Raw genomic sequence first — 55924 nt, 5'->3', positions numbered from 1 at the left:
CTGGATTACTTTTTGTCCTTTTACTACTTCAATAATGCGAGATGCAAATTGGTTTTCTTTGAACACAAGAACTACAAAAATATAGCCGATACATACCAGTATTTCTGCAACTACAATAATTAAAATGGGAACATTTGACCAGCCTAATCGTTTGTCAATTCCAGGCAGAATGAATGCCAATAGAAATGGAATTAATGCGAGTTTGACTATTATTTTTTGCTCATCTTCCTTTTCCTTCAACTGCATTCTACGCGCTAAGAATTCTGGCGTTTTCTTTATAAAGTAAATCATAACAATCAACATGGGTATCAGCAAAATCGCAAGGTAAACCCATGCTTCCCAGTAAGCAAATGTCCCTGCAGGGAGAAATATAATTAGCAACAATACAGGAATTCCTATGATTAGTCTGCTACCCACTAACTTTATCAATTCTGATTGAGATATTTGGGTGTTTACCATAGTATTTTCCTTCATGGTATTCGAACATTAATTGCACGGTTTATATACGCAAGCCGCCCAACTAGGGTGTTATACAGACGTCTGTATAACACCCCAATATGGAGTACTTAACCGCCATTTGGCTGTATAACACCTTATAGTCGCATGAAACTTCTAAGCCTGGCAAACCTCGCGAATTACGTCAAACAATCACTTGGTTTGGTCAATTAGAATATCAGTTGGAAGACGTTCACCAGGAAAACAATCAATACGACAATATCGAGTAAACCGAGAAAGGTAGGTTCTGGATTTTGAATAGCGATAAGGTAATTCAGGAATGACGGTTTGGATAGCGAGGCTTTTCCTGTAACGACAATAAAGGCATCATAGACCATCATCAGACAATGGGCAAGGAGAGAGCCCCAGAGAACAATCAGGGCTTGATGACCATTTTCGATCATAAAGTAGCTAACAACAGCAACGATCCCATAAGCAATTATTTTTATAAAACCCACTACATAATCCCCGTTTTCAGGTGCTCGGTACTGATAACGAATTGGCATAAACATCCTCCGTGTTCAGTGTATCCACTTGAGTATGATTCGTTGAGATGGCAATGTATTTCTCGCGGTACGCAGGCACCGACTAGCTAGGGTTTATCCGGTGTGCTGCACACCAACGAATTAGGGTGCTGTATGTAATTTTGTTTAGCGGCATTTTTATATCTCGTATTTTTGGCGTGATAAAGACATTATTTCTCCATCCCATTTTAAATAACTATAGCAAATTTATCCTCTCGATTCAAGTGCCGATTGGCATTATTTTGGCGGGACTGCCTAGCTATGTGCAAGTGAGAAATTCACTTGCATATAGCCGCAGGTGTGCGAGGGGGACATCGAGCAGAGCGAGCCTTATTATTTGGATTATTGGTCGGGGTTTTCGAGGATCCGGGGCTGACCTGCAAGCAGGAAACAGCCATCCGCTCAAGGGACGTCAATGGAGAGTGCAGAGAACCGCGTGCGGTATAACACCCCTTATATACTGCATTGCAAAATCTGCGGACCGATCTTTGATTGGATTATAGCGGGGATTGTCTGCGGGTGGGGCAGTCCATGGGGTGCGGTCCGCGCTTGTGTGGGCGTGGATTTTTCTCCTGGGAGCAGGGAAAACTTGATGCCAAAAAATGCTTGACGCGAAGCGGGGCGCACGTTGCAAAGCGGCAGTCTGCGCTTTGTTGGGCGGCGGTGCTCATTAAGTTGGTGAAGAAATCTTTCAAATTACGGCTTCAGTAGCGGTTGCAGATAAGTTACACTCCATGAACACCACAACTGGCTTGAGATTCTCTGGAAAATCATCAGGGGCGTTCGTCAGTCTGAACCCAACTTCCTGATAGATTGCATGTGCTTTTTTCATCGAGATGTGGCTATCCAGCACGATCCTTTGATATTTGGATTGACGTGCTTCTTCAACAAGCATTTTGACTAATTGCTGACCGATGTTTTGTCCTCGAAAGGTGGGGCGCACGTAGAGCCGCTTGAGTTCACTGGTGGTAGTGTTATGTCCTTTGAGGCATACACACCCTGCTGGCTGTCCATCTTGCATGGCTAGTAGTAGACGCCCTGCAGGTGGCGCATAAACACCGGGTAATGTCGCCAACTCAGCGTCGAATCCCTCCCAGGCTGGCGATTCGTCACTGCCCGGAACGATGCTGAAAGCCCAGGTTGCGTACTCACGCATTAGATCTCGGATGGATACAATTTCGGCTTCTGAACTGACTTGAGAAATAGTTAGCATTTTAGGACACCTTTGGTTACTTCTAATATGAGTTTACGGACAGCCACCCAACGGTTTGCGGCTTGCCCAGTGGGTACCTGCGCTGGGCGGGGACGGCGAAGCCGTCCAGCCAAAAAAATGATAAGGCGTAGAAAACTGCTTGACGCGAAGCGTGCCGCACGCCCTACAGGCAGTCCCCAGCGTCAGATGCACGCTTTGTTAGCCCGCATAACCATTGCTATTCTTTAGATAGATCAAGTAGTGCTGTCCATTGGTAGAGACTTTATGGAGTTGCAGTGACTGTGGGTGCACAGAGCGGCGGCGGAGTTGGGGTTGGTGCAAGAAATGAAAAAGTATTATTTTCTTCTCGACTCTCGACAACTTGATTGTTTGCATCCGCTATTGACTCATATTGCCCGCTTGATATAGTACCTGCGAAATGCAGCTCAATAGATTGACCAACCAGTAAACCATATTTCACCTCTTGGAGAATCCCATTCAAACCGACAAAGAAAGGGCCAGTATTAGCGGAGCCGATATTTTTGATTTGCACACGAATCCCATAGGGTGAATAAGCGTTTACACAATTACCTTGTCTCCCTTCCATCTCGAGATACATAAAGTTGATGATTAAATCAGGTTGTGATGGGCGGCCTGATTCGCTTGTCGATTTAACTAAGAGTGAAGAGGGTTCGGATGCTGTTGGATTCAGGGGCAGCTTGTATTTTGAGGTGCAAGCTACCATCATGAGAATCAACAAACCGAGTACGCTCTGTATTTTAAGATTTCTCATGAGCTTGACAAAGCCTTTCATCAGATATGCACAGAACGCGATGTGGGCTAACGGCTTGCGTTACCTGCGCTGGGCGGGGACGGCGAAGCCGTCCAACTGGAAAAATACTAAGGCGTAGAAAACAGCTTGAGATTGTCGCAGAATCCCCAGCGCCAGGTAGGTGCGCGCTTTGTTGGGGATTTTTACGTGAACAAAAACAAAAGTAGTATAAGCCTTATTTGTTGGATAGTAGAATCCTCACTGTAGTTTAGCTTTTTTCGGAAGCCGTTGTTGACCTATCCTTATTGTGAAGCGATAAAAAAACCATACAAGATAACTGACGTTCAAAATAATCAGAACTTTCAATACTGTTTCATATGTAGGAATAATGCCATAAGCCCAAAAGATAAAGAGAGTGCATGAAATCAGCCATACTATGACTAGTGTAATGAGCCCCGCTATTCCCTGCTTATTTGTGTTGGTTCCCAGTTGCTGGAATAAAAGAAATATGGTCGATAAAGTGCTCACCACAAAAACAATTTCACTAATGATCGAAACGCCATTAATGATCAAAAGGAATGAATAGTCGCCTGAAAATGTGAGAAGGGTAGGGAAAATACAGTAAGGATAAAGGATATAACAGATATTGCCCCCACGATTTTAAGCCAAGCAAATTCCTTGTTGTCGGGCTTAATTACATTTACCAATACATTGAAAAATAAAAGAACAATAGACATTACGCTAATCCAAATAAATTCTGTGCTCACAGTATGCATTGCGTCTGCAATATTTTTAGATTCAAAGGAGGACATCGGCCCTGCATAGCCCACCTCGATACTTTCCCATGAACTATCATCGGTTTTAACTAGCACGCCCTCGGTTCCCATGGCAGCTACAAGAACTTGTTTACTATCATGTTCAAGATGGATTAAGTCATATGGTCCCAATTCGATATATGAGGATGAATGTTCCAAAAAAATTTTTCGACCCGAAGGAACGCTCCAAGTAGTATTCCAGGTCTTTCCGCCATCAAGTGATTGAAAAATTGCATCTTGACCGGTTTGATAGCAAATGTCTAGGTTGTTAGGCAGGCAAAAACTTACAGGTAATTCTGGCGACTTTCTAAAGTTGTTCGTCACTTGTGTGGGAATATTGGATTTAACTTCCGCCCATGTTTTTCCGCCATCAGAGCTGTAAAAAATACCAATATTAGATACATCTGCATAAATTGTGTTTTCATAAACATCAAGGTTTTGTACAGAAGTAATTAGAGGACCGCCAGTAGCCAGAGTCGCAATTGCTGCTATACCAAGGGCAAGATATGATAACTTTGATTTTTTCACATTTGGTTGCTTTTCACTTATTGTTCGCAATCTCCATGCTGGCAAAAGCATAATGAGAGCGATTAAATCGGTGGGGTCGCAAATGACTTGCGATGGATACGATAGCAGTTTGGATAGAAGATTTTCGGTCAGGTGACTAAAAAACGGTATCGTTTTAATCAGACTAAACCAGAATACTGTAAAGCCAAATGCTGTCATCGCAATATGACTTTGTTTTAAGTTGAGCGATTTACAAATGATGTTTAGAATTGCACTCAAAAGAATAGGAAAAAAGAACACTCCAGCAAAGTCGCTCAATTTCCCAGTGAGCCACGAAGAAGAGTAAATCTTCAAAAAATGGTCGTTGATGAGCAATACGGAAATACTGAATAAAACCAGTGGGTGGGTTAGTGTATTCAGATCGGCTGATTGATTTTCTCTAAGTCCGTTTGATTTCATTTTGCCTTTACAATATTTATCCGATACTCTGAAATGCCTAACGGTTTGCGTTACTGGCGCTGAGGCGGGGACGGCGAAGCCGTCCAACTGGGAAAATGCTAAGGCGTAGAAAACTGCTTGACGCGAAGCATGACGCACGCCCTACAGGCAGTCCCCAGCGTTAGGTGCACGCTTTGTCGGGCGCGTTTTGGGAGTGGGGAAAACTCTACTTTTGGGTTTCGCCTAACTCAGATTACTCTTCAAATTGACTCGCAGAAATCACTGTAGGCATTTGTGCTTTGATTAACCTCAACTCATCATGCTTTTGCATGGCACGATCAATAATTCCCTTTTTCAAAATGCGGATGAGTTGATCGCCATCTTTATACGAGATCGTATCCAACACCCAATCATATTTCTTCTGCAAATCTACCATCATCGCAAAGGGACTTTCCCCTTCCTGAATGATCGGCACAAACGGGATTTGATAATCAGGGACAGTTGCCTGCAATTCCAGCGGCGATGATTTCGGATTCGTCACATCAGCAATCACAAAATAACACATCCCCGCCAGCGTTTTGATTGTTTCTGTAAAATCCTTGTCATCAGGACGTTCAAAATCGAAAACAATTGGCAGGAGGTCATATTCACGGAGTTTATTTCTCAATGCATCTAAAACCACCTTGCGTTCAGGCAATGCAAATCGACCTAAGATCAAAACAGTTTTCGAGGTGAGAGTATTAAGCACATCCCGAACTTCTTTGTTATTCAATATGAGATAGATGAACTGCGCAACCTTAATATTATCTACCGTAATGGCAGATGTATCATCAAGCGTAATAATCAATTGATTTTGTTCCTTAAACTCACCCTCCAGATCCCAGACATTCACACCATAGATCTTACTGTTGGAGATGTTTGCACCATCAACTTTTGTCCTCAGAAAATTTGCATTGATTAACACAGTATTACTAAGATCAGCTCCGCTGAGATCGGCGTGGCTGAGATCGGCTCCATGGAAACTGACTCCCTTGAGATATGCTCCAGCGAGATTGGCTTGAGGGAGACGGGCATCACCGAAACTTGCCCCAATGAGATTTGCCCCCTTGAGATCGGCTCGCTGAAGATCGGCATCCCAGAAATCGACTCCCCCGAGATCGGCTCCTCTGAGATTGACATCCCAGAGATTGGCTCTCATGAGATTTGCCCCCGAGATCGGCTCGCTCAAGATTGGCACTCCTGAGCCTGGCTCCATAGAGATAGGCTTTCCTGAGATTGCCTCCACTGAGATTGGCTTCCCTGAGATCTGCTCGCTCAAGATTGGCTGCACTGAGATTGGCTCCACTGAGATTAGCTCCACCGAGATTGGCTGCCTTGAGCTTGGCGTTTTCGAGATCGGCATTACGGAGATCAATCTTCACATCTGGATTCTTCTCCCGCCATCTGTTCCAAGCCTCAACGCCTGATTTCAACACTTCGAGTTGTTCTGTGTTTGCCATTCGATTCTTGTCTAAGGAAAGTTGATGAAATGTTTCCTTGGTTTCTGTCTGGGTCTTCTTTCTGAACAAGTTCTCGAATAGTTTCATAATCTCTCCTGATAAATTGTTTGGTAATGTTTAACTCAAATTGAAAGATGTGACTCGATTATGCGAGGACGCGCCCAACCGTTTGCGCCCGTGGACCGCTGCCGTAGAGCCCGTGGACTCTGCTTGGGAGCAGAAAAACTCAAAGCCAAGTCCCTCTCCAAATACGGCCAGTATACATTAAGTCCCATCTCAAATGTCAATGCCATATTTGGGGATTGCGAAGCAGTCCGAAGGACGGGTGGGGCCAGTGCATGCTTTGTTGGGCGGTTTTGTTGTGCTAGGCTCACCGCCTGAAAACCTGTAATTTTTTGTTCCGTTTCTCTCAATTCGAAATTACTTAAAAAACTGCTCAGTTACGATGGATATTAAAGAAATTAAGAATGGAGAAACTATAGCGCCAAAGAATCCAGCAAGATTGCCAATGTTAAATGGCCAAACGGGAAATTTTGACGCAACATTGTAGAGTTTTTGAAGTTCTTCAAGTTTTGACAAACTATTTTTCAATTTGGCGTTATCCCCAGCCAGTAAAGTTTGTACATTTGCCAGTTCAATCTCAAATTGATCAGATATTTCTGTAATAAAGTGATTTTTCGCCTTTTTCATTGAAGTATGTGCCAGAGATAGTGGTGCAAAAAACGCCAAGGATGCAAATACAGAATAAGCAATATAAGTTGAAAAAACAAATGGCTGTCTGACTACATCAATATAGGCTTTTGACGTGATGACCGCTTCTGATATATCACCGAACACATTTGATATTGCGATAATAACAATCATATAAACTATTGCCATTCCGAATCTACTCAAAGGGGCTAATCCGCCTGCGTTGTCAGGATGTAATACCCTGACATCTATATCAAAATCCTTGAACAATTTATTTAGCCAGACTATAACAATAATCACTCGTGTGAGGAGCGTTACGAACAAAAAGAAAAAAAACATATACAAAAAAATTGTGAAACCAAAACTAAAGTTGCTTGCGGTTTCCCAAATCAAAAATTTTCGATGCGATTGAACAAGAGAGTCTAATAATGGAATGGCTATTACAGAGGGTATGATATACCATAAACGATTTGAATAACTTCTAAAAAACTTCTGAATATAAATATCCAATGTTTCTTTTCCGTCTTGATCCTTGTGTGAAGAAGGAAGGCCAATAACTTTGTTTTGCACCAGCCCTGAAATTGTTTTTGCGACACCATCTGGAAGCCAAAGAAAAGTGTAGAAGGTTGCATTAAAACCAAGTGTGGTAATTATCCACCAACCAAAATCATTTAATAAACCAATTCGACTGCTTGTACTGAAAACAATGTTGTCATGAATAGCGGTAATCAGTAAAACCCCATTGAAAAATAAATACCACAAAACTGTGGCCGTCATCGGGTTAAGTTTGAAACGTTTTCTGATTCCAAAAGTAATAAAATCAGCCTTGTAAAACAAGTAAATACTTTCTGGTACATTCATCATGGTTTCCTCAAGAAAGGCTCAAGTCATTAAAATTCAATAAATTGATTGTTGAGTGAAGAAACGCCCAGTGGTTTCCGTTCGCGTAGCATGGCGCTGGGGCGGGCGTGGACTTTGTTTGAGAGCAGGAAAAACTCGAAGCCAGAAAATGCTTATAAATCGCGCAGACAGAATCGGTAACCAAAATTTAGTAACCATCAAAAAACGCGTCAACGGATTTATGGGATAGAGGTGGCAGAGTCGGTTTGCTCTGACACGATTGGGAATAAAGCCAGCATCTCAACAGGAATGGGGATGGGTCTACCAGTGGTCAGTTCAACGAATATCCATTGTGTTTCGCCTTTGACAAGGATCTTGCCATCCGCCTTGCGAATAAACTCATATCTGCGTTGCGCTCGCACACGCTTCCATTCTGCTATCCATGTGCGAACTTCAATTTCATCACCCAGAAAAGCAGGGGCAAGATATTCAATCCGATGTTCACGTACGAACCAACCCGTGTTTTCAGGTTGTTTCAAATTCAGGAATTACTTCTGGGTGGCGTCTGCCAGCATCCTGCATCCATTGTACATAGATGACGTTATTGACATGTCCGTACTCATCAATGGCAGATTGGGGAACAGTGAAACTGTAGGTGAAGATGGAAAGAGGTGGCATGAATTAAGTCTACTCCTAAGTTAGTTGTTTAGCCAAGAACCGTCCAACCATTTGCGCCCGTGAACTCCGCTCGGGAGCAGAGAGAACTCGAAACCAGAAAAATGCTCGAAAATGCGGCTGAATCCCCAGCGTCCAGTGCACATTTTGGTGAGCGCAAGCCTCGTTGCTATTTAACACTAAAAAATATTCCAAATTATTATTGCGAATCCGAAAAGATATGCACTCACGAGGATAAGATAGAAGAATGCTTTGTAACTATTTTTTTCGTCAGTGGACCAAAGTTTGCGTCTCTCGGAAATATCCATACTGCCCGTTGTTTGACTATAAAGCATATTTATTTCGTGCTGTATTTTTTGTTCATTTCGATAATTATAATAACCAATTGCTGCCACGACCACGCTAGCATAAAAAAAGCCATTGCTGAATTGGATTCTTGAATTCCAATCAAGTCCCATACTGCCAATATATGCAACAATTAATCCAATTACACAGGCAACTCCAAATGATGTTACAAAAAGGCGAAAGAGTTTAGCCCAGCTGATTTTCGCTAACAGATCGGCTTCTTTCTGCAAAGTATCTGTTTTTTGCGTAGTTAGATTTAATGAGGAAGGCGGGAATTCTTCTCGGGGAATTCCGAGTAAACTTGTTTGGCATTTTTGGCAAACAAGAAAATTTCCAGAATTCTTTTCATGGCAAGAGGGGCAAATTACTGAATATGACATGCTTATATCAATCCTTCCTTGTTTGCTAATGAAACCTTATGACAAGCGCCCAACGGTCTGCGTTACCTGCGCTGGGGTGGGGACGGTGAAGCCGTCCAACCAGAAAAATGTTAAGGCGTAGAAAACTGCTTGAGATTTGCGCAGAATCCCCAGCGTTAGGTGCACGCTTTGTTGGGCGCGTTTTGCAAGTTAACGCAGATTGCTCTTGATGAAGTTTATGGTTTCTTCTTTTCCTATTTTTCTTCCAAAGGTAATCGTCACTTCAGGATTTTGACTCCAAATTTTGGTAATGAAGGATTTAATAGTATTCTCCACAAGTTCTTCATTATCAATTTCATATTCTATCGTTTTCATGATTGCTTTATGGTCTTCTTCGCTACCTTCATACACTTCGAGCATAAACACTGGCTCACAATCAATAGGTTTTCCTTCAATCAGTGTTTCGTTAGTCAAAACATAACAATCGATACAATCGTGTTTCCTATTGCTTCCAATGATGAAACCATAATCATAAGGGTATTGAGAATTTATCTTGAAAGATTCTTTCCTTTGAAAAGTGCTTTCATGATATCGCGTTCTTGTATCTGAATTCTTCAATGTTTCTATGAATACGTTCATGTTGTTTCCTCAAATCGTCTGACACCTGCGACCAGCGGTTTTAATCTGCGAGTACTATTTGATCTTTGCCCTGGTCTTTTGCGTGTTTGTTCGCCGATTCCGCTTTGTCAATAAGAGCATTGATATTATCTCCGTGAGTTGGGTAACTGGCAATGCCAATGGAAATTGTGGTTGGAAATAACCAACTCTTTGACGCTTCTTTAACAGCCAAACGAAATCGTTCACCGATTATTTTTGCGCCTTCTAGCGGCGTATCTGGCAGAATTACCATGAATTCATCGCCGACTCGCCAGCGTGCAATATAATCACTTGGACGCAAGTTGCCCTTGAGCACAATGCTCATATCACGGATCATTTCATCGCCAGCAGCATAATTGATGTTATTGTAAAGACGAATATTATCGCCATCTATCATCAATATGGAATAAGTTTTTTGATTCGCCTTTGAGTTTTCGAGCACCATTTTCCATGTTGAGCAACGCTGCTTTCATATTAGGCAAACCAGAAATCGCGTCGGTGTAAGCCTCTTCTTGAACATCATCCAGGATTTTTCCCATTTCCAATACCTGATGGATATTGGAAAGGAGTAGCCCACGACCCGAAAAAGGAACATCTATAAAGTCAATTACATTAAAGGTCATGAAATGGGAGTCCCGATCATCTTTGACCTTCGTCATGGCTTCGTCCATGTTTATGAGAATGGTATCAAGGCGGTTGGGGGTCTCATCAAAAAAAACGAGCGCAATATCAGCCGCTTCACGTGTAAAACCCAACTGCCTTGCCTCTCGTCCCATTCGCTTAAAGATGCGTTCGATTAATTCTAGGTGTTCCTCACGCGTCTCTATTTTGAGTAATACCGCAAACTCATCACCGCCAAGGCGGTACACATCACTGTTGCTTTCCTCATAGAGCAGGATGCCCATCCAGCGCAAGATGGAATCGCCATATGTCTTCCCTTTTATTTCGTTTAAAGCACTATGGTCGTTCATGTCAACATAGATAATTGCTGAAAAAATGGATGTGTTTAGCCTGCACTTTCCTATTTTATTATCTCTTGGGTGCTCATCCGTTGGCTCATCTGGCAAGGAATGATACGCAAGGGACTCAAGAAACCCCAAATAATTTTTACATCCCGTCAATTTATCAACGCGTAAGAGTTCAGAAAAGGATGTGGACATTTTTTGATCACCTTTCGATTATGCTTAGAGAAGCCGCCCAACGGTTTGCGTTACCTGCGCTGGGCGGGGACGGCGAAGCCGTCCAGCCAGAAAAATGATAAGGCGTAGGAAACTGCTTGACGCGAAGCGTGCCGCACGCCCTACGGGCAGTCCCCAGCGTCAGGTGCATGCTGTACACTTTGTTTTTGGGCTTCGTCATTTTACAAGAGAATATCTTTACGCAGAAGTATCACGCTATTTTTTTCTTTTTACACATGAAGTGCTGGCATTCAACTAGTAGAAGTTTCAAGTAGTGTGATAATTCGGGTAACCGATGATTCTATTGTGTCATTCGATGTATCAAATATAAGCCAGCCCTGCGCCTTCAGCGTGGACTCTTGCTTCTCCAGATCCGCATAAATCATTCTAATGCCGTCGTCCATATGCTCCCGAAACTCTGATGGAGGATTACGAGCATGGTTGCGGGCTAGGACAACGGATAACTCTGGCTTGAGAATAATTGGGGTGATATTTGGCTGATTGAGGAGTGTAGCGTACTCCTGCAATTGCGAAAACGAATCCCAAAAATCATCTATTGCGACTAAAAAGTCGGCTTCTCGATAGCGCAAAGCCATGTCTGTTGCGGTTTGCCGCGCAAGTTTAAGTTGATGAATCAATTCTGGCGTCCAATTCGGTCCTGGATGGAGGACGCCACCTTGTACCATTGTCCGAAGATCATCGACTGGAATATGTACACCTTTTGCGCTTCGCGTTGCAATAGCCTGCGAGATGGTGCTCTTTCCTGAGGCTGGAGATCCGACAACCAAGAGTATATTTTGCATTGTGTGAATTCTACCTTTTATTAGGTTTGGACTCATTATGGTTGTGAAGCCCAACGGTTTGCGTTACCCTCGCTGGGGCGGGCGGCGGAACGCCGTCCGAGCGGAAAAATGAAAAGGCGTAGAAAAACTGCTTGGGATTTGCGCAGAATCCCCAGCGTCCAGTGCACGCCGTGTTAGCCCGTTTTGATGATTTGAAGTCTTATTTGTTTTTCAATTGTACATAATCAAACGAACCAGTAAGGAAACCTTTGTTTGATGATGATCCAGCCAGTATAAGTGAATACTCTGCATTTTTTAACTTACTCATATCTTCTGGAAGGTATTTGCCAACATTTTGTCCGTTAACAAAGAAAGTTATCGCTTCGTTTTCAGCATCAACTTCAAATCTAACAAGGCACCACGTATCATATGAGGCTTTCACAGCGGTTGTCGAAAATCCATCCGCTGTATTACAAAGAATTGATGCCGTATTTTTACCCTGCCCACCCTGAATTCCACATTTGACAAACCACTTATTTCCGTCAATATCAGTATTAATCTCAAAGCCAATATCCCCACCCAAAGTTTGAATATTACTACTTAACATCAGTCTGCTCTCTACATAATTTATTTGACTGAGTAACCATTTGCGCCGATGGGCAACGAGTCCGCCAAAGCCTTCCACATCACGCGACAATATTAATATTCCATCGAGCTGCTCAATATGTGATCCTGAGCCAACTTCTGCCCGGTAGACTCATTCCATTTTGTATCAAACACTTTAAAGCCAAAATTATCGAAGATCTCTAATGAAGAAATGACTTAGTTGCTTTTATGTCAACTCCATTCCTCCTAGAAACTTAAAGAAGTCATCAGCAAGCCCAGTAAGTAAAAAAGACTAGGGCTAGAGCAATCTGTCCAATAAAATTCCACGGAATTCTGTTGTGCTCGTGATTATTGGGTGTTTGATCCTTCATAAAAGCCTTCTAGGGTTGGAGGGCGGGCTAACGGTTTGCGTTACCTGTGCTGGGGCGGGGACGGCGAAGCCGTCCAACCAGAAAAATGATAAGGCGTAGAAAACTGCTTGACGCGAAGCGTGCCGCAGAATCCCCAGCGTCAGGTCCACGCTTTGTTGGGTGCGCTTTTGTTATTAAGAACGCTAATTGAGGCTATTCACTTCTTTAGAAATAAGTTGAGTAATTTGCTTGCCCCAATCAGCAAATTCTTTGGTGTTGGGTCTTATTACTGGCAATGAGACTGTGAGTATTTTTGATAACGTAATCCACTCATCTTTTTTGAGCGAAACACTTAGAAAGTTTTTTTGAAAGTCAGACCAAGTAAACATATTCTCTATTTTGTAAAGAGTGTCGTTTGCAGATACCAGATCAATTTGTTTGTTTTCTTTGTTTACTCTTTGAAAACTTCTAATTGCATCTATGAATAGCTGCACAGCATCTTTGTGTACCCTAATCGCTATATTTTTTTCTTCATCTACATTTGCTGTCGTTACAGAATTGTATAATTCTATAAGTTCGCCAACACCATCTGTTTTGACCAAACGAGGGATTCTATCCCAAGGTATTGGTGTACCTGATTTGGTTGATATATAGGCAATCGAGTCGAGCAGGAGCTTTTGAAAAAGATAAATGGAATTCTCTAAGTCTTTATGTAGGGTTGGCGGATTTTGCCCAAGGTATGCATATCCTGCAACTAATGTATTTGTACCTATAAGATGACAGTAAAGCCACAAGTGGTCTTTTTTATAATATTTTAACCGTTGCTCCGCTTTGGCTGAACTCGCTTGTAGCGGATAAAGACCATTGGAAATTAACCGCTCCGCAAATTTAGGTCTACTTCCTCTGTTTCAGCCAATTTTAGCAAACTACCTATAGAAAATATATGTGCTTGAAGGTCTTGGATGCTATCCAAGATACTTTGCTCCCTAATTTCCTCTTTTAATTCGGCTGAATTTGTATTAACTAAATCTGCTAATTGTTCTGTAGAATCAAAAACTACTTTTTCAACGAACGACTTGTCAAAAATATAATTAGTTACAGCCTCTTTTGTCTTGGCAACAGTTTCTCTTGTCTTAGAAGCAAATGCGGTCAATATTTGCCCAGAAGAATTGACTGCTGCAATCATAAGAGGGATAAAAAGCGCTAAGTATTCCATGTAAACAATCTCCCTGATAATCCTTAATTATTACGAAGCAAGCACCCAACGGTTTGCGTTACCCGCGTGTGGGTGGGTGTGGACAATGCTTGAGATGTAGGAAAAACCCGAAGCCAGAAAAATGCTCATAAATCGCGCAGACTCCCACACGTCGGGTGCACGCTTTGTTGGGCAACGTTTATGAGCGCAAGATGTGCCGATTGTAACAGAGCGATTACCATAAATCATGAAAAAGCATTGAAGATAGACTGGAAAATTAATCTCATTGCTGACCAGTCTGTTTTTTCTATTAAATTGGAATTGTTACTGCATTGTTCGAGTTTGGCGAAAAAGTTTTTTTGAATAGCCTTTTTGTTTTCGATTTCACCTTGATATTGTTTCAAAGAATCGTCATAGCCTTTCCAATGAATAGGCGATAACCTGCCGTCAATTGTTAAGACATCTAAACCTAAATATAATTCAATACTACAAGCCAAACCGTTAATATTATTTTCTGATTTGCCATTAGGTCCAACTGACGGGTAGTTTTTTGCTAACTCTAGATTTGGGTAATGGAGAACCTTAATGTTATTCGGTATATCAATTGTCTGCAAAACCTTTACCGAAACTTTTGCGGCAGTATCGTTGTCGAATAATGCTATAACTCGGTTACTTATTCCTGATCCAATAAATGCTTTCAAATTATTAACTAAAATATTAGCGCCACCAGCGGCATTTGACACGCCAAAATCCATGAAAGAGTAATATCCGTAAAGATGAGGATATAAAAGTTGCAAAGAGCCATTTAGGATTAGGCTGTCAGTAGACCCTTCTGTTAATACAATAATTTTTTGATATGGAGAGTATTCTGAGGCTAGGCTTTCTAACCCTAAATGGCACACTTTATCTTCTGGATAATAAAAATCATTTTCTACTAAATAGGTAATGTCCAAATAGACCAAGGCATTATCGTCTGGACATGCCTCTAAATAAACTCTGAGATACGAAAGAAAATCTTCATGTGGAAACTCTTCAAGCCCTGCGGAAAAGCGGGAAAATAAATACTTGACCAATTCAGGCGCATTTTCAGGTAGGTTGTCTTTGCTTATATCGTTTGCAAGAACAAATTTGAATGCGTCAATCCAATCATCAAAGATATATTTTTTTAGAATTTCTAATTCTGGTAAATCACTCCTTTGGGCTCTTTTACCTTCGACATTTTCTATTTGCTCTCGAACAACTGAATTAAATTCATCCTGAATCTTATGAATTGAAAACCCCATCACATCCAGTCGCTGTTTTATATTCTTTATTGAGTTTGAGTAGACATATGCAGTTTCTTCATAATCTTCGCCACTATGTACCCATCCAATGGCTTCTGAACTTTTTCTTGTAAATACACGCTTGTCTGACTCTCTAAAAATACTCAAGAGCCATGGCTCTACTTCAAATTTCATTGAATAGATTGACTGACCAGCGACAATTAATTGGTGTGTGATCTTCCCAAAATTTTTATTTTTTTTTACAATTTTTTTGCAGGGAGTTGCCCAAATAGGGTTTATAAGTGCACGGTTTAACCCGATTTGGGGTGTTATACGGAAATTTGGCTGTATAACACCTTATATACGTCAAATTATACGCCCCCACAGCTAAAAAACTACCCCTCCCCATTCCACTCGATATCGAAAGTGGAAGCCTCCAACAGCGAAATATTCTCCCGTTTCGCGATCGCGCGCGTGGCCAGCACGCTGCGCAACTGCATCACCGCGGGCAGCGGATCTTTGAAATCCAAAATCACATCATCGCTGGAGAAATATGTCTTCACCCAATCTCTGAACCCGCCGTGCCGCAGGGCCGCAGGCAGGCCGTATAACAGCATCGCCGCCGAAAGCATGTACGAACGATCACCCGTGGGCGTAATGCAATCCATGAACGGGTTGGAAAAAGATTCAGCGAACCGCGGATGCGAAGCCAGCAAATGCACCCCGCTGGTGGCACGCGGATTACACTCCAGCGCGAACAACTGCCCATCGGGGGTCTGAATAAAATCAAAAGCGATCTGCCCCGTGAACTTATTCTGCCCCACAAAAGACTTCACCCAATTGAAAATGGCCGAATGCTCCACATGCCTGAAAACGATCGTCGCCCCGCGCCCTGCCGTAAACCGCGAAGGATATGTCGTATGCGCCGTAATCCGCCCATTATGACAGACACTATACGTACAAAACGCCTGACCCTCAATATATTGCTGCGCCACCCAAGGCTGCCGCGCAGAAAACGTCAGGCTCGATGATGCCTTTTGAAGCGTGGGCAGGATCAAGGTCCGCGAAGCGAAACGCGAGTAAACAGGCTTCAACACCAATCCGCGCCACTGGGCGTACGCATGCAGCAAATCCTCTTGATTCTGCACCAGGATCGTCTCAGGCACATGCAGGTCATTATCCACCGCATGCACAACGAACTCCCACTTGTTATGGAACTGCTTCAACTTTTTGATCGGCTCGGCGAACAGCGGCAGCTCATCATGCGCCATCGCCATATGGAAGATTTCCTCACAGGTCGGAATCAGCAGATCGATCTGATTCTCCGCCACGATCTTCTTCAACGCGATAAGAAACGCCTCTTTTTCCTGACGTGGAGCGGGCACCAAAAAATTGGCCTTGATCGCATTCGACGGCTGACTCAAATGCCCGCGCAAAGACTCCGCCATAAAAACGGTATGTCCCGCGCGCCGAAACACGCGAGCCAGGTCCAGCGTTACGGGCGCCCGCCCGCCAGTTAAAAGAATATTTGCCATGATTTTTGTAGGGACACAGCGGCGCTGTGTCTTTTAAAACGTCAAAACCATCCCGCCAATAGACAACCCCGCGCCCGTGCCAACCAACAGCACCTTATCCCCGCGCTGAATTCGTCCATCGCGCACTCCCTGATATAGTGTAACAGGGATCGAAGCCGCCACACAATTTCCAAGTGTCTCGATCGTCTTTACGATCTTCTCCTCCTGCCAGCCAAAACGCTCCAACATCATCAACCCCACCTTGCTCGCCTGATGCGGCACCACCACATCCACATCCACCATGCCTTTCGACAAGCCAGGATACAACTCATCCAAAAATTCATGCGCGATCCCGCGCACCATTCGCAGCACAGCAGGACCGTCCATATGAAAAAGATCATCCTCAGGCTTGTGCCCCGCAAAACGCGGATGAAGCCGCGAACCGCCGCCCATGATCGTGGTCAGGTACGCGCCATCGCCGAACGATTTGAAATGCGCGTGATGGATCATCGAAGCATCGCCCGCCTCCGCGCGCGTCACCACAACCGCCGCCGCCGCATCTCCCACCAGCGAAGCCGATTCAGGTTCCTTCGGGTTGATTCCGCACGAAGCCACATCGGCGCTGGCGATGAGAATATTTTTATAACGTCCGCTCTGAATGAAATTCGAAGCCACATCCATCGCCGCCACAAAACTCAAACAGGTCGTGTGCACCGTCATCGCAGGGATGCCCGAATTCCCCAACCCCAACTGCCGCTGGATCAACACCCCCGTATCGGGGATCGCCTGCTCGCCCGTCCCCGAAGCATTGATGATCAGGTCAAGCTGGTTCGGCTTCAACTTCGCCTCATCCAACGCCTCACGCCCCGCCTCCGCCGACATGAACGACGACGTTTCATCCGTCACCCACCTGCGCTCGCGCACGCCATTGCGCCGCTCCACCCAACCCGCAGGCACGCCGCACAACACTTCCAACTCCGAACTCGGCACAACCCGCTTCGGCAAATATCTTCCCAAACCAATAATTTTGAGAGGAATATCAACTTGCATAAATATGCTCCTGAAATAAATAGACTTTATATTTATAGGAAATTAAACCTTGACACTGATCGCTGTGCGCACAGAAAACACAGTTTTTTTGAATCAGCGAAAATCAGCGTTTTTCAGCGTCCAAAATAGGCTCTTTGCTGATTACTGGAACCTATCTCAAAAATACCATGTCGCTCTGAGGGAGCGTTCTTTGCGACCGAAGAGTCTCGTCTTTAGGGGTAGAGACCCTCACCGCACTGGCGTACGGTGCACACTTGCCCTGGCGGTCAGTGCCAGGGAGTGTCGCTGTCGCTCAGGGAATCATTTTTGAGATTACCTCTGATAAAGTCTCATGTCGGTTGACAATAGACATTAGACGATGAACTTTTTACTACTGCCGCCTGAAGCAATGGGGAATTTCCATCGTCCGCGGTCCAAAACCTAAAAATCCATCTTCCGAAAATAAGGGATCGCATAATCCGAGATCAACTTGATCAACTTCCACGGCCTCTGCCGCCGTACAGGCAGATGTTTCGCGAATACAGCATTGTACTCAATAACCGATTTCCCACCCCGCACCTTTTTAAACTTCCCCACACCGCCGCTCGCATGCACAAGCAAATTTCTTTGCAGCCCCTCCTGCAGCGTGATCAACGTCAGCAGGCGATACAACCCCATCTCCAACGGCAGCGCCGTGTCATACCCGAACAGCGGCTGGGTCATCACCCCATTTCGAATAAAGAATCCCATCACAGCATCGATCCTTCCATCACGCTTCAAAACGCGCATGTGCAAAATGCCCTCATCCCGCGCCAGTTTCATGAATTCCAACGTGAACTGCGGATTGTAATAGGAATATTTTTCAAGATACAACAGGTTATACAAATGCAACGCGCGCGCAAGCTCTTCATCCGAGAGATCTTTCCCATCCACCACTTCATAGCCATGATTGCGCAGCACGCGCACATCCTCTTTATATTGCCGCGTGCGCACTGCCTCCCCGGGCTCCATATACCAAACCTGGCGGCTCAAGACCATCTCATATCCATTCGCCTCCAACGCCTGATACACATGCGGATTCTTTCTCTGGTCCACCGAACGGAACACGATCACCCGATCAGGAAACCACCCGATCAACGCCTCTCCCACCGCCGACAACTGCTCGCTGTTTACTGACGGATACAGGTTCGTTGAAAGCAGGTAGTTGTTGACGTAGACCACCTTGTCCAATTCCGCCCGCCTGAAATACCACGCCACTGGATTCATAACAAGCTTGATCAACGCCTCCACAGGCGGATTGTTCAAATGCTTCACTTCTTCGAACCCGCCGTACGAAACATAATGACTATACGGTGAAACCGTATAAGTGTTATCGGGATGAAAATCCGAGATCGTAATCGGAATGATGACATCGTCCACTTTAACCAGCATAAGCTGGGTCCGATGAACATTCTGAATGTACGTCTGCGGGTCTCCCAGCATCATCGGCAGCAAATATCGGCGCGCATACTCCCCATCCGCTGTTTTCGGGAAGGCCAGAGTATGGACGTTCTCGCGCGTGAATAATTTGACGGCTGGGGATGCATCGCACCAGATGGGTTGGAAAATTCCATTTAAGAAGATACTCTCAGGGTATTAACTCGCCTTACGCACTTTAGACGTGTCACCCTGAGCGGAGCGAAGGGTCTCTGAGACAATCATAGAGGTTCTTCGCTTCGCTCAGAACGACACCCCGTAAGGTAAGTTTTATTTCTAGCGCGATGCACTCCCGCTTTCAAGCGCGCGGATCGTCTCATCGCAATGCGAAGGGATCACATGCACATCGGGGTGCGTAAGATGATACGTGTGCAAATGTCCCAGCGTTTCCCGATACTTCTCAGGGTCTGGAAAGAGAAAATTGGCGATCTTGTGCGGCGGCGTATTCGTCACGATCGATCGCTTCAACCACGCTGCATCCGCCACGAAGAAAAACAGCTTCCCGCCCTCATCGCGGACGAAGATTCCCATCTGCCCCAGGGCATGCCCGGGCAATTCCACACCGATGATGGACTCATCCCCAAGCAGGTCATAGCCTGTTTTGAAAGGCGCATATTCCCCAGCCAATAAAACTGGCTTCGACATATCCACCACCTGCGAACGCGAATCGAAATCTGTGGGAATGAGTCCGCGCAGGTAGGCGTGCTTCATATCCTCTTTAGGCGGCAGATTCCGCAGATGTGAAAAGGCGTGAGGCATGTACACGAAACGGGACCCGCTCAAGTCGGCGAGCGATCCGATATGGTCCGCATGGAAGTGAGAAATGAAGACGTGGGAAATGTCTGAAGGTTGAAGGTTGAAAGTTGAAAGTTGATTCACAACCAAGTCTTCTTCTTTCAGATGGACAGGCGTCATCCAGCGATAGATACGCTTCGGGAATTTTTTCGTCTCATCGAAGAAACGATACGAATATCCTGTGTCGAAAAGCATCGCCCCAAAACGCGGATGTTGCAGCAGCGCGAACATCGCAGGGAAATGAATATTACGCCAGCGCCCGCCATGAATGGCGATGTGCTCGGGAGCAGTGCAATAGCCAGCATGAAGAATGTTGATTTTCATTGTATGTCTCGTCATTGCTTCGGGCTATCGCCCTTGCAATGACGGGTTGGTCTCCTTCCACCATTTCAAGAATCTTTGCACGCCTTCTTCCACTGAAACCTTTGGCCGATATCCAAGTTCATTTCTCGCAGCGGAAATATCCAGCGTAGTGTTGTTCGCCATCATACTGACCGAAACCCGTGTAAGCGGCGGCTCGGGGTGCGTGGGGAGCATCGTGTAAACCGCCTCAAGCACACTCGCCGCCACATGTGCCGTCTGCCGCGAAATTCTCCGTGTGGGATGCGGCAATTGCAGTTCGTCGCAAAGCCGTTCGATCAACTTCCATATCTTAATGGGCTCGCCGTTCGAGATGTTGTACTTTTTGCCGAGTGTATTTGCAGGCGACTCGGCGCATAACAGCAGCGCATCCACGACATTATCAATGTATGTGAGGTCAACGATGTTTTCGCCGTCACCCAAAATGGGCAGCCTGCCCGATTGCAGGCGCGGGATCAAGCGCGGAAAGATCACCGTATCCCCGGGCCCAAAGATCGCACGCGGACGGATCGCAATTGTTGCGAGTCCGCGTGCAAAGGCTTCGTCCAATTCCTGCTCGGCCAGGATCTTTGTCGCCGAATAATTACTGATGGGTTCAGGCAGCGCGTCCGTTTCTTTGACATCCGTGCGGGATGTGTAATCGAAATAAAGGCTGGGCGTGGAAACATACACAAGTCGTTTGACCTTATGTTCCTCGCATCCGTGAATGACATTGCGTGTGCCAATGACATTGGCTTGATAGAATTTTTCGAAACTCCCCCACGGCGACGGAAACGCCGCGCAATGAAACACGATCTCCTGATCCTTACAGGCGTCCGCCAGCGCGGTTTTATCCGTCAGATCAATTTGATACGTGCGAATACCTTCGCTTTCAAGTTGTTCCAGTTTCAAAGCGTTACGCCCAAGCGCGGTCACATCCCAGCCCATGTTGTGAAGTCTGCGGGCCAGCGCGCCGCCGAGAAAACCTGTTGCACCGGTTACCAAAGTTTTCATAAGCCGATTGTATCCGCAAAATTACAGCACTGACTTTTCAAAATCGATCATTAACCGCAATGATATAATCTTCGCATGGCAAGTATCAAAGACGTCGCCAAAGCCGCGGGGGTATCCACTGCCACCGTTTCACGTGTGTTAGCCAAGAACGCCCCCATCAAACCTGAAACACGGGACCGTGTGCTCAAAGCCGTGGCAGATTTGAACTACCGCCCGAATTTGATCGCCCGCAGTTTACGTGTGCAAAAAAGCGCCAAGATCGGCCTGGTCGTTTCGGACATTCGCAACCCGTTCTTCACTGCCATCGGTCGCGCCGTGGAAGATGCAGCTTATCAACAGGGCTATTCCGTGCTGATGTGCAATACCGATGAAGACCCCGATAAAGAAGAACTGTATTTGAATCTTTTATACGATGAAAATGTAGCGGGCGTCATCTTTTCCCCCACCCACCAATTCGACATCCACTCACAGACCTATAACCAGAAGATGCCTTTTGTGATCATAGACCGCGCGATCGAGTCAAACGATGTGGACATGGTCTTGCTGGATAATGTCGCTGCGGCATACGAACTGACCGAGCATCTAATCAGCAATGGGTATAAAAATCTGGCGGGCTTGTTCGGTGACGCCAGTACCACGGGTCAGGAACGCAGCCGCGGATTTCACAAGGCACTCAAAGATCATCATTTGAATCCTGCCGCGGCGCATTTCATTTCTCCGCGTATTCAGCAGGGATATGAAACCAGTATGGCATTGCTCAGTCAGCCCAACCGCCCCGATGCCATTTTCACCAGCAACAGTCTGCTCACGGCAGGCGCGTACAAAGCCGTGCGCGACAGCAAGTTGAAAGTCTCTACGGATGTGGCGATCGTCGGCTTCGATGACAGCACCTGGGGGGCACTGGTCGATCCACCCGTCACGGTTATCGAACAGCCCACTGAAGAGATCGGTCGCACAGCAACGGAACTGCTCTTCCAGCGCATTCAAGAACCAAGCCGCTCACCGAAGACAGTGATACTGAAAGGTTCGCTGATCGCAAGAGGGTCGAGCAAGGGAAAGTAATGTTTACGAAATACGTATTACGTAATGCGTGATATGTAACGAGAAGCAAGGATAGTCAATTTCTCACGGATGATCTTCGAGTTGTGACGGACATCCGTGGGAAATTTTTTTATAAAGAGGAAGTTTTGAATCCGCGAGGCTTGGGGGTGAGTGGCGGCAAGGGTTTTGAGTTCGGCGATGATCTTCTCTTTGCCTGTTTTCGCTCCCTTTTCCAATTCAACCCACAATACAGGTTCCCCCTCCACGCCGACGAGTGCGGTTCTGAAAACCTGCGGATGCGCGTTGAAAATATTTTCAATTTGCTCGGTGAATAAAACATCATCCTTTGTCTGCACACGGTGAGATTTCCGCCCGCAATACCACAGCCTGCCTTCATCATCGAAATAGCCTACGTCGCCCATGCGGTGAATGATTTCTCCGCGATAGTTGATCTTCGATATTCGATCCGCATCGGGTCTGTGGATGTAACCCCGCGTCGTGGCTTCGCTTTGAACTGTTATTTCCCCAACAGCATTTGGCTTCACGATAAGCGAATCCTGCCATTCTTCGATCGGCTCGTCCGTGATGGGAATAATCCGCACCGTCACGCCTTCGATGGGAGTGCCAAGGCAAATGCCTGCGCCGTGTTCGGTTTTTTCCTTCAACGAGAAAATTTCGCGGCTTTCTACTTTGGCAATCGGCAGCGACTCTGTCGCGCCGTAGATGCCGTAGAGGGAGGTGTGGTCGTCGAGCAGGTGACGGAAGCGTTTTTGTAGGTCTATCGTCGCTGGTGCGCCTGCGGTGATGATGCGTTTGAGGGAGGAAAGAAGGATGGGGTGAGATGAAGAATTGTTATTTTCTGCAAAAGAAGAAAGAAGGTCGAGCACTACGGGCGAGGCGAACATGTTGGTGACGTTGAATTTCTGAATCGCCCGAATCACCTTTTCAGGATTGGTTTTGCCGGGGACGGGGAAGGTGATGTCTGGAATCACAGAGGTGACGCCGAGCAGGAGGTCAATCAACGCGTAGAGAGGGAAGGCGGGCAGGTCAACTTCATCGGAGGTGATCTGGAAGGTGTTCTTCAATAGGTCGAGTTGGGCGGCGAGGTTGGATTGGGTGTAGATGGCGCCTTTGGGCAGACCTGTGGAGCCTGAGGTATAGATAATAGCGGCGGGAAAAGCGCTGGAAAGTGGAAATTGGGAAGTGAATAATGGCGGCGCTTTCCACTTTCCACTTTTTATTTTTACGATGCTCAAATTGTATTTCACTGAGTCTCTTCCCCACCCGAACAAAATACGCAACATGTGAGTCAGACTGTTGCCGACAAAAATATCGGGCTGGGATTCGTCGTAGACTTCGCGAATCTTTTTGATTCCCAGAGCAGGCTCAACCAAGATGGGGACAATGCCGAGTTTGAGCAAAGCAAGGGCGAATGGGAAGAAGTCCGCGCTGGGAGGAGTTAATAAGGCGGCGGTCATGCCTGGGATGAGCGGACCAGACCCAAGTCCAGAAATGAAGCGCTGAGTTTGGTCAAGAATATTCCCATAAGTGAGAGTCCTCCAATCGTTTTTATCGAAGTAGATAAATGCGGGTTTGTTGGGAAAATTTCGCGCATTGCTTTCGAAAAGATCGTAAATGTTCATGGTTGGGATTGTATCGCTTGTCAGGGATGTTTGTCAGGATTGTACGATTATCTTCGTTACTATTATTTACTACACGCCACACTATGATGAAATTGGGGGATGTCCATACATTATTACTGCGAATGGATGACTTCGGTCAGGCCGAGCAGCAACTGGTGTGGTTTGGTTGTAGCACGGAGGCATTATGCCCCAGATGACAGATGAACGAGTGCGCGCGGGAATGACGCGCGAAGAAGACCTCTCTCTTTTGAATGAAGTGAGTATGAAAACTGCGGGCGTTTCGCATTTGGAGATGTGCATCCAATGCGGGACCTGCGGCGGTTCCTGCCCTGTGGCGGCGGATATGGACCATACGCCGCGCATGTTGTTCGCGATGCTGCGGGCGGGGATGCGCGAGGAAGTGCTGCGCAGCAATACGCCGTGGTTGTGTGTGTCGTGCTATCACTGCGTGGTGCGGTGTCCGCAGGAGGTGCATATCGCGGATGTGATGTACACGCTCAAGGGGATGGCGATTAGCGCGAAGTTGTACACCGACTCAACCGCGCCGCATTTTTCGCAGACCTTTGTGGGCATGGTGGAAACCTTTGGCCGCGGCTATGAGCTTGGGCTGGCAACACGCCATTACCTGCGGCATTTTCCGCTGCGCCTGCCAGGCATGATGCCGATGGGCTTGGGCATGATCTCGAAGGGGCGCATGGCGATCGTGCCGAAAAAAATCAAACACATGGATCAATTGACGAAGATATTGGACCGCGCCAAGGAATTGGAGTTGACCTCATGAACAAGTATCTTTTGTACCCAGGTTGTTCGATGGACTCCAGCGCGAAGGCGTATATGGAGTCGCTCAATTCCATCGTCGAGCCGCTTGATCTGCATTTGGAAGAGATCGAGGATTGGAACTGCTGCGGCGCGACGGAGTATCTCGGCATTAACTTGATTCCTGCGTATTCGTTGATCGCGCGAAATCTTGCATTGGCTTCAAAGCAAATGGATAGTGGCACGCGCACCGTTGTTGCGCCGTGTTCGGCTTGTTATCTCAACCTTGCCAAAGCGGATTACTACATGCAGGAACGCCCGACCTTGGGCGCGAAAGTAAATGAGGCGCTTGCGGCTGGTGGATTGGAATACAAAGCGGGCACGCTGGATGTGCGTCACCTGATCGACGTTCTTGTCTACGACGTGGGGCTGGATGCCATCCGAAAGGCAGTGACCCACCCGTTGAGCGGACTCAAGGTCGTGCCGTACATGGGCTGCATGTTGCCGCGGCCTGATTATCAACACCGCTGGTCAGACCATGAACATCCCACGGAGTTGGATGACTTGCTGCGTGCGCTGGGCGCGGACGTGATCGATTATCCGCTCACGACCAGTTGCTGCGGCGGGCACATGACTCAGATCGGGCCTGAAACTGCTTTTGAACTCATCCACAGACTTGTGTCTGATGCGGACGAACGCGGCGCGCAGATGATGGTGACGGTCTGCCCGATGTGCCAGATGAATATCGATGCCTATCAAAATGAGATGAATCATTTCTTCGGCACGGACTTTCACATGCCGATCCTGTTCTTCACGCAGTTGATGGGGTTGGCTTTCGGCAAAGAACCTGGCGAAGTGGGCATTGGCGTGGAGTTGGTCAGCTCGCGCAACGCACTCGCGCACATTGGCGTGGAAGTGCCTGTGACGCAGGAACCCGCCGCGCCGAGAAAGAAGGATGAGGGGCTGCCCATGCCGCGTCGCTGGACCAAGCATGAGGGGAAGAAGGAGGCGGTGAAATGACAGAGCGAGTCGGAGTCTATGTCTGTCACTGCGGTTCGAATATCGCAGGCACTGTGGATGTGGTTGATGTCGCAAATTGGGCTGCTGAAAAGCTTGGGCGGCAGGGTGTGATCATTGCGCGTGAATATAAATTCATGTGCTCCAGCCTCGGGCAGGAGTTGATCGAAAAAGATATCAAAGAATTGGGATTGACGCGTGTGGTCGTGGCGGCTTGTTCACCGCACTTGCATGAAAAGACGTTCCGCACGGCGGCGAAGAACGCGGGATTGAATCCGTATTTGGTGGAGCTGGCTTCGATCCGCGAGCAGGTCTCGTGGGTGCATTCAGATAAAGCTGTAGCGACGGCAAAAGCCAAGGCTGTTGTATCAGGCGCGGTTTCGAGAGTGATCGAAAATGCTGCGCTGGAGGAGATCAAAGTTCCGATCAATCCAAATACGTTGGTGGTGGGCGGCGGCATTGCGGGAATCCAATCGGCGCTTGAAATTGCGAATGCGGGATTCCATGTGTATCTCGTGGAACGTGAACCGTCCATTGGCGGACACATGGCGCAGTTCGATAAAACTTTCCCGACGCTGGATTGCTCCGCGTGCATTCTCACACCGCGCATGGTGGAGGCGGGGACGCACCCGAACATCACCTTGCTGACGTGGAGCGAGGTGACGAATGTTGCGGGCTATGTGGGCAACTTCCATGTGACGATCAAGAAGAAGGCGCGTTTCGTCAACGAAGAACTTTGCACGGGCTGCGGGATTTGTCAGGAGAAGTGCCCGAAGAAAGTGATCGATGATGTGTACGAAGCGGGGCTTGGATATCGCAAGGCGGTGTACACGCCGTTCGCGCAAGCCGTGCCGAACTTCCCCGTGATGGACAAGGAGAATTGCACGTACTTCATCAAAGGGACATGCAAGGCTTGCGAGAAGTTCTGTCCGACGGGCGCGATTGATTTCAACCAGCAGGATGAAATGCTGCATATTGATGTGGGCAACATTGTGCTTGCCACTGGCTATGACCTGTTCGATGCGCGGCGTGTGAGCAATTACGGTTATGGACGTTTGCCGAATGTGTTCACGAGTTTGGAGTTCGAGCGTTTGTCCAATGCGGCGGGGCCGACTTCGGGCAATATCGTTTTGCGTGATGGAAAGACCACGCCGAAGAGCGTGGGCATTATCCATTGCGTGGGGTCGCGTGATAAGAATTTCAACAATTACTGCTCGGTGATCTGCTGCATGCAGGGATTGAAATTCGCGCACCTCGTTCACGAACGCACGGGCGCAACGGTCTATAACTTTTATATTGACATGCGCACGGCGTACAAAGCCTACGATGAGTTCTATCAACGTGTGCTGGAAGAAGGGACTCTCTTCGTGCGCGGCAAAGTGGCTGAGGTGACGAACGCGGCGCGCAATGAAAGAGAGAAAGGCAAGCTCGTTATTCAAGTGGAAGATACATTGGCGGGCAAGCAGCGCCGCATCCCCGTGGATATGGTCATCCTTTCCAGCGGATTGCAGCCGCGTGCAGATGCGAAAGAAGTTGGCAAGATGTTCGGCATCTCCTGTTCAATGGATGGCTGGTTCACCGAGAAACATCCCAAGCTTGATCCCGTTGCCACGATGACCGAAGGCATTTACATCGTGGGCTGTGCGCAAGGGCCCGAAGGATATTCCGTCCAGTGTGGCGCAGGGTGCGGCGGCTTCGGCGCGTGTGCTCGATAAGATCCTGCAAAAGGAAGTTGCGCTGGAACCGATCAAAGCCAGTGTGAATCAAGCGCTGTGTTCAGGCTGCAAAATTTGCAATGGATTATGTCCGTTCAATGCCATCACATTTATCGAAGATGACAAAGTGACCTCGATCAATCCCGCGTTGTGTCAGGGCTGCGGAACGTGCGTGGCGGCTTGTCCCGCGGGTGCGATCAGCGGCACGGGCTTTAGCAATGAGCAGATCATCGCGCAGATCGATGGGTTGATGATGCGCAATCTCGAACCCATTGTGGCGTGAGGAGTTGATTCTATGACCGATCAATTTGAACCCACCATCATCGGCTTCACCTGCAACTGGTGCAGTTATCGCGCATCGGACTTGGCAGGGACGGCGCGCATGAAGTATGCGCCGAACGTGAGACTCATCCGCTTGATGTGTTCAGGCCGCCTCGACCCTACCTTTGTGCTGCGTGCTCTTTCAGACGGAGCAGACGGCGTGATGATCACTGGCTGCCACCCTGGCGAATGTCATTACATTGAACAGAATTACAAGGCCTTGCGCCGTTATCTTTTGCTCAAGCGTGTGCTCGTGGGCTTGGGCATTGAACCCGAGCGCGTAAAACTCGTTTGGGCCAGCGCGGCAGAAGGGGCGAAGTTCGCGGCAGAGACAACTGCATTTGTGGAAGAGGTGCGGAAGTTGGGGCCATTGAACTTAAATGCAGAATGCAAAATGCAGAATGATGAATCTGAAAATTCATCATTCATCAATCCGCATTCATCATTTGAAAAGGAGGTGTCAGCATGACCACAAAACCCAAATTCGCCATGTACTGGGCTGCCTCCTGCGGTGGATGTGAAATTGCCGTGCTGAATACCCACGAAAAGATTCTGGATGTGGATGCGAACTTTGATGTCGTCTTCTGGCCTGTGGCGATGGACGCGAAATATAAAGATGTGGAAGCGATGGAAGACGGTTCGATCCTGCTGACCCTCTTCAATGGCGGAATCCGCAACGATGAGAATGAGCATATCGCCAAATTGCTCAGGCAGAAATCAAAGATACTCGTTGCGTTCGGGTCATGCGCTTGTGAGGGATGTATCCCTGGGCTGGCGAATCTCAGCCCTGTGGGAGATATTGTCCACACGGCGTTCAACACCATCACGACCGATAACCCGAATGAAATTTATCCGCGCACAAGTTATGACGTGCCCGAAGGTGAATTGCACATCCCAACCCTTTCACAGGGTGGTTCGTCCGCTCGAACAGGTTGTTGATGTGGATTACTTCATGCCAGGCTGCCCGCCTGAGAGTCACCAGATTGCGGCGGTGATCGATCTGGTGATCAAAGTTGTGAAGGGAGAAGCGGAACTGCCGCCGAAAGGATCGGTCATTGGCTGTGGAGATTCAACCGTGTGCGATGAATGTCCGCGGGCGAGGAATGTGAAATTCATCAAGGAATTCAAACGCATTCAGGATGTCGCTCCCGTTGACCCGACGTTGTGCCTGCTCGAACAGGGGATTCCATGCAACGGGCCCGCCACACGCAGCGGATGCAATGCACGCTGTCCGCAGGCAGGGGCGCAGTGTATTGGCTGTTACGGTCCCGCCGAGGGTGTGATGGATTATGGCGCGCGTCTCATCACCGCGTTTTCATCCGTCATTGACGCGAACACACCCGAAGAGATCGACCATATTCTGGATGGCATCCCTGACCCAACGGGGCAGGTGTATCGGTTTAATTTGGCGGGGTCGCTGCTTAAGGCAAATAGGGAAGTGTGGAAAGTGAAAGGATAAAAGAAGAAAGATGTAAGAAGCAAGTCTCGTTTATCTTTGATACTTTCCAAAAGGAGAACGACATGAATGCAAAACCTTCTGAACAAGCTGAACTCATGGAAGACCCTAACGCGTTGTTGGAGAATGCTCTTATTAAAGAATATCTCAAAGAGAAGGGTTATTCGCATGAAGACCTCAAAAAACTACCAGCGGATCTTGTTGAAAAACTAATGAAGGAAGCCACGCAATATGCTTCGCTCAAAATGGAAGAGGTACAGGCACGCGCGCACTTTATCAACGATTTGCACGAAGACGCTTCTTCATTGGAAAAGTAATTGGCAAGTCGTAATTGGCAATTACTTTTTACCAATCACGAAATGGAGTTCTTATGACCCAACGCATCACCATTGACCCCATCACCCGTCTCGAAGGACACGGCAAGATCGAGATATTTCTCGATGACAAAGGGAATGTCGCCAATTCCTATTTTCAGATTCCCGAGTTGCGCGGCTTTGAACGGTTCTGTGTCGGACGTCCCATTGAGGAAATGCCGCTGATCACGAATCGCATTTGCGGGGTCTGCCCCGAGGCGCATAATATGGCGGCATCCAAGGCGGGGGACATGGTCTATCAAGTGGACCCGCCGCGCACGGCGAAACTCTTGCGTGAGCTGCTGTACTCGGCATTTTATTGCACAGACCATACGACTCACTTCTATGCGCTCGGCGGACCCGATTTTGTGATGGGACCTGACGCGCCTGTTGCCGAAAGAAATATCCTTGGCGTGATTCACAAAGTGGGGTTGGAGATCGGCGGCAAGGTGATCCAGATGCGCAAGTATGGGCATACCGTGGTGGAGATGATCGGCGGGCGCAAGGTGCATCCGTGTACGTCCATCCCTGGCGGCATGACCAAGGGCATCACCGAAGAACAGCGCAAAGAGATCGAAGAGATGGGACGCTGGGCAATTGACTTCGCACAATTCAGCCTCAAGATTTTCAATGATATTGTGCTTGGCAACAAAGCCTATGTTGACCTGATCCTCGGTGATGTGTACACCCATCACACCTATTACATGGGCATGGTGGATGAGAACAACAAGATCAACTTTTATGATGGCAACGTCCGCGTGGTGGACCCGAATGGAAAGGAGTTCGTCAAATACGCGCCGAAGGATTATGCCGAGCATATCGCCGAGCATGTGGAACCGTGGACGTATCTCAAATTCCCATATCTGAAAAAGGTTGGCTGGAAAGGATTTGTAGATGGCATCGATTCGGGCGTATATATGGCAACTCCGCTTTCGCGCCTGAACGCATCCGATGGCATGGCAACGCCGCGCGCGCAGGAGGAGTACGAACGATTTTATGCCACGCTTGGCGGCAAGCCTGTGCATCAACGGCTTGCTACACATTGGGCGCGATTGGTTGAGTTGTTGTACGCCGCCGAACGCTGGGTGGAGTTGGTGACTGACCCCGAGATCACTTCTGCGGATATTCATACGAAGCCGACTCAAATTCCAACGGAGGGGATCGGCATTGTTGAAGCGCCGCGCGGTACGCTCACGCATCATTATTGGACCGATGAGCGGGGACTCGTGACCAAGGTGAATCTCATCGTTGGCACGACCAACAACTATGCGCCAATTCAGATGTCCACGCACAAAGCAGCGACGAGTCTTATCAAAGGACGGTGTGGTGAATGAAGGTTTGCTCAACATGGTGGAGATGGCTTTCCGTGCCTACGATCCGTGCTTTGGGTGTGCGACCCATTCGTTGCCGGGGCAGATGCCTTTGGAGATCACGGTTCGGGATGTGGATGGGAATCCTGTTCGGGTGTTGAGTCAATTTTGTTGAGCAGAATCAGGCAACGGTTAAGAAAGAAGCGGAATTTTATCCAATGAAAACTTTGGTGGTTGGTCTTGGTAATCCAATTCTCGGCGACGATGGTGTTGGCTGGAAGGTCGCTGAAGAAGTAAAAAAACAGTTGTCCACTGATTCACATGTGGATGTGGAATGTCTTTCGCTGGGCGGAATCAGTTTAATGGAGCACTTGATCGGCTACCCCAAAGCGATCCTGGTCGATGCGTTCGCACTGGATGAACCAGTCGGCTCAATCTTGATCTTGAAACTGGATGACCTGCCAAATTATTCGGCGTATCATACAACGAGCGCGCATGATACATCGCTGCAAAATGCGATCGAGTTGGGAAAATCAATGGGAGCGCCGCTGCCAGATGAAATAACAGTGGTAGGTATTGCGACAAAACGGGTATATCATTTCAGCGAAAAGCTGTCGCCACCCGTGAAAGAATCTGTCCCGCTTGCGGCGAAGTTTGTATTGGAATTGATCAAGCAAAAGACATTGGTGGAATCATAAAAGAAGAAGCCATCTTTCAAGATGGCTTCTTCTTTTATGCAACTTAGGCTAATAGATCTTGAAACTCAGGGTGGCGTTCGATATATCCACTTACGAACCAACAGAGTGAATTCACTTTCAGATTATGTTCTTTCGCATATTGCATGCCTGTTTTCACCAGCAGGCTTCCAATGCCGCGCCCTTCCAATTCGGGCGGCACGCCGGTATGCGTAAAAACGATGATGTTTCCATTCAGCAAATATGCCAGCACGGCGGTATAAGAATCGACTTGGATTTCAAATCGTTTCTTCTCTGCGTTATGAATTACATGAAGTTCACTGGTTTGCACTTTACATTCCCTTTTGTTTTTCACGCGCGATGACGGCGATATATTCCATGATGATCTTCAGGCCTGCGAATACGGTTGATTCGGAGGAATCAAGCGGAGGCGCAATTTCAACCACATCCAGCCCAACCAAGGGAAGTCCCTGCATGGATTTAAATAAAGTGAGGACATCACGCGAGGTCAGTCCGCCAAATTCAGGAATACCCGTACCGGGCGCAGCGGATGGGTCAAGACAATCTATATCCAGCGAGATGTGGATGGCATCACAGTCATTGAGAATGTTACGGACACTATCGGCTACTTTTCGGATGCCGCGGTCAGCGACATCGGCGGCAGTGTATACATGGACTCCCCCGCCTTCGACAATGTCGATCTCCTGTTCCTCCCATGAGCGCAGGCCGACCATGCAAATATCGTGAGGCTCGATCCCAAATTCGATGCCGCGCCGCAGCACACAGGCATGGGACAGTTTCGAACCATCGAAGGTGTCGCACAGGTCAGGGTGGGCGTCCACCCAGAGCACGCCGAGACGCCTGTCTTTGTAACGTTCGCGTTGACCTTGAAAGATGGGAATGGTGACGGAATGGTCGCCGCCAAGCAGGATCGGCATATTGGGCAGGGTCGCCACACATTGACGAACCATGTTGAAGTCAATTGCAGGGTTTGTGATCGGAATATCGCCAAGGTCACAGATGGTCATATCCTTCAGACGAGTGCGGTCTTCGCTAAAGGGAGTCAAATGCCGTGACCAGTATCGCAGGCGTTCGGGGGCCAGCGCCGCACCTTTGCGCGCACTGGCAAGGCCATCAAAGGGAATGCCTACCACGCTAAAGTCGGCCTGCCTGGGATCAAAGTCAGGGCGATGCAGATCGCCCCACAAGCCATGAGTTCCTTCAACTGTCATGTTCACTCTCCTTTTTATAATTTCAACAAAAAGTATCGGGCTTGCAACCCGACCTACTGGGATTCCATTTGTTGTTTTGATTCAAGCCAGATGATCGCAAGCAATCCAGATAATAGAATTATTCCAAAGGTGATGTTTGCCCACAACGGCGAAAGAGACAGTGCAAAGAATGCGAGGCAATCCAGCAGGATGGCGACCAGGTGAATTAACAAAACAGCGCGATGCGGGGTTGCACCCAGGTCGACAAGGCGGTGATAGGTATGATCGCGGTTGCCCATGTACACAGGCAATTTTCTGCGCATGCGTGAAAAGGTTACCAGCGTAGTGTCAAAAATAGGAACGCTAAAAAGCAAAATAGGAACAAACCATGAGGAAGCCTGGGGCAGGTGCGGCGGAGTGTAGACAATCGCAAGGGCTGCAAGGGTAAAGCCCAGCAACTGCGTGCCCGAGTCTCCCAGGAACAGACGCGAGAGCGAAAAGTTTAAATAGAAGACGCTGATACACGCGCCCAAAATGATCGCGCCGAATAAAGCCAGGGCGTTCTGTCCGGCGTAGAGCGCCCCGATCGTCAAAAAGCTGACCGTGATCCCTGCCAGCCCCACGGCGAGTCCGTCCATGCTATCGACGAGATTAATGGCGTTGGTAATGCCGATCACCCAGAAGATCGTGATGGCAATATTCAAAACAGGGTTTCCGGGGAAAAGCACGACAACGCCCTGCCAGATCAATATCAGCGTGGCTATGATTTGCCCAAGCAATTTCCAGATGGCGCGGATGTTATGGATGTCATCCCAGACGCCGAATGCAAAAACGATTAGCGAGGCAAGGATGATGGAGGTGAATGGACGAGTGGTGAGAACACCACTCAACGCCCCGCCTGCAAGAATCGCCAGAAAAATGATCGTGCCGCCCGCCCTTGGCATGGGATTCTTGTGTATCTTGCGGGCTTCACTGCCGGGCTTGTCGATCAGGTGAAATCGCCAGGCGAGTGAAATGCTCACGGGAGCCACAACGAAGGAAAATACAACCGTGAGAATTATCGAAACAGCAATTTGAAAAACCATCAGCCACCTTGCTTGCGGAACACACTTCTTAGGCGGCTTCTTCCGCAATCTTTGTCAGCACTTCCCCGAGGCGTGCAATTTCATCCAATGTGTTGTAATGGGCGGCGCCGACCCGCACCATGCCGCCGCTGCCCTCAAAGCCAAGCCGTTCGCTTACGTTGATGGCGTAGTAATTTCCATCCCATACGTAAATTCCGTTTTCGGCAAGCAGTTCCGCCACTTTGCGTGGATGAATATTCTTTAAACGGAATGAAAATGTCGCCACGCGTTCGTCGAGGCGGCGTTTGTCGGTGAGGCCAAAGATCGTTATACCGGGAACAGCTTCCAGCGTGGAAAGAAGCGCGCGGTTCATTTCATGTTCATAAGCGCGGATGGCGGTCATCGCTTTTTTCAGGGTCAATGTGCGTCCTGAATATCCGCTGCCGGAAAAGCTTTCGGCGTGTTCACTGCCGAATTCGCGCCCGACCCATTCGAAATACTCGATGGCACCGAGTACGCCTGCAATACCTTCGTGGTTTTGTGTGCCTGTTTCAAGTTTGCCGGGCAGGCTATTCGTTGCGGGCCGCACTTTATAGGCGAATAGTTTTTCGAGCAATTCATGTTTGCCGAAAAGGATTCCCGCATGCGGGCCGAAGAATTTATAGGCAGATGAGACCAGGAAATCGCAATCGAGTCTCTGCACGTCGATGGGACCGTGCGGCGCGTACTGAACGGCATCCACATAGACCTGTGTACCGGCGTCGTGCGCCATTTGGATGATCTTTTGAACAGGGTTGATCGTGCCAAGAGAATTCGAAGCATATCCCAGCGCCAGCAGACGCGGTTTTCGGTCCAGCACCTTTTGCATTTGTTCGAGATTCAATGTGCCGTCTTCCACATCAAAATCCACCCAATTGATCTTCACGCCGCGATCTTGAGCCGCTAGAACCCAAGGTGTGACATTGGCATCGTGGTCGAGGCGGGTGACCGCGATCTCCTCGCCTTCCTTCCAATCGCGCGAGATCGAGCGGCTGATATGCAGGGTGAGGGTGGTCATGTTATTCCCGAACACGATTTCTTCGGGGGAAGAGGCGTTATAAAAATCCGCCATGGCGCGATGGGCTTCGTCGAGCACGGCATCAGAGGCAATACTCGTGGCGAAGGCGCCTTCATGATTGGCATTGCTTTCTATTAAATACCTGGTGATGCGGTCGAGGGAAGGTTTCGCGATCTGGGTTCCGCCGGGGTTATCAAAAAATATCGCCGGGCGGTCAAGCGCGGGGAATTGTTTACGGATGGAAGAGATATCAATTGTCATGGGAGAACTCCAAAAAAGAGGTGGGGACTGGCAGTTATTATAGCCCATCAGCCGAGGCGGAAACCTTTTCAAGGATCACGCGTAGACCTGTTTGAAACGCGCAATTAAAAACCAACCTACCAGAATTGATAGTTATGTAAGGGAAATTAATATGCGGGCGATTTTTTGTTATGATAATAAAAACGGTTGATGGAAACATGATCACGAACCCCATTACCAGCGAAACCTCACTTAAAAGCCGCCCGGCTCTGCGCCGTGTGTTGCTTGCTGTTTGGGCCGTGATCGTTCTGTACACCGTATATGTTCTGGGGGAAGCCATTGCGCCGCATTTCAACAACACCATGAAGACATCCATGGCCCAGAACCTGCTGGGAATCTCCTCCCTGTTGCAGACCAGTTTCTATTACATCGTGGATATTCTGTTGGTGCTCGGTTTTTCAGTGATCGGGGTAATGATCGTCATGCACAGCTCCGACGACTGGTTCGCCATCTTTACATCGATCTTCCTGATCACATTCGGTGTGCGAGTCACCGACCTGGCAAACATGATCGCACTGCAACCGGGCACGGAATTCGCGGGTGGTTTGCTGCTGGCCATGGGAGATATCGGCATCGTCCTGTTCACCATGCTTTTCCCGGACGGAAAGTTCACGCCCCGCTGGCTTCGATTCGCGGTTCCGCCGCTGGTGATCATGATGCTGGGAATTTATCTCTTTCCCAACGCACCCTTCTTTTGGGATAAGCTCGGGCAAAGCTATTTGTTAATCACAACATCCTGGTATCTGGTCGGTTTTTTCACCCTCATCCACCGCTATTTTCGACGGGCAACACTGGCCCACAAACAGCAGATCCGCTGGGTGTTCATCGGAACCCTGGGACCTTTTCTCTGGTTCATCATCTTTCAGGTGGGCCTGTCCTTCTTGCCCGAACCCGCAGAATCCTCACTGGCAATGACAGCCGTCCTGCTCGTTTCCCGATTGCTGAGCATTTTCCTGTTTCTGATGCTTCCGCTCTCCATTTCCATTTCCATCGCGCAGACAAAATTATTCAACATTGACCTCATCATCAACCGTTCGCTGGTCTACGGCACCCTAACTCTCGCGCTGGGGCTTACTTTTGCGGTGATGCTGGCATTGATCTCGCTGGTCTTCAAAAACTTCAATCAGGGAGATCAATCTTTGGTTGCAGCGACCATCTTCTCTGTTTCTGCAGGTGCGTTATTCCAGCCAGCACGAAAAAAACTACAGCGATTTGTAGACCGCTTCTTCTATCACATCGAGATCGATTACCAGAAAACACCATCCGATGTTCTCATCGCCCCGGATGCATCCTCCACGGCTCCCAAGATATCTTCATACTATGATTTGAAGTTGATCGGGCGCGGCGGCATGGCGGAGGTCTACCGCGCGACCAGCCCATCAAGGAACAAGTCGGTGGCCATCAAGGTTTTACGCGCCGCCCTGGCCGATGATGATTCATTCCGCAAGCGCTTTATGCGTGAAGCGGAGATCATTTCGAGGCTTGAGCATCCGAACATTGTGAACATCATTGATTTTGGGGATGAAAACGGCATCTATCACATTGTCATGGAGCATCTCTCCGGTCCCGACCTGAACAACCTGATCAAACAGGAAAAGCAGATCACACTCCCCAAGACCATTTCCATTTTGCGGGGCGTGGCCGACGCTTTGGATTATGCCCACAAAAACGGGCTTGTCCACCGTGATATTAAACCGTCGAATGTCATGTTGGATTCGTCCACGATCCCGGCGCGGGTGGTGTTGACCGATTTCGGCATCGCCAAGATCATCGATTCGCAAACATTGATGACCAACACCAACATGCTCGGTACCCTCGATTACATCGCCCCCGAGCAGATCCAAGCCTCCGCCGAAGTGGATAGCCGCGCCGATATTTACGCCCTCGGGGTAATGACCTACCAAATGATCACCGGCACCCTGCCGTTCGAACATCCCAGCACAGGCGCGCTTCTGCTCGCCCATTTGAATGCGCCTCCGCCGGACGCCCGCGCACTGGTCCGCGATCTGCCTCGTAATGTGGCTCACAGCATTCAACAGGCCATGGCCAAAAAACCTGAAAACCGTCCTGCGACTGCGGGTGAGTTCATCGCAACATTGGAGAACACATAATCTATTTCACATCGTTGTGGGGATTTGTCGGCGGGCTTTCATTTCTGCGCAGTTTGCGCAGATTTTTTCTTTAATGAAAATCAGATACAAAGATTGTATACTGAATTTAACCCACAAATAAAGGAGACAACATGTTTGAAAAGATTCTTTTGGCGGCGGATGGATCAGATCACGCCCTGCATGCCACACAAATTGCCGCAGAACTGGCGCGCAACCCAAACGCAAAAGAACTTCGTGTTGTAGTCGCCTACGATATGATCCCGCCCTACTTTGGTGAGCCAAACATGCAGATCGCCATCGACGCCCGTATGGAAGAGGCAAAGGCGGTCTTGCAAAAAACCATCGAAGCCATCGGTAAAATCCCTTGTGAGATCCACACCGAGCTGATCGAGGGATCGGCCGCCGAAGCCATCATCGATGTGGCAAACACGCGCAAAAGCAATGTCATTGTGATGGGGTCACGTGGGTTGGGTAAACTGGCTGGTTTGCTGCTGGGAAGCACAAGTCAAAAAGTTGTTTCGCACGCACCGTGTCCGGTGTTAATCACCCGCTAGCGCGCTTCTCCGCTTCTGCAAATTCTTCCGGTGTATTCAGGTTCCAAAAACACAACCCGACAGGATCGAACACATTCACTTCCTGCGGAGTTAATTCACGCACTCTGACTTTTGAAAACCAGGAGATCACCTTCCATTGATCGGCTTCGATCGCCGCTTCAATGGCTGACTGGCAGGCTTCACGGCGATACAAGGCATGGAACGGTTCATAGCCTTCGTCCGTTTTTGCGATGACAACATCCGCATCCTCCTCGACCATGAGTCTGCGCGCGCCTTCGAAAAACATTTCACTGGCGAAGGGCATGTCACAAGCCACCACAGCCACATGCGAAGAAGTGGCAGATGCAATCGCAGTGTAGAGTCCGCCCAAGGCGCCGCGCCCCGGCTTGAGGTCCGCTACGAGGCGGAGATTAAGGAATGCATATTCATCCGGGCGATTCGTCGTTACAATCATTTCATCTGCGATCGGCGCAAGTCGGTCGATCACACGTTGAATGAGCGGGCGCCCCAAAAAGGGTTTAAGCGCCTTATCCTCACCCATGCGGGAAGACATTCCGCCTGCTTGAATAACGACAGTTAACATAGGCTGATTATAATGAGTTCACTGGCAAAACGGCTGGACAGTTTAACCATTGAAGGCACACTGTACGAATCGCTGGAAGGCGGCGATGTGCGTTGTTATGCCTGTGGACATCGATGTTTGATCCGCGAAGGCAAACGCGGAATTTGTCAGGTACGATTTAATAAGGGCGGAAAATTATTTGTGCCGCACGGATATGTGGCGGCATTGCAAAGCGACCCGATCGAAAAGAAACCTTTTTCACATGTGATGCCCGGTGCCCATGCACTTACCTTCGGCATGCTCGGCTGCGACTATCACTGCGGATACTGTCAAAACTGGCTGACTTCGCAAGCCATGCGTGACCCGGCTTCGGATGTTTCGGCGCAATTCATTAACGAGATATCCCCACAAAAAATTGTGGAGCATGCACGGCGCGCCAACGCTTCAGTAGTGGTCTCTTCATATAACGAGCCGCTTATTACCAGTGAATGGGCAGTTGATATTTTCAAAGCTGCCAAGGCAAACGGGCTGATGTGCGCCTATGTCTCCAATGGGAATAACACTCCCGAGGTGATGAAATACATCGCTCCGTATCTGGATGCATACAAGATCGACCTGAAATGCATGAGTGATAAAGGATATCGCAAACTTGGCGGCACATTGCAACATACCCTCGATGGAATCCAACGCGCGCGTGAAATGGGGTTGTGGGTCGAGGTGGTGACGCTGGTCATTCCGGGATTCAACGATTCAAATGAAGAGTTGTGGGAAGCGGCGCGTTTCCTCGCCGGGCTTTCCGTTGATATTCCCTGGCATGTGACCGCCTTCCACAAAGATTACAAAATGACCGAGCCAAACAACACAGATAGCAATACGCTTCTACGCGCCGCCGAGATCGGCCGCGAGGCAGGTTTGAGATACGTCTACGCGGGGAATTTGCCGGGCAATGTCGGGGAGTATGAAGATACCCATTGTCCGCAGTGCAATTATCGGCTTGTGAAAAGAAGCGGGTACGTCGTCCGCTCTTATGAGATCAGTGGGGATGGAAAATGCCCAAAATGCGGGGAAAAGATTGCCGGCATATGGCCGCAAGACCCTTCTACAGTAGGGTTGTATGGTGCGGGTCGCCCGTTTTCTGTCTTGTAAGTTACTTTTGTTGTATAATTTGCGCGTCAGGAGTATGTAATAGGAAATTGATTTCCTCTACTCCATAATCCACTTATTCTCTTAAGGAGGAGAAACGTGAAACGAAACCTTTCTGTTTTGCTTTCGCTTGTAGTGCTTGCGAGTTTGATGCTTGCGGCCTGCGGCGGCGGAGCGGCTACTGAAGCCCCCGCAACTGAAGCGCCTGCCACGGAAGCCCCTGCGGCAACCGAGGCGCCTGCTGCCACCGAAGCCCCTGCGGCTTACGAAGGCATGATGGTCGAATCCCCCGATTGTGATTACGGCGGCGAATTCAAGTCCATCGAAGCAGTTGACGAATTCACCGTCAAGGTCACCCTCTGCGTGCCCGATCCTGCTTTCCCATCCAAGATCGCCTTCACCTCATTCGCCATCCAGCCTGCTGAGTATCTCGAAGCCACTGGCGGCAATGGTGATTTGCTCGAGAAGCCCATCGGTACCGGTCCCTACATGGTTGAATCCTGGGAACGCGGCAACCAGTTGGTCTTCAAAGCCAACCCCAACTATTGGGGTGAATTCTCCGGCGCAGAAACCCTCGTCTTCAAGTGGGGTACTGAATCTGCCCAGCGCCTCCTGGAACTCCAGTCTGGCACCGTTGATGGCATCGACAATGTTGGTCCCGATGATTTCGCCGTAGTCGAGGGTGATTCCAACCTCGCGCTGTTCAATCGCCCGGCCCTCAACATCATGTACATCGGCTTCAACAACAATCCCCAGGTTGAAGGCTTCGACAACACTACAAACCCATTGGCCAACGAGAAAGTACGCCAGGCCATCGCCATGGGCATCGACCGCAACCGTATCGTAGATAATTTCTACCCTGCTGGTTCTGAAGTTGCCTCTCACTTCACCCCCTGCTCCATCCCGAATGGCTGCGTGGGTGATGAGTGGTACGGATTCGATGCCGCTGCCGCCAAGGCCCTTTTGGCCGAAGCTGGCTACCCGGATGGTTTCGAAACCGTCTTGAACTATCGTGACGTTGTCCGCGGTTACCTGCCTGACCCGAACGTTGTGGCTCAGGACCTTCAGGCTCAGTTGAAAGAAAACCTAAACATCACCCTCAACATCGAAGTGATGGAATCTGGTGCCTTCCTCGCCGCGGCTGACGCTGGTCAGCTGCAAGGCCTGTACATGCTGGGCTGGGGTGCTGACTATCCTGACCAGACCAACTTCCTTGGCTACCACTTCGGCGCTGGCGCTTCCAAGCAGTTCGGCGACAAGTTCGAAGATATCACCTCTGCGTTGGATAGCGGTGCCCAGCTCGCTTCTGATGCTGAACGCGCTCCGTTCTACGAAGCCGCCAACAACGCCATTCGCACCCACGTGCCGATGATCCCTGTTGCCCACGGTGGTTCCGCTTTGGCCTTCAAGGCCTCTGTTGAAGGCGCTTTCGCCAGCCCACTTGGCAACGAAGAATTCTCTGTCATGAACAATGGCACCGATACCTTCGTATGGATGCAGAATGCTGAACCGATCTCGCTTTACTGCGCTGATGAAACCGATGGTGAATCACTCCGCGCCTGTGAACAGGTCACCCAGTCGCTGCTTGCTTACGAAACCGGCGGCACCGCTGTTGAACCTGCTTTGGCTGAGTCCTACGATGTCAATGCCGACCTGACCGAGTGGACCTTCCACCTGCGCCAGGGCGTCATGTTCCACGATGGTTCCTCCCTCGATGCGAACGATGTTGTGGCCTCCCTCTCTGTTCAGTGGGATGCAGCCAATCCGCTGCACACCGGCAACACCGGTGCATTCTCCTACTGGAGCGGCCTCTTCGGATCCTTCCTGAACGCTCCCCCCGCTCAATAATTAGAACCTAGGTAAGTCTATTAGACCCCCGGCAGAAATGTCGGGGGTCTCCCAAAATTATCATGGTCACTTATATTCTTCGACGTCTTGTTCTCAGCATTCCGGTATTATTTGGCATTTTGTTCGCCACATTTGCATTGGCGCGCCTCATCCCTGGCGACCCATGTCGTGCAATGTTGGGAGAGAAAGCCACCAAAGTGGTCTGTGATGAATTCAATCACCGCCACGGCCTGGACAGGCCGATACCGATCCAGTTCGGGGTTTATATCAACGAAATTGCCCACGGTGATTTTGGAAATTCCTTCCGATATTCCAAACCTATTACCGAATTGTTGATAGAACGCCTGCCGATCACCTTTGAATTAAGTCTTGCGGCACTGTTATTCAGCGTCCTTGTCGGCATTCCGTTGGGTGTGATTGCGGCGGTTCGCCACAACTCTTGGGTGGATGTGGTAACCATGTTATGGGCCAATGTCGGCGTATCCATGCCGGTTTTTTGGCTGGGATTGATGCTCGCCTACATTTTCTCGCTCACTTTGAAGGGCACTATCTTTCAATTACCGCCCTCGGGGCGCTTAAGCGCAGGATTGATCACGGTCCCGTTCTATGAAATATGGGGGATGCAGGTCACTGAAGGCACTTTTTCCTACACACTTGCGGACTTTATCAGCCGCATGAACGTTTTCAACTCCATACTTTCTGCTAATTGGGAAGTTCTGAAAGACGCAGTCACGCACTTGATCCTCCCGGCTTTGCGCTGAGCACGATCCCCATGGCACTCATTGCCCGTATGACTCGCTCTGCCATGCTCGAAGTGCTCGGACAGGACTACATCCGCACAGCACGTGCAAAAGGCCTGTCGAGGCGTTCAGTGGTCTTAAAGCATGCCTTCCGCAACGCTTTGCTGCCACTGGCCACGGTCATCGGTCTGTCGCTCGGTGGTTTGCTGGGCGGCGCAGTGCTGACCGAAACCGTTTTCAATTTATCCGGCGTCGGCCGCATCCTTTACGATGGAATCACAGCTCGTGATTACGGCATCGTACAGGGATTTACCGTCGTTATTGCAATTTTCTTCGTTGTTTTGAATTTGATCGTGGATGTTTCGTATGCATATCTCGATCCCCGCATTCGCCTGGATTAGGAACTGACCATGACAACCCAAACCGTTTCCCCTAAAAAACTGGACGCTGAAGCACTCTCACTTGACTCGGTCAGTCTCTGGCAGATCACCCGCCGCAGATTGCTGCGTCGCAAGTCATCTGTTGTAGGCATGGTTATTCTCGCGATCCTGATCCTGATTGCGCTAACTGCGCAGTGGCTGGCCCCGTACAGCCCGACCCTTTCCATGCTGGATGCTGATCCGCCACAGAAGGTTGAAAAACGTTCCTCCCCGTGTATTTATGCTCTGGGCTGTCCCAAAGACCAGCCGCAACACATCATGGGCACGGACGGTAACCTGCGAGATGAATTCAGCCGCATGCTTTATGGCGCCCGTTTGAGCCTGATGATCGGTTTCTCCACAGTGACATTTGCGATCATCATCGGAACCGTTCTCGGCGCGCTGGGCGGCTACTTTGGCGGCTGGATCGATAACGTCATTATGCGCGTGATGGATGTGCTGCTGGCATTCCCATCGCTGTTGCTTGCCATTGCAATCGTAACCGTGATCGGTCCGGGCTTGATCAATGCCCTGCTCGCCATCGGCATTGTATCCATCCCTGCTTATGCGCGTGTTGTACGCGGAAGTGTACTCTCCGTCCGTGAAATGGACTATGTCTCAGCCACGCGCGCGCTTGGCGGGAACACCTTTGAAATCCTTTTCAAGCGGATTTTGCCGAACGCATTGACCCCGTTGATCGTGCAAGGCACATTGGGAATCGCCTCCGCGATTTTGGATGCCGCCGCTCTCTCCTTCCTCGGGCTTGGTGCTCAGCCCCCCACACCTGAATGGGGCTCCATGCTTGGAGCGGAACGTAATCAGGTATTTACCGCTCCGCACCTCGTGTTTTATCCTGGTCTGGCAATCATGTTGACCGTACTGGCCTTCAATCTGTTGGGCGATGGCCTGCGCGACGCACTTGACCCAAGATTGGCTCACACAAGCTAACAATACAGTTGAAAATTAAAACGCGGCCAGCATTTGGCCGCGTTTTTTGTTAATGGCAAAAGCCCTAAAACATTCCCCAAATTCCCAAAGCGCCGAAAATGAGGCACACCGCACTTGCCCCTAAAATGATCTCGCGCATCTCGCGCTGATCCTGCAAGCGAAGGTCCGGGGCCATTCCGGTCACCATCCAAAACGGGCCAGCGAACCAGGTGAAGATCGCACCGCCGAGAAGTCCGCCTACATGTCCCCAGTTATCGATTCCCGGCGTCAGGCCTATGAACAGATTCACTGCAATAATGAACACCGCATTGCTGATCGCCCGACGGGCCTGGCCGCCAAACAATTTACGGTTTTGGTAAAAGAAGATCACCTCGGCGGCGATCAATCCAAACACCGCAGTGGAGGCACCAACCGAATATCCGTTTTCACCGGTCAGCAAAAAGGAAAACACATTTCCCGCAAACGCTCCAAGGAAATACAACAAAGCAAACCTGCCGTGTCCAAAATGACGTTCCAAAAACGATCCAATGGACAGCAGTGCATACATATTAAAAAAAATGTGGGGTAATGAGCCGTGCAAAAATACAGGGGTGATAAAACGCCATAATTCGCCCATGCGGATCGCCTCATTAAACCTTGCTCCATACACTTCGAGCCAGTCAATTTGGTAAACCGCATATCCAAAAATGGCTACGCTCAACATTTGCAAAATATAAACGAACACAGTAAATCCGAGGATGACATACGTCACTGTTGGTGGGATTAAAGGCAAACGCACACTTACTGCCTGAGGTTGAGAATCAGGCACATCGGTCGGAGGCGATGCGGGGTTTTCGATCATAAAGTCACCTTGCGTTGTTGCACGCGTAAATGTTCGGCGGAGATCACAGCCCGCACCTTATCCACAGTATCATCCAGATGAAAATCTTCATTGACGATCACGTAATCAAAAGATCCAATACGCTGGAGTTCCTTGCGCGCCGTCGCAATGCGTAGGGAAAGTGAATCCGCTGTCTCGGTCTTTCGCTCCCGCAGGCGCCGTTCGAGTTCATCTTCGCCTTCGCAGGTGATAAAGATCAGCAATGCCTCGGGTGCAAGCTTCCGCACCGATTCGGCGCCCTGCACATCGATGCGCATTACCACGTCCTGTCCGCTGGCAAGTGCTTCGCGAACCTCCCATTTGGGAATGCCCTTGTAATCGCCATACACGATCGCATATTCGATCAATTCGTTCTCATCGATCATGCGCGCAAATTCATCCTTCGAAACAAACCAGTAGTCCTTGCCGTTCGTTTCGTTTTCACGTTTGTCGCGTGTTGTGGCTGTGACCACAAAATGAAATGGAAAGCCGCGCTCTTTCATGCGCTGCACGATGGAATCCTTGCCAACACCGGACGGGCGGAGATGACAATTAAAGTGGATTGGGTTTGCGGAGTTCGAAGGAAGTAGGCATGGGGGTATTGTACCAAAGAGACACCCGCCTCCCATCGGACCTTTGGCCTGATTCACAGTAAAATATATTCATGCCCACTTATGATTTTATCTGCAACAAATGCGAAGAACGTTTCGAAGTATTCCTAACCTTCAGCGAGTACGGGAAAAAAACCGTCCACTGCATACACTGCAACAGCGAAAACGTCCGCCGCCGTATAACGAAGGTGCGGATCGCCAAATCGGAGTCAAGCCGAATCGAGACCGCCACCGACGGACTGGCAGGCATGGAAGATGTCGGCGATGACCCCAAAGCCCTTGCACGTATGATGAAAAAAATGGGCAATGACATGGGTGAGGACATTCCAAACGAATTCAACGAAGTGGTGGATAGGCTGGAGGCGGGCCAGACCCCGGAAGAGATCGAATCTGCCCTGCCAGACCTTGGCGATCCAAGCAGCGAATAACAAGATGCCCTGTGAAAAATTCAACAGGGCATCTTTATTTTCATAAAACCAGTTGACAAAACCCAAATCCTTCGCTAAAATCTAATTAGATAGTTATCTAATTAGATTTACGGATGTAAAATATGGAAACCAACCCTGAAATGCTCGATTTTGTAAAAGCCATGTCCAACCCAAATCGGCTGAGAATCATCGGCCTGCTTTCGCAAACCTCACTTTCCCGCACAGAGATCGCATCTCGACTCGACCTCTCCCCCAAGGAAGCACTGAACCACCTCGCCTACCTTGAACACGTCGGTGCGATTCTGCAAAGCGGAGAATCCTACACCTTGAACGATGACAAGCTGGCAACCATGGCGCGCGATAAACTCGCGCAGGAAGTTCCATCCTTTAAAATTCCATCGGATTTTGACGATAAATCCAGGAAGTTGCTCAAGGCCTTTTTGACCCGCGATGGCGGCATCAGGCTGATCCCGCCCCAGCCAAATTTGCAAGTAGTGTTGAAGTACCTTGTCCAATTCTTTGAGTTCGATGCGAACTATACAGAGAAAGAAGTCAACACCATTATCAGACGTTTCAACGAAGATACAGCAAGCCTGCGCCGTGAACTGGTGGAAGCCGGTATGCTCGCCCGTAAAAGCGACGGTTCAAGATATTGGAGGGTGAAGTAAGTCTGAATTCATTTCGACTTACTCTGGAGAAAACCATGAGCGAAGAACTTGTCACCTTCTTCAAAGCCCTTGCCGATGCAAACCGCCTGAAGATTGTCGGCTTGTTGGCGCAGAAGCCCTACAGCGTGGAGGAACTCGCCGCCCTGTTGGAGATCAAACCATCTACGGTGTCGCATCACCTCGCCAAACTGGCACAGGTCGGCCTTGTCAGCGCAAAAGCGGATAGCTACTACAACGTCTATCAACTCGATGAAAAAGCGCTGGAAAACAAATCCAAAAGCCTGTTCTCACAGGAAAATCTCGCCGCTTCCGTCGCAAGCGTTGACGCCGATGCCTACGATAACAAAGTGGTCAAAGACTATGTCCGCAAAGACGGCAGTCTCAAGACCATCCCTGCCCAAAAGAAAAAGCTGGATGCCATCCTCCGTTACGTGGTCAAGGCTTTTGAATTAGATAAACGCTACAGTGAGAAAAAAGTGAACGAGATCCTCGTCCAATATCATGAAGACACGGCCAGCCTCAGGCGTGAACTCGTCGGCGCTGGTTTGATGAAACGCGAAGGCGGGGGAGGGGAATACTGGCGGGTTTAATTTCGGGAAACCCATTTCCCGAATTGAAGCGAGACAAGAATCAGTACGATAGCAGCAAATGGCGCAATCGCCAGCAAAACACAGAAAACGCCCCACGACATCGTCCCCACCTGCATGGCACGCTGAAAAAGGTAAACGGAAAAAGGGATATTCAAAAACAAAGCGGTAACAACACCGGGGTTGTATTTCTGAAAACGAAGAGAAGCAACAAGGTGCGGCACAATCGCATTCACCAACATAATCATCTGAATTTCAAGAACAGCCCATACACCGATGGGCTGTTTTGTTGTAGTAAGTCCAAAGTATGTAACGGCAAAACCTGCCGCGGTCAGCAAGGTCACAGCCCAAACGAATTGCTGTGTGGATACCGCAGGATGGATCGGTAACGGCAACTCCTTCGACCATTTCTCCATGAAAGGCGCTTCTTCAAAGTTGTGAATTGCCAGAAGAAAGGGCACAAACCAAAGCAATCGGGCAAACGAAATTTCATCCAGCGGATTCATGCTTGCGCGCGTTCAAGTGAATATTCTGACTCGCCGAAATTGGCAGGTTCAATGGAGCCGAATCCAATTTCATCACCTTGCTGTTGGCGAAGAAGCCGAAATCAAATTCAGTGGCATCCCCTGCCCGTTTACCGGGAACAGGCATCAGCCGCGCAGTGAGCGGCTTGTCCAATCGCAGCGCCAGCGCACACAGATCGAGCAACAGCGGCGACATTTCATCCGCCGTCACATCCCCGGGCAGCGGCACCGTATCGAGCCCCGTGCCGCACACCGCCGAGTAAAGCAGCGCATCTTTGATCGTCAGTGTGCCTTCCGCAGCGCGGCGGGCCAGCACGGAATCCTCCAGCACAGGCTGCATGAATCCGCTGAAACCCGTGTGCGGAAAATCTGCTCGTTCGATGGCTTCCGTGAGAATCGCTGCCGCCGCAAGTGAACCATGCAAACCAATTTTCGGCACGCCCATTTTTTCAACCGCATTGCCCAGCGAATGCGCGTCATCGGGAAACGGCGCAAGCGAAAAATCAATTCCGAGAAAACGAGTGCTCGAAAGTTCAGATTTCGCGATTCGGGCGATGGCCTGACCGTGCCTTTGAATCTCCGCAATAAGAGCGCTTCGCCCTTCGCCGAAATCTGATTGCCCCGCAAAAGCATCCACCGCCACATCGGCAGACTCCACCGCAATTGCGAACGCAGGCACGTCCGCATCGTGATACGCCGCAGGGAAAAACGGCGCCCCCGCGCGGACATTTGCCAGTGCGGCAAACCGCAAATTGGCAAATCCATTCGCCTCGATCGTCGCTGACCGTTGAATCACATCCGCACAGGCTTTGACTGCCTGCATCGAAATGCCGTTTTTCCGATCTGCCATCACGCCGCTGAAAAAGATATTTTCAGAAGCGGCGATTGCATCGGGGATCACAGCATAACTTTCAGGGAATTCGATCAATGCCGGGCCAAGCGAAGCATAAGCGATTCCAATTTGCGGCAGAAGATTGGCCAAGTTCTGCGCGATGACAGGCAATTCTCCTACCCTGCCATTCAGCAGATTCGGAAATGGCGTCGTCGCCAATCGCGTAGTCTGCACTTCATAGCCGCCCGCCTCGAAAGCAGATTTCGCCTTTGATAAAAAATCTCCTGCACTGCGCAGGATTTTTTCATCAAATGGATTTTGGGGATTGCAAAAATAAGTAATGGATCGAATTTTCATAGTCTCTCTGTTTTCCTCTGCCGTACCACCTCAAACATCAACACACTCCCTGCCACGCCGGCATTCAACGACTCCATCATCCCGGACATGGGAACACTAATTCGCTGGGTTGCCAGCTTTCTTGCGGCCTCGCTTGCGCCTTCGGCTTCACTACCGATGATCAATGCCAATGGCTGACGCAGGTCTGTTTCCCAGCATGAACTACCGCCCATGTCTGCGATCAACATCTGCAAACCCGAGGACTTCACAACCTGTTCAATTTCTTCCCAACTTTTAGAAACGATCGGCAGCCTGAAATGCGCCCCCATCCCCGAGCGGAGCACCTTCGGCGCAAATGCATCGGTCGTATCAGGTGGGATCAACACAGCCTGCACGCCCGCCGCAGCTGCGGTCCGCAAAAGGGTGCCAAGATTCCCCGGGTCACGGACCTGATCTGGAATGAGGATGAAATTCGGATTGTTTGGAATCGGCAGTTCAGATAAAGCAAGGACAGCCAGAATACCCTGCGGTGTTTCGGTTTCACTCAGAGATTTCATCACGCTGGCCGAAACCTCTTCCACATCCACTCCGCGTGATTTCAAGTTCTCAACCTGAACCCTGCCCCGCTCGTTTAACGTCTCATCATACAAGGCAAATTGAAATCCCCAATTACTATTTGCCGCCTCTTCCACCAGACGCACCCCTTCCACCACAAATGCGCCTGCATCGCGGCGTTCGCGGGCACGTCCCTGCAAGGCGCGGACAAATTTTATTCTGGGATTATGGTTGGATGTGATCATTGAAAAAATTATGAAAAGAGTTCGTCAATCCCGTCAATCCAATCAGCAAGTGTCGTTTTATTATTCTTTGATATATATTTCTGCCAGACCTTCACAAACACCTGCAAGCTTGATACATCGAACAAAACGATCCTGATTTGTCGAATGCCTGATTCTTGAACTTTAGCAAAATATTGATCAACTGAACTAAGAATGATTCCTGCCGCGCGATCTTTAGGAAACCCAAATATTCCAGTTGAAATGGCGGGCATGGATATGGATGAACACTTCAATTCATCTGCCACTCTTAATGAACCTGTCACTGCAGCAGATAATTTTTTATCCTCGTCGCCATCCCCCCAGACCGGGCCTACGGCGTGGATCACGTATTTCGCAGGCAGTGCCCCGCCCAAGGTCCAGGCTGGATGCGCGTGCGAAACGAGTCCGTGCTGCTTGATCCACTTGTCGCTTTCCTGCTGAATCACTTCCCCGCCGCGCCGCACGATCGCCCACGCCACGCCACCACCATGTGCAAGATGTTCATTCGCGGCATTAACAATGGCATCCACAGCTTCGAGCGTGATATCACCCTGAACGATCTGCAGGGTCTGGCCGGTGGGAAGTGTGCGCTCGATTAAAACGGTGTTCATGCAGATATTTTACCCCCGTTAAACATTGTAGGGACACAGCGCTGCTGTGTCCCTACATATAAAATTTACTTTGTTTTCGCTACAACAGATGCGAAGGCTTGCGGGTTGCGTACTGCGATGTCGGCCAGCATCTTGCGATTGAGTTCAATGTTCGCCTTCTTGAGTGCTGAAACCAACTTGCTGTATGTGGTTCCGTTCAAGCGGGCCGCGGCGTTGATACGGGCGATCCACAACTTGCGAAGATCGCGTTTGCGCACGCGGCGATCACGGGTGGCGTACCAAAGGCTCTTGAGCATGGCCTCGTTCGCACGCTTGAATAATGTGCTCTTCGAGCCACGCTGGCCCTTTGTGATCTTCAAAACTTTCTTGTGACGTAGATGCCCTTGCGGGCCTCCTTTTACGCGCATGTTACTTTTACCTCCTGCAAACTCGCGGGCGTCGGTGGGTTACACCAGTTGCATACACCCGAAAGCCGCAAATAAAAATTGACGACGACCCGGAATATTGATTATTCCATGTGAGGGGCAAGGCGTTTGATGCGCTTGATGAACTTGCGGCCTTTAACGACCACCATCTCGCTCAATAACGCCTTGGTGCGATCCGAAGTACGGCGGCGTAAATGGCTCTTACCGCCTTTGGTGCGCACAAGTATGCCGGAACCAGTCAAGCGAAATCTTTTAGATGTCGCTTTGTGGGTCTTCAGCTTGATTTTTCCAGACTGTTTTGCTTTGCGAGGCATTGCTGGGATACTCCTTTCAGACAAAATAAACCGCGGGACATTTTATCACGCCCGCGGACGATCAACATCTTAGGGGGACTTACAAGTCTCAGGCTTCCGCTTCTGTCTTGACTTCGGCCTGTTCGCTCTTTTCTTTTTTCTTCACGGCGCCTTTAGCGGGAGCCAAAACCACGAGCATCGTACGGCCTTCCATTTGCGGTGGAACCTCAACGACAGCCACGTCAACGAGGTCTTGAACGATCTCCCGCAAATCTTCGAGTGCGATCTCAGGATAATCCATTTCGCGGCCACGGAACTTGACGGTGACCCTCACCTTATGGCCTTGTCCAAGCCAGCGGCGGGCATCGTCCACTTTGAAGCCACGATGGGCTCCATTGGTCTTCGGGCGCAAACGAATTTCCTTAACCTCGATCTTGGTCTGAGATTTCTTTGCCTCACGTTCCTTCTTTGCCTTTTCGTAAATGAACTTTCCAAAATCCATTACGCGGCAAACAGGCGGTGTGGCACCGGGCGAGACCTCAACAAGGTCCATCTCGGCATCGCGGGCAATCTGCAAAGCCTGGCGAATCGGCACAACACCGACATTGCCGCCATCCGGCCCGATCAGGCGAACTTCCGCGACGCGGATGCCTTCGTTCACTCGAAATTCATTAGTACTGATATGCTACTCCTCATGATTCATCAAACAAATCCAGCCTTCTTGCGGCTGGTTTTTAGCGGGCGAATAATACCATGAAGATATACGAGTCGTCAATAAAATGTGCTGCCTTTATCGGAAACGCTTTCTTCATTAAGGGTTCCCGGTGAGTATTCTGCCTGCCAGCAAACTCTCGAGGGTCTCCTGGGCGAGGCGGAGTTTTCCCGGGGTGAGTAGGCTTGGGTCCACATCCGCAATTCCCAGCGGGGATTGAACGTTGATTCCTCCCTGCCCGGCGATCAAACTCGGCCAGGCGGTCTGAATCGCCTTGATGGTATCCGGACGAATGGTCATCACCCAGCCGCCAGGGCGTGTTTCGGGCATGGATGTGCCGATCAGCATCACGCCCTGTGTGCCGATGTAGGAGAGCAGGTCGGCATTTGCCAGAGTCGGGTAGATGTAGAGCGCGTAAACCTTTCGGTCATTGATGAGCACGTTTGCGTAGCCGCCATAGCGGGCAGGGTCTTCATCGGGAGGAACTTCGACATAAGTTGGATAGACAATCTCGGAAATATAAAATGTTTTACACAAACCGCAGTAGTAGGCCATGCCATTCTTGAAAGCAACTGCGGCACGCTGCGCATCGAGATCACCCTGCGGGATCACCATGCCAATGTGATATTCATCCGAGAGCATTGCACCAACATAGCCCGCCATGAAGGCTGGCAACTCCACCTGCGAATCCCCGGCGAGGACACTTAGATTGCCGCCTGCCGCAAGGTCGGGAATGTTTACTGCCAAAAACTGTACGTCCGGAGCAGAGGGAGCAAGGGTGGCAACTCCGGGGTCGGGCGGCAACGCGATGACCACTTTCAAGGTCGGGTCGGCAAGGTCAACGGGAGTAAGAGTGTTACGCACCTGAAAACGGAAACCAGATTGCTGCGCAAGATCGTAGACAGTTTTTTGATACAGGTCAGATGTAGTCTTATCCATGTCTGCGGGCAAAACCAGAATCGCCAGCGGTGTGGATGGAGTTGGAATCATTGTAGCCGTTGGCACCGGTGTGTGAGTCGGCACGGCTGTGGGGCCGGCAATCTCTGTTGCAGAACCTCCACAAGCGCTCAATATCACAACAATGAGGATCATAAAGAAGAAATTTTTAACACGCACGGGGTAACTCCAGAAATTAAGAATGCACGAATTATACTGGTTTATTTTATGAAAACAGGCTGGCAGAAACAGGCTTAAATGCAAAGAGACACGCATTTCAGCGCGTCTCTTTTTTCAAAATTGATCGATCTAATTGAGGGAAATGTTGATCTTCTTCGGTCGGGCAGTTTCAGCCTTTGGCAGGTTCAGGGTCAACACCCCATCGGCGATCTTCGCCTCGACCTTATCAGCTTCCACCTCTGTGGGTAATCGCAGTGCGCGACGGAAGGAACCGCTAGGAAGTTCATTCAGCAGGTATTCACCGTCTGCATCCTGATAACTCCCTTCGATGCTCACCACATTTTCGAGAATCTGAATGTTCAGGTCTTCCGCCTTCAGGCCGGGGACGAGCGCCGAAAGCACATAGGCATCGTCCTGCTCACGGATATTTACGCCAAGCGCACGCTGTTGGGGCTGTTCAGCCAGGCGGCGGGCCATACGACGGAATTGGTGGGGTTGAATATAGAATGTCATTTTTTATATCTCCTTTTACGAAACATTGAATTAGACTGATTTTAGCGACGGCATATAAAAAAAATATCGGTGAATGGTAGAAATTGTGTTAGAAATAAGTGAACTTTTTGTTTACGGAAATCGTCCTTAAAATAAATGGAGACAGCCTTGAAAATACAATTCGCCCTATTCATTACGTGCAGCCTTCTATTTCTTGCGGGGTGCCAATCCATGGCAAGCCCCGCAGAAAATACGGAAATACCCGCAACAGATTTCACACCAATCCCCACACTTGATCAGGAGGAAGGTATCGACATGTCTGACGAATCTCCAACTGTAAGTCCGCAAGCTCAAATAATGGTAAATCTGGCAAAGGAAAGCCTTGCACGAAAATTCAAGATCAGCGAAGACAAAATCCACCTCTTCTCAGTGGAACCCATGGTCTGGCTGGATGCCGGTCTGGGATGTCCGCAGGCAGGTATCGTTTATGCCGAGGTGGAAACCTGGCTTTCAAATCCTATTTGAAGCGGATGGAAAATCGTTCTCTTATCATACCGATAACGAAAAAACAGTTGTGTTGTGCCGCATCCACCCCCCAGATGAAATATTCCCCCCGCCCTCATAAAAAACTTCTGCCGCAGGATGTCTGCGGCAGAAGCATATCTAAAACTTCTTATCTTATATCAAGCAGAATTAAGGCGCTTTCACCTGTATCTGCATGAAGCCCAAGGCATTGACACCCTGAACGCGGATCTGGGTACCGGTCTGCGGGTTCATCACGCCAGCTAGCGGGGTGAGCCAATTCCAGTACTGAAGGTTGTCATTGAATATACGGACACCGGGCTGGCTTGGGATCGGGGATTCCACACCATTAACATGGAGGATGAAGCCATCTGTCCTGTTGGGGGTAAATGTGGAGTCGTAGGCGAACACGGGCAGTCCAGGGATTTCCACCGGGCGCATCAAAGCAGCCGGGTGTGAGTCGATCGGCGGATCAAACCGCCGCCTGGGTGTTCACTGGTATTATTATCATTGTAGGACGGATCCCAATAGCTGATCAACAAAACCATCCTGATATGGATAGTGTTCAACCCAATCAGGCGCCGAATCCAGGAAGCCGAAGTTGTGGGGACCAGTCTAAGACCAGCATCATAGGTTGATATTGGCGGTACTCTCCAACATAGGCATTGAAGTAGTAATTGGTTTCAGTGCCGGTGGTGATGCTGAATCCGTTAAAGGTCCAGCCAACAATACCTTCGGCATCGTCAAGAGGCTGTCCACTAATGGCGACATCATCGACCATGAAGCCGAGTTCGGCAACCGCGCCATCGGACCAATAGTTAAATCCAATGTTCACAGTCTGACCGGCGTAGTCGGAAAGGTCGGCAGTCAGGGTTACCCAATTTCCACCGCTATCACCAGTGATACCCTCGCCAAAATTCTGTCCATTCGGATTGTCATCTGTGGAGAGGTTTCTGGCAACGGGGGCGCCGTTCACGGTGAGGTAGGCATAATCCCAATCAAGTTCGATCTGATAGTTGACCTGGGCACTGAGGGATACAGATCCACCCGGCAATGTAACACTGCGAGTCATACTGTTATCCAGATTATCACCTGAACCAGAATTATTAGAAGTAAACGCCCGAGTATGGAGGAGCCAACTGAACGGTTACTTCCTTATCAGGCAATACAACAAAAAAGACCTTGGGGATGTTGGGTTGGTCGTTTCTGCCGGTCCGAGGACAATGGAGCTCTTCTTGCCTTCTTCGGCTATTGTAAAGTCGAGCCAGCCGAGTTGGAACTTCTCCCAGGCATTGAAATCCTGGGGTTGGAACCAATATCAGTCGTGCCATCACCAAAGGTAGGAACCACTGGACACGGTCGTCCAGGAAGCCGGGTGGAGTTGGCGCCGCCCGCTGTATCACATTCATCAGGCAAGCCAAGATCGTGAGCATATTCGTGAGCAAATACACCCAAACCGCCATTTTCCGGGTTGAATGGTGTAGTCACCAACCCATACCCAGCTGCGTTCGGGCCGCCTCGTTGCCGGAAGCGCCAAGCCGCCGAATTCCATTCCGCCTTGTTCAGCACCGGGAGGACCCCAAACGTCAAATACCCTGATAAGAGGTATACCAACGATGTGACCAGATGGCCTGTTCGCCCTGGGCGCCGCCGCCAGTTTCTTCGCCTACACCAGCATGGACAATTTGGAAATGATCGATATAGCCATCGGCTTCATCAAAATTGCCATCGCCGTCAATATCATAACGATCCCATCCATCGAATGTTGCAAGATAATCATAGATCTCTTGAATTGACATACCAGCTGCTTTTGATCAGCAACCCACTGATTGATGGCGTCGCGGATCAAATACCGGACTGTGGAGCATTGGTGGCTCCCAAAGGTTTGAACCATAACGGCCTCGTTATAAGGCACTTTCACCCAGTCAATGACATCGCCGTTGATCGTGTAGCGGCCTGAAGACTGTTTGGCATAGTAATCAACCATCTGGTTGAAGTACATGTCTTCGAAATGTTCTTTGTTGAAATCGGCCTGCCAAATGGTTGTATTATCGACTGCGCGGTTGGGTTCTGCAATCTCATTATGCAGAGGACCAGGTTCACCGCCATAAGTCGGATGAATACCCTCGCCAAATTCGGCAATAATTACAAAGACACGATCATTCTTTTCCAAAGCAAGTTCGGCAAATTGTCCACGCGCTACTTCGTGGGTTTTCCTGGGTCTTGCCTTGAATTTGGGCTTCCATCGCTTTGGCTTTCAAGCAGCCTGCGCATCCCCTTGGGATGGGACAGATTATCATCGCCCTTGCCTGCAAAAATAGGGCCGTCAGTCTTCAAACGCGGGTGCTGCACCAGCCGCAGGCACCAAGCTCATCACAAGCAGTGCCAAAATCAAAATCGAACTGAACCATTTTGCTTTCATAAATCATTCTCCTCACGAAAATTAGATGTGATCTTACTTGCAAACAGGTACTTTCA

General features: G+C 49.2%; 62 protein-coding genes and 4 pseudogenes (1 of these 66 cut by a window edge). 20 read left to right on the top strand and 46 right to left on the bottom strand.

What is annotated here, in order from left to right:
* From IPI86_RS12725 to IPI86_RS12610, 24 genes and pseudogenes are all read right to left on the bottom strand, one after another.
* Positions 1–459, bottom strand: partial view of an isoprenylcysteine carboxylmethyltransferase family protein gene (locus IPI86_RS12725; RefSeq protein WP_345298384.1) — the 5' portion only. Its footprint begins 231 nt before the window's first position; only the first 459 of its 690 coding nucleotides appear in the window; the start codon lies at positions 457–459; its stop codon lies beyond the left edge, outside the window.
* A 206-nt stretch (positions 460–665) separates the two neighbouring features.
* Positions 666–1001, bottom strand: coding sequence for a hypothetical protein (locus IPI86_RS12720; protein WP_345298383.1), 336 nt, complete (start codon positions 999–1001; stop codon positions 666–668).
* A 709-nt stretch (positions 1002–1710) separates the two neighbouring features.
* Positions 1711–2175 (bottom strand): GNAT family N-acetyltransferase, encoded by a 465-nt coding sequence (locus IPI86_RS12715; protein ID WP_345298382.1) that lies wholly within the window; start codon positions 2173–2175, stop codon positions 1711–1713.
* A 319-nt stretch (positions 2176–2494) separates the two neighbouring features.
* Positions 2495–3025, bottom strand: coding sequence for a CARDB domain-containing protein (locus IPI86_RS12710; protein ID WP_345298381.1), 531 nt, complete (start codon positions 3023–3025; stop codon positions 2495–2497).
* Between the two features lie 527 nt (positions 3026–3552).
* Entirely contained in the window at positions 3553–4764 is a 1212-nt protein-coding gene (locus tag IPI86_RS12705; protein ID WP_345298380.1) for a hypothetical protein, read from the bottom strand.
* Between the two features lie 232 nt (positions 4765–4996).
* Positions 4997–5941: a pentapeptide repeat-containing protein gene (locus tag IPI86_RS12700; RefSeq protein WP_345298379.1), complete on the bottom strand. Its 945-nt coding sequence runs from the start codon at positions 5939–5941 to the stop codon at positions 4997–4999.
* A 58-nt stretch (positions 5942–5999) separates the two neighbouring features.
* Positions 6000–6242 (bottom strand): annotated as a pseudogene (locus IPI86_RS12695) (pentapeptide repeat-containing protein); the annotation flags it as partial.
* A gap of 420 nt (positions 6243–6662) precedes the next feature.
* Positions 6663–7796: a hypothetical protein gene (locus IPI86_RS12690; protein ID WP_345298378.1), complete on the bottom strand. Its 1134-nt coding sequence runs from the start codon at positions 7794–7796 to the stop codon at positions 6663–6665.
* A 215-nt stretch (positions 7797–8011) separates the two neighbouring features.
* Positions 8012–8311: a thioesterase family protein gene (locus IPI86_RS12685; protein WP_345298377.1), complete on the bottom strand. Its 300-nt coding sequence runs from the start codon at positions 8309–8311 to the stop codon at positions 8012–8014.
* The gene (locus IPI86_RS12680; RefSeq protein ID WP_345298376.1) at positions 8298–8450 is read right to left on the bottom strand and encodes a hypothetical protein; all 153 of its coding nucleotides are present in this window, start codon (positions 8448–8450) and stop codon (positions 8298–8300) included. The genes IPI86_RS12685 and IPI86_RS12680 overlap by 14 nt, the downstream gene beginning before the upstream one ends.
* A gap of 176 nt (positions 8451–8626) precedes the next feature.
* Positions 8627–9172, bottom strand: coding sequence for a hypothetical protein (locus IPI86_RS12675; protein WP_345298375.1), 546 nt, complete (start codon positions 9170–9172; stop codon positions 8627–8629).
* Between the two features lie 189 nt (positions 9173–9361).
* Positions 9362–9790 (bottom strand): inorganic diphosphatase, encoded by a 429-nt coding sequence (locus IPI86_RS12670; protein ID WP_345298374.1) that lies wholly within the window; start codon positions 9788–9790, stop codon positions 9362–9364.
* Positions 9791–9830: 40 nt separating this feature from the next.
* On the bottom strand, positions 9831–10205 hold the full coding sequence (locus IPI86_RS12665) for a GGDEF domain-containing protein (RefSeq protein WP_345298373.1): 375 nt from the start codon (positions 10203–10205) through the stop codon (positions 9831–9833).
* The gene (locus tag IPI86_RS12660) at positions 10189–10968 is read right to left on the bottom strand and encodes a diguanylate cyclase (RefSeq protein WP_345298372.1); all 780 of its coding nucleotides are present in this window, start codon (positions 10966–10968) and stop codon (positions 10189–10191) included. Before IPI86_RS12660 ends, IPI86_RS12665 begins: the two co-directional genes overlap by 17 nt.
* Before the next feature lie 269 nt (positions 10969–11237).
* Positions 11238–11789, bottom strand: a complete 552-nt coding sequence (locus IPI86_RS12655) for an AAA family ATPase (RefSeq protein ID WP_345298371.1) — start codon at positions 11787–11789, stop codon at positions 11238–11240.
* 199 nt (positions 11790–11988) lie between these two features.
* Positions 11989–12465 (bottom strand): hypothetical protein, encoded by a 477-nt coding sequence (locus IPI86_RS12650; protein ID WP_345298370.1) that lies wholly within the window; start codon positions 12463–12465, stop codon positions 11989–11991.
* A gap of 462 nt (positions 12466–12927) precedes the next feature.
* Entirely contained in the window at positions 12928–13518 is a 591-nt protein-coding gene (locus IPI86_RS12645) for a hypothetical protein (RefSeq protein WP_345298369.1), read from the bottom strand.
* Between the two features lie 77 nt (positions 13519–13595).
* On the bottom strand, positions 13596–13940 hold the full coding sequence (locus IPI86_RS12640) for a hypothetical protein (protein WP_345298368.1): 345 nt from the start codon (positions 13938–13940) through the stop codon (positions 13596–13598).
* Positions 13941–14164: 224 nt separating this feature from the next.
* Positions 14165–15376: a HEPN/Toprim-associated domain-containing protein gene (locus tag IPI86_RS12635; RefSeq protein WP_345298367.1), complete on the bottom strand. Its 1212-nt coding sequence runs from the start codon at positions 15374–15376 to the stop codon at positions 14165–14167.
* Positions 15377–15576: 200 nt separating this feature from the next.
* On the bottom strand, positions 15577–16716 hold the full coding sequence (locus tag IPI86_RS12630; protein ID WP_345298366.1) for a carbamoylphosphate synthase large subunit: 1140 nt from the start codon (positions 16714–16716) through the stop codon (positions 15577–15579).
* 33 nt (positions 16717–16749) lie between these two features.
* Positions 16750–17745: a 3-oxoacyl-[acyl-carrier-protein] synthase III C-terminal domain-containing protein gene (locus IPI86_RS12625; RefSeq protein WP_345298365.1), complete on the bottom strand. Its 996-nt coding sequence runs from the start codon at positions 17743–17745 to the stop codon at positions 16750–16752.
* Between the two features lie 420 nt (positions 17746–18165).
* On the bottom strand, positions 18166–19155 hold the full coding sequence (locus IPI86_RS12620; protein ID WP_345298364.1) for a hypothetical protein: 990 nt from the start codon (positions 19153–19155) through the stop codon (positions 18166–18168).
* A gap of 321 nt (positions 19156–19476) precedes the next feature.
* On the bottom strand, positions 19477–20319 hold the full coding sequence (locus IPI86_RS12615) for an MBL fold metallo-hydrolase (protein ID WP_345298363.1): 843 nt from the start codon (positions 20317–20319) through the stop codon (positions 19477–19479).
* Between the two features lie 24 nt (positions 20320–20343).
* Positions 20344–21348, bottom strand: coding sequence for an NAD-dependent epimerase/dehydratase family protein (locus IPI86_RS12610; RefSeq protein WP_345298362.1), 1005 nt, complete (start codon positions 21346–21348; stop codon positions 20344–20346).
* A 75-nt stretch (positions 21349–21423) separates the two neighbouring features.
* On the opposite strand from IPI86_RS12610, the gene IPI86_RS12605 reads away from it, so the two are divergent.
* On the top strand, positions 21424–22410 hold the full coding sequence (locus IPI86_RS12605; RefSeq protein WP_345298361.1) for a LacI family DNA-binding transcriptional regulator: 987 nt from the start codon (positions 21424–21426) through the stop codon (positions 22408–22410).
* Between the two features lie 17 nt (positions 22411–22427).
* On the opposite strand, the gene IPI86_RS12600 is transcribed toward IPI86_RS12605, so the two are convergent.
* Positions 22428–24032 carry a fatty acid CoA ligase family protein gene (locus tag IPI86_RS12600; RefSeq protein ID WP_345298360.1) on the bottom strand — a complete coding sequence of 535 codons (1605 nt, stop codon included), beginning with the start codon at positions 24030–24032 and terminating at the stop codon, positions 22428–22430.
* A 184-nt stretch (positions 24033–24216) separates the two neighbouring features.
* On the opposite strand from IPI86_RS12600, the gene IPI86_RS12595 reads away from it, so the two are divergent.
* From IPI86_RS12595 to IPI86_RS12555, 9 genes and pseudogenes are all read left to right on the top strand, one after another.
* Positions 24217–24813: a 4Fe-4S dicluster domain-containing protein gene (locus IPI86_RS12595; protein ID WP_345298359.1), complete on the top strand. Its 597-nt coding sequence runs from the start codon at positions 24217–24219 to the stop codon at positions 24811–24813.
* On the top strand, positions 24810–25808 hold the full coding sequence (locus IPI86_RS12590) for a CoB--CoM heterodisulfide reductase iron-sulfur subunit B family protein (RefSeq protein ID WP_345298358.1): 999 nt from the start codon (positions 24810–24812) through the stop codon (positions 25806–25808). The genes IPI86_RS12595 and IPI86_RS12590 overlap by 4 nt, the downstream gene beginning before the upstream one ends.
* Positions 25805–27803: pseudogene (locus IPI86_RS12585) on the top strand (CoB--CoM heterodisulfide reductase iron-sulfur subunit A family protein). The gene IPI86_RS12590 and the pseudogene IPI86_RS12585 overlap by 4 nt, the downstream one beginning before the upstream one ends.
* A 12-nt stretch (positions 27804–27815) precedes the next feature.
* Positions 27816–28310 carry a hydrogenase iron-sulfur subunit gene (locus tag IPI86_RS12580; protein WP_345298357.1) on the top strand — a complete coding sequence of 165 codons (495 nt, stop codon included), beginning with the start codon at positions 27816–27818 and terminating at the stop codon, positions 28308–28310.
* Positions 28307–28780: a hypothetical protein gene (locus IPI86_RS12575; protein ID WP_345298356.1), complete on the top strand. Its 474-nt coding sequence runs from the start codon at positions 28307–28309 to the stop codon at positions 28778–28780. The genes IPI86_RS12580 and IPI86_RS12575 overlap by 4 nt, the downstream gene beginning before the upstream one ends.
* Positions 28722–29300: a hypothetical protein gene (locus IPI86_RS12570; RefSeq protein WP_345298355.1), complete on the top strand. Its 579-nt coding sequence runs from the start codon at positions 28722–28724 to the stop codon at positions 29298–29300. Before IPI86_RS12575 ends, IPI86_RS12570 begins: the two co-directional genes overlap by 59 nt.
* A gap of 62 nt (positions 29301–29362) precedes the next feature.
* Positions 29363–29614, top strand: a complete 252-nt coding sequence (locus IPI86_RS12565) for a hypothetical protein (protein ID WP_345298354.1) — start codon at positions 29363–29365, stop codon at positions 29612–29614.
* A 53-nt stretch (positions 29615–29667) separates the two neighbouring features.
* Positions 29668–31135: pseudogene (locus tag IPI86_RS12560) on the top strand (Ni/Fe hydrogenase subunit alpha).
* A gap of 43 nt (positions 31136–31178) precedes the next feature.
* On the top strand, positions 31179–31658 hold the full coding sequence (locus IPI86_RS12555) for a hydrogenase maturation protease (RefSeq protein WP_345298353.1): 480 nt from the start codon (positions 31179–31181) through the stop codon (positions 31656–31658).
* Between the two features lie 43 nt (positions 31659–31701).
* Here the strand turns inward: IPI86_RS12555 and IPI86_RS12550 are convergent, their stop codons facing one another.
* The 4 genes from IPI86_RS12550 to IPI86_RS12535 are packed head-to-tail and all read right to left on the bottom strand — an operon-like array spanning position 31702 to position 35248.
* Positions 31702–31986 (bottom strand): GNAT family N-acetyltransferase, encoded by a 285-nt coding sequence (locus IPI86_RS12550; RefSeq protein ID WP_345298352.1) that lies wholly within the window; start codon positions 31984–31986, stop codon positions 31702–31704.
* Between the two features lies 1 nt (position 31987).
* Positions 31988–32887: an arginase family protein gene (locus tag IPI86_RS12545; RefSeq protein ID WP_345298351.1), complete on the bottom strand. Its 900-nt coding sequence runs from the start codon at positions 32885–32887 to the stop codon at positions 31988–31990.
* Between the two features lie 53 nt (positions 32888–32940).
* Positions 32941–33951 (bottom strand): MraY family glycosyltransferase, encoded by a 1011-nt coding sequence (locus IPI86_RS12540; RefSeq protein WP_345298350.1) that lies wholly within the window; start codon positions 33949–33951, stop codon positions 32941–32943.
* A gap of 28 nt (positions 33952–33979) precedes the next feature.
* Complete coding sequence (locus tag IPI86_RS12535; protein WP_345298349.1) at positions 33980–35248, bottom strand: cysteine desulfurase-like protein; 1269 nt, start codon at positions 35246–35248, stop codon at positions 33980–33982.
* Positions 35249–35445: 197 nt separating this feature from the next.
* Here IPI86_RS12535 and IPI86_RS12530 point away from each other — a divergent pair, with 197 nt between their 5' ends.
* Positions 35446–37398 carry a serine/threonine-protein kinase gene (locus tag IPI86_RS12530; protein WP_345298348.1) on the top strand — a complete coding sequence of 651 codons (1953 nt, stop codon included), beginning with the start codon at positions 35446–35448 and terminating at the stop codon, positions 37396–37398.
* Between the two features lie 131 nt (positions 37399–37529).
* Positions 37530–37952, top strand: a complete 423-nt coding sequence (locus IPI86_RS12525) for a universal stress protein (RefSeq protein ID WP_345298347.1) — start codon at positions 37530–37532, stop codon at positions 37950–37952.
* On the opposite strand, the gene IPI86_RS12520 is transcribed toward IPI86_RS12525, so the two are convergent.
* The gene (locus tag IPI86_RS12520) at positions 37942–38535 is read right to left on the bottom strand and encodes a molybdenum cofactor guanylyltransferase (protein ID WP_345298346.1); all 594 of its coding nucleotides are present in this window, start codon (positions 38533–38535) and stop codon (positions 37942–37944) included. The two genes, IPI86_RS12525 and IPI86_RS12520, sit on opposite strands and share 11 nt — an antisense overlap.
* 12 nt (positions 38536–38547) lie before the next feature.
* Here IPI86_RS12520 and amrS point away from each other — a divergent pair, with 12 nt between their 5' ends.
* The 4 genes and pseudogenes from amrS (at position 38548) to IPI86_RS12500 (ending at position 43612) form a co-directional block, all read left to right on the top strand.
* Positions 38548–39660, top strand: coding sequence for an AmmeMemoRadiSam system radical SAM enzyme (gene amrS / locus IPI86_RS12515; RefSeq protein WP_345298345.1), 1113 nt, complete (start codon positions 38548–38550; stop codon positions 39658–39660).
* A gap of 96 nt (positions 39661–39756) precedes the next feature.
* Positions 39757–41505 carry an ABC transporter substrate-binding protein gene (locus tag IPI86_RS12510; RefSeq protein WP_345298344.1) on the top strand — a complete coding sequence of 583 codons (1749 nt, stop codon included), beginning with the start codon at positions 39757–39759 and terminating at the stop codon, positions 41503–41505.
* A 62-nt stretch (positions 41506–41567) separates the two neighbouring features.
* Positions 41568–42646, top strand: a pseudogene (locus tag IPI86_RS12505) (ABC transporter permease).
* A gap of 9 nt (positions 42647–42655) precedes the next feature.
* Positions 42656–43612 carry an ABC transporter permease gene (locus IPI86_RS12500; protein ID WP_345298343.1) on the top strand — a complete coding sequence of 319 codons (957 nt, stop codon included), beginning with the start codon at positions 42656–42658 and terminating at the stop codon, positions 43610–43612.
* A gap of 64 nt (positions 43613–43676) precedes the next feature.
* Here IPI86_RS12500 and IPI86_RS12495 read toward each other — a convergent pair whose 3' ends face one another.
* Positions 43677–44453, bottom strand: a complete 777-nt coding sequence (locus IPI86_RS12495; RefSeq protein WP_345298342.1) for a rhomboid family intramembrane serine protease — start codon at positions 44451–44453, stop codon at positions 43677–43679.
* The gene (gene gmk, locus IPI86_RS12490) at positions 44450–44974 is read right to left on the bottom strand and encodes a guanylate kinase (RefSeq protein WP_345298487.1); all 525 of its coding nucleotides are present in this window, start codon (positions 44972–44974) and stop codon (positions 44450–44452) included. Before gmk ends, IPI86_RS12495 begins: the two co-directional genes overlap by 4 nt.
* Positions 44975–45135: 161 nt before the next feature.
* On the opposite strand from gmk, the gene IPI86_RS12485 reads away from it, so the two are divergent.
* From IPI86_RS12485 to IPI86_RS12475, 3 genes are all read left to right on the top strand, one after another.
* A complete protein-coding gene (locus IPI86_RS12485; protein ID WP_345298341.1) occupies positions 45136–45510 on the top strand; it encodes a zinc ribbon domain-containing protein in 375 nt (124 codons plus the stop codon).
* Between the two features lie 122 nt (positions 45511–45632).
* On the top strand, positions 45633–46178 hold the full coding sequence (locus IPI86_RS12480; RefSeq protein ID WP_345298340.1) for a DUF2087 domain-containing protein: 546 nt from the start codon (positions 45633–45635) through the stop codon (positions 46176–46178).
* A 35-nt stretch (positions 46179–46213) separates the two neighbouring features.
* The gene (locus tag IPI86_RS12475) at positions 46214–46768 is read left to right on the top strand and encodes a metalloregulator ArsR/SmtB family transcription factor (RefSeq protein WP_345298339.1); all 555 of its coding nucleotides are present in this window, start codon (positions 46214–46216) and stop codon (positions 46766–46768) included.
* Here the strand turns inward: IPI86_RS12475 and IPI86_RS12470 are convergent.
* The 9 genes from IPI86_RS12470 to IPI86_RS12430 all read right to left on the bottom strand — a co-directional run bounded on the left by IPI86_RS12470 (position 46765) and on the right by IPI86_RS12430 (position 52945).
* A complete protein-coding gene (locus IPI86_RS12470) occupies positions 46765–47271 on the bottom strand; it encodes an HXXEE domain-containing protein (protein WP_345298338.1) in 507 nt (168 codons plus the stop codon). The two genes, IPI86_RS12475 and IPI86_RS12470, sit on opposite strands and share 4 nt — an antisense overlap.
* The gene (locus tag IPI86_RS12465) at positions 47255–48478 is read right to left on the bottom strand and encodes a DUF711 family protein (protein ID WP_345298337.1); all 1224 of its coding nucleotides are present in this window, start codon (positions 48476–48478) and stop codon (positions 47255–47257) included. Before IPI86_RS12465 ends, IPI86_RS12470 begins: the two co-directional genes overlap by 17 nt.
* Positions 48475–49257: an RNA methyltransferase gene (locus tag IPI86_RS12460; protein ID WP_345298336.1), complete on the bottom strand. Its 783-nt coding sequence runs from the start codon at positions 49255–49257 to the stop codon at positions 48475–48477. Before IPI86_RS12460 ends, IPI86_RS12465 begins: the two co-directional genes overlap by 4 nt.
* 8 nt (positions 49258–49265) lie before the next feature.
* A complete protein-coding gene (locus tag IPI86_RS12455) occupies positions 49266–49886 on the bottom strand; it encodes a macro domain-containing protein (protein ID WP_345298335.1) in 621 nt (206 codons plus the stop codon).
* A 65-nt stretch (positions 49887–49951) separates the two neighbouring features.
* Positions 49952–50293, bottom strand: a complete 342-nt coding sequence (rplT, locus tag IPI86_RS12450; protein WP_345298334.1) for a 50S ribosomal protein L20 — start codon at positions 50291–50293, stop codon at positions 49952–49954.
* Positions 50294–50394: 101 nt separating this feature from the next.
* Positions 50395–50625, bottom strand: a complete 231-nt coding sequence (locus IPI86_RS12445; protein WP_345298333.1) for a bL35 family ribosomal protein — start codon at positions 50623–50625, stop codon at positions 50395–50397.
* Positions 50626–50713: 88 nt separating this feature from the next.
* A complete protein-coding gene (gene infC / locus IPI86_RS12440) occupies positions 50714–51265 on the bottom strand; it encodes a translation initiation factor IF-3 (protein WP_345298332.1) in 552 nt (183 codons plus the stop codon).
* 150 nt (positions 51266–51415) lie between these two features.
* On the bottom strand, positions 51416–52432 hold the full coding sequence (locus IPI86_RS12435; protein WP_345298331.1) for a hypothetical protein: 1017 nt from the start codon (positions 52430–52432) through the stop codon (positions 51416–51418).
* Positions 52433–52561: 129 nt separating this feature from the next.
* Positions 52562–52945: an Hsp20/alpha crystallin family protein gene (locus IPI86_RS12430; protein WP_345298330.1), complete on the bottom strand. Its 384-nt coding sequence runs from the start codon at positions 52943–52945 to the stop codon at positions 52562–52564.
* 147 nt (positions 52946–53092) lie between these two features.
* Here IPI86_RS12430 and IPI86_RS12425 point away from each other — a divergent pair, with 147 nt between their 5' ends.
* Complete coding sequence (locus IPI86_RS12425) at positions 53093–53449, top strand: hypothetical protein (RefSeq protein WP_345298329.1); 357 nt, start codon at positions 53093–53095, stop codon at positions 53447–53449.
* Positions 53450–53617: 168 nt separating this feature from the next.
* On the opposite strand, the gene IPI86_RS12420 is transcribed toward IPI86_RS12425, so the two are convergent.
* The 5 genes from IPI86_RS12420 to IPI86_RS12400 all read right to left on the bottom strand — a co-directional run bounded on the left by IPI86_RS12420 (position 53618) and on the right by IPI86_RS12400 (position 55619).
* The gene (locus IPI86_RS12420) at positions 53618–53878 is read right to left on the bottom strand and encodes a hypothetical protein (RefSeq protein ID WP_345298328.1); all 261 of its coding nucleotides are present in this window, start codon (positions 53876–53878) and stop codon (positions 53618–53620) included.
* 142 nt (positions 53879–54020) lie between these two features.
* Entirely contained in the window at positions 54021–54518 is a 498-nt protein-coding gene (locus IPI86_RS12415) for a hypothetical protein (protein ID WP_345298327.1), read from the bottom strand.
* Positions 54519–54694: 176 nt separating this feature from the next.
* Positions 54695–54934: an immune inhibitor A domain-containing protein gene (locus IPI86_RS12410; protein WP_345298326.1), complete on the bottom strand. Its 240-nt coding sequence runs from the start codon at positions 54932–54934 to the stop codon at positions 54695–54697.
* A 98-nt stretch (positions 54935–55032) separates the two neighbouring features.
* The gene (locus IPI86_RS12405) at positions 55033–55185 is read right to left on the bottom strand and encodes an immune inhibitor A domain-containing protein (protein ID WP_345298486.1); all 153 of its coding nucleotides are present in this window, start codon (positions 55183–55185) and stop codon (positions 55033–55035) included.
* Positions 55113–55619: an immune inhibitor A domain-containing protein gene (locus IPI86_RS12400; protein WP_345298325.1), complete on the bottom strand. Its 507-nt coding sequence runs from the start codon at positions 55617–55619 to the stop codon at positions 55113–55115. Before IPI86_RS12400 ends, IPI86_RS12405 begins: the two co-directional genes overlap by 73 nt.
* Positions 55620–55924 lie beyond the last annotated feature (305 nt).

Origin of the sequence: Candidatus Villigracilis affinis, assembly GCF_016705895.1 — a bacterium.
Lineage (GTDB): Bacteria > Chloroflexota > Anaerolineae > Anaerolineales > Villigracilaceae > Villigracilis > Villigracilis affinis.
This window is presented reverse-complemented; position numbering and strand designations above follow the sequence as displayed.

What these genes read in the sequence shown, in the direction of transcription:
- IPI86_RS12500 (WP_345298343.1), top strand. Translation starts at nt 42,656, where the DNA reads ATGACAACCCAAACCGTTTCCCCTAAAAAACTGGACGCTGAAGCACTC.
- IPI86_RS12625 (WP_345298365.1), bottom strand. Translation starts at nt 17,745, where the DNA reads ATGCAAGTTGATATTCCTCTCAAAATTATTGGTTTGGGAAGATATTTG.
- IPI86_RS12700 (WP_345298379.1), bottom strand. Translation starts at nt 5,941, where the DNA reads ATGAGAGCCAATCTCTGGGATGTCAATCTCAGAGGAGCCGATCTCGGG.
- IPI86_RS12615 (WP_345298363.1), bottom strand. Translation starts at nt 20,319, where the DNA reads ATGAAAATCAACATTCTTCATGCTGGCTATTGCACTGCTCCCGAGCAC.
- IPI86_RS12660 (WP_345298372.1), bottom strand. Translation starts at nt 10,968, where the DNA reads ATGTCCACATCCTTTTCTGAACTCTTACGCGTTGATAAATTGACGGGA.
- IPI86_RS12640 (WP_345298368.1), bottom strand. Translation starts at nt 13,940, where the DNA reads ATGGAATACTTAGCGCTTTTTATCCCTCTTATGATTGCAGCAGTCAAT.
- gmk (WP_345298487.1), bottom strand. Translation starts at nt 44,974, where the DNA reads ATGAAAGAGCGCGGCTTTCCATTTCATTTTGTGGTCACAGCCACAACA.
- IPI86_RS12480 (WP_345298340.1), top strand. Translation starts at nt 45,633, where the DNA reads ATGGAAACCAACCCTGAAATGCTCGATTTTGTAAAAGCCATGTCCAAC.
- IPI86_RS12705 (WP_345298380.1), bottom strand. Translation starts at nt 4,764, where the DNA reads ATGAAATCAAACGGACTTAGAGAAAATCAATCAGCCGATCTGAATACA.
- IPI86_RS12595 (WP_345298359.1), top strand. Translation starts at nt 24,217, where the DNA reads ATGCCCCAGATGACAGATGAACGAGTGCGCGCGGGAATGACGCGCGAA.
- rplT (WP_345298334.1), bottom strand. Translation starts at nt 50,293, where the DNA reads ATGCGCGTAAAAGGAGGCCCGCAAGGGCATCTACGTCACAAGAAAGTT.
- IPI86_RS12535 (WP_345298349.1), bottom strand. Translation starts at nt 35,248, where the DNA reads ATGACAATTGATATCTCTTCCATCCGTAAACAATTCCCCGCGCTTGAC.
- IPI86_RS12690 (WP_345298378.1), bottom strand. Translation starts at nt 7,796, where the DNA reads ATGATGAATGTACCAGAAAGTATTTACTTGTTTTACAAGGCTGATTTT.
- IPI86_RS12475 (WP_345298339.1), top strand. Translation starts at nt 46,214, where the DNA reads ATGAGCGAAGAACTTGTCACCTTCTTCAAAGCCCTTGCCGATGCAAAC.
- IPI86_RS12565 (WP_345298354.1), top strand. Translation starts at nt 29,363, where the DNA reads ATGAATGCAAAACCTTCTGAACAAGCTGAACTCATGGAAGACCCTAAC.
- IPI86_RS12710 (WP_345298381.1), bottom strand. Translation starts at nt 3,025, where the DNA reads ATGAAAGGCTTTGTCAAGCTCATGAGAAATCTTAAAATACAGAGCGTA.
- IPI86_RS12620 (WP_345298364.1), bottom strand. Translation starts at nt 19,155, where the DNA reads ATGCTGGTTAAAGTGGACGATGTCATCATTCCGATTACGATCTCGGAT.
- IPI86_RS12665 (WP_345298373.1), bottom strand. Translation starts at nt 10,205, where the DNA reads ATGATAGATGGCGATAATATTCGTCTTTACAATAACATCAATTATGCT.
- IPI86_RS12445 (WP_345298333.1), bottom strand. Translation starts at nt 50,625, where the DNA reads ATGCCTCGCAAAGCAAAACAGTCTGGAAAAATCAAGCTGAAGACCCAC.
- IPI86_RS12530 (WP_345298348.1), top strand. Translation starts at nt 35,446, where the DNA reads ATGATCACGAACCCCATTACCAGCGAAACCTCACTTAAAAGCCGCCCG.
- IPI86_RS12525 (WP_345298347.1), top strand. Translation starts at nt 37,530, where the DNA reads ATGTTTGAAAAGATTCTTTTGGCGGCGGATGGATCAGATCACGCCCTG.
- IPI86_RS12655 (WP_345298371.1), bottom strand. Translation starts at nt 11,789, where the DNA reads ATGCAAAATATACTCTTGGTTGTCGGATCTCCAGCCTCAGGAAAGAGC.
- IPI86_RS12610 (WP_345298362.1), bottom strand. Translation starts at nt 21,348, where the DNA reads ATGAAAACTTTGGTAACCGGTGCAACAGGTTTTCTCGGCGGCGCGCTG.
- IPI86_RS12545 (WP_345298351.1), bottom strand. Translation starts at nt 32,887, where the DNA reads ATGACAGTTGAAGGAACTCATGGCTTGTGGGGCGATCTGCATCGCCCT.
- IPI86_RS12455 (WP_345298335.1), bottom strand. Translation starts at nt 49,886, where the DNA reads ATGAACACCGTTTTAATCGAGCGCACACTTCCCACCGGCCAGACCCTG.
- IPI86_RS12470 (WP_345298338.1), bottom strand. Translation starts at nt 47,271, where the DNA reads ATGAATCCGCTGGATGAAATTTCGTTTGCCCGATTGCTTTGGTTTGTG.
- IPI86_RS12600 (WP_345298360.1), bottom strand. Translation starts at nt 24,032, where the DNA reads ATGAACATTTACGATCTTTTCGAAAGCAATGCGCGAAATTTTCCCAAC.
- IPI86_RS12680 (WP_345298376.1), bottom strand. Translation starts at nt 8,450, where the DNA reads ATGCCACCTCTTTCCATCTTCACCTACAGTTTCACTGTTCCCCAATCT.
- IPI86_RS12575 (WP_345298356.1), top strand. Translation starts at nt 28,307, where the DNA reads ATGACCACAAAACCCAAATTCGCCATGTACTGGGCTGCCTCCTGCGGT.
- amrS (WP_345298345.1), top strand. Translation starts at nt 38,548, where the DNA reads ATGAGTTCACTGGCAAAACGGCTGGACAGTTTAACCATTGAAGGCACA.
- IPI86_RS12555 (WP_345298353.1), top strand. Translation starts at nt 31,179, where the DNA reads ATGAAAACTTTGGTGGTTGGTCTTGGTAATCCAATTCTCGGCGACGAT.
- IPI86_RS12675 (WP_345298375.1), bottom strand. Translation starts at nt 9,172, where the DNA reads ATGTCATATTCAGTAATTTGCCCCTCTTGCCATGAAAAGAATTCTGGA.
- IPI86_RS12635 (WP_345298367.1), bottom strand. Translation starts at nt 15,376, where the DNA reads ATGAAATTTGAAGTAGAGCCATGGCTCTTGAGTATTTTTAGAGAGTCA.
- IPI86_RS12670 (WP_345298374.1), bottom strand. Translation starts at nt 9,790, where the DNA reads ATGAACGTATTCATAGAAACATTGAAGAATTCAGATACAAGAACGCGA.
- IPI86_RS12590 (WP_345298358.1), top strand. Translation starts at nt 24,810, where the DNA reads ATGAACAAGTATCTTTTGTACCCAGGTTGTTCGATGGACTCCAGCGCG.
- IPI86_RS12485 (WP_345298341.1), top strand. Translation starts at nt 45,136, where the DNA reads ATGCCCACTTATGATTTTATCTGCAACAAATGCGAAGAACGTTTCGAA.
- IPI86_RS12430 (WP_345298330.1), bottom strand. Translation starts at nt 52,945, where the DNA reads ATGACATTCTATATTCAACCCCACCAATTCCGTCGTATGGCCCGCCGC.
- IPI86_RS12720 (WP_345298383.1), bottom strand. Translation starts at nt 1,001, where the DNA reads ATGCCAATTCGTTATCAGTACCGAGCACCTGAAAACGGGGATTATGTA.
- IPI86_RS12415 (WP_345298327.1), bottom strand. Translation starts at nt 54,518, where the DNA reads ATGACTCGCAGTGTTACATTGCCGGGTGGATCTGTATCCCTCAGTGCC.
- IPI86_RS12465 (WP_345298337.1), bottom strand. Translation starts at nt 48,478, where the DNA reads ATGAAAATTCGATCCATTACTTATTTTTGCAATCCCCAAAATCCATTT.
- IPI86_RS12520 (WP_345298346.1), bottom strand. Translation starts at nt 38,535, where the DNA reads ATGTTAACTGTCGTTATTCAAGCAGGCGGAATGTCTTCCCGCATGGGT.
- IPI86_RS12540 (WP_345298350.1), bottom strand. Translation starts at nt 33,951, where the DNA reads ATGGTTTTTCAAATTGCTGTTTCGATAATTCTCACGGTTGTATTTTCC.
- IPI86_RS12495 (WP_345298342.1), bottom strand. Translation starts at nt 44,453, where the DNA reads ATGATCGAAAACCCCGCATCGCCTCCGACCGATGTGCCTGATTCTCAA.
- IPI86_RS12715 (WP_345298382.1), bottom strand. Translation starts at nt 2,175, where the DNA reads ATGCGTGAGTACGCAACCTGGGCTTTCAGCATCGTTCCGGGCAGTGAC.
- IPI86_RS12605 (WP_345298361.1), top strand. Translation starts at nt 21,424, where the DNA reads ATGGCAAGTATCAAAGACGTCGCCAAAGCCGCGGGGGTATCCACTGCC.
- IPI86_RS12460 (WP_345298336.1), bottom strand. Translation starts at nt 49,257, where the DNA reads ATGATCACATCCAACCATAATCCCAGAATAAAATTTGTCCGCGCCTTG.
- IPI86_RS12580 (WP_345298357.1), top strand. Translation starts at nt 27,816, where the DNA reads ATGACCGATCAATTTGAACCCACCATCATCGGCTTCACCTGCAACTGG.
- IPI86_RS12630 (WP_345298366.1), bottom strand. Translation starts at nt 16,716, where the DNA reads ATGGCAAATATTCTTTTAACTGGCGGGCGGGCGCCCGTAACGCTGGAC.